The 57,671-nt window shown below is 64.5% G+C and carries 42 protein-coding genes and 1 pseudogene (1 of these 43 running past the window's edge); 9 read left to right on the top strand and 34 right to left on the bottom strand.

The features are described from left to right. The 6 genes from BR78_RS0107595 to BR78_RS0107570 form a co-directional block, all read right to left on the bottom strand. Positions 1-369 carry the 5' end (the start) of a TauD/TfdA dioxygenase family protein gene (locus BR78_RS0107595; protein ID WP_197021326.1) on the bottom strand. 588 nt of this gene lie to the left of the window's left edge, so the window shows 369 of its 957 coding nt (coding positions 1-369); its start codon is at positions 367-369; the stop codon falls past the left edge of the window. Positions 370-441: 72 nt separating this feature from the next. Further along, a complete protein-coding gene (locus tag BR78_RS0107590; RefSeq protein WP_029936012.1) occupies positions 442-2,916 on the bottom strand; it encodes a TonB-dependent receptor in 2,475 nt (824 codons plus the stop codon). 170 nt (positions 2,917-3,086) lie between these two features. Next, on the bottom strand, positions 3,087-3,866 hold the full coding sequence (locus BR78_RS0107585) for an IclR family transcriptional regulator (protein WP_029936010.1): 780 nt from the start codon (positions 3,864-3,866) through the stop codon (positions 3,087-3,089). 92 nt (positions 3,867-3,958) lie between these two features. After that, entirely contained in the window at positions 3,959-4,408 is a 450-nt protein-coding gene (locus BR78_RS0107580; RefSeq protein WP_025560970.1) for a DUF3237 domain-containing protein, read from the bottom strand. Then, positions 4,405-6,072: a CocE/NonD family hydrolase gene (locus BR78_RS0107575; RefSeq protein WP_156022267.1), complete on the bottom strand. Its 1,668-nt coding sequence runs from the start codon at positions 6,070-6,072 to the stop codon at positions 4,405-4,407. The genes BR78_RS0107580 and BR78_RS0107575 overlap by 4 nt, the downstream gene beginning before the upstream one ends. Positions 6,073-6,081: 9 nt before the next feature. Beyond that, positions 6,082-6,564, bottom strand: coding sequence for a DUF3237 family protein (locus tag BR78_RS0107570; RefSeq protein WP_029936008.1), 483 nt, complete (start codon positions 6,562-6,564; stop codon positions 6,082-6,084). 201 nt (positions 6,565-6,765) lie between these two features. On the opposite strand from BR78_RS0107570, the gene BR78_RS0107565 reads away from it, so the two are divergent. Beyond that, positions 6,766-7,179 (top strand): MarR family winged helix-turn-helix transcriptional regulator, encoded by a 414-nt coding sequence (locus tag BR78_RS0107565; protein WP_231478199.1) that lies wholly within the window; start codon positions 6,766-6,768, stop codon positions 7,177-7,179. Here the strand turns inward: BR78_RS0107565 and BR78_RS0107560 are convergent. Together BR78_RS0107560 and mdlC are read right to left on the bottom strand one after the other, a co-directional pair. Then, positions 7,176-8,117: a ketopantoate reductase family protein gene (locus BR78_RS0107560; protein ID WP_025561051.1), complete on the bottom strand. Its 942-nt coding sequence runs from the start codon at positions 8,115-8,117 to the stop codon at positions 7,176-7,178. The genes BR78_RS0107565 and BR78_RS0107560 overlap by 4 nt on opposite strands. A gap of 18 nt (positions 8,118-8,135) precedes the next feature. After that, positions 8,136-9,689: a benzoylformate decarboxylase gene (mdlC, locus tag BR78_RS0107555; RefSeq protein ID WP_025561052.1), complete on the bottom strand. Its 1,554-nt coding sequence runs from the start codon at positions 9,687-9,689 to the stop codon at positions 8,136-8,138. Positions 9,690-9,788: 99 nt separating this feature from the next. Between mdlC and BR78_RS0107550 the strand changes: the two genes are divergently transcribed. Beyond that, complete coding sequence (locus BR78_RS0107550; RefSeq protein WP_025561053.1) at positions 9,789-11,246, top strand: carotenoid oxygenase family protein; 1,458 nt, start codon at positions 9,789-9,791, stop codon at positions 11,244-11,246. 12 nt (positions 11,247-11,258) lie between these two features. Here the strand turns inward: BR78_RS0107550 and BR78_RS0107545 are convergent, their stop codons facing one another. Next, complete coding sequence (locus BR78_RS0107545; RefSeq protein ID WP_025561054.1) at positions 11,259-12,320, bottom strand: amidohydrolase family protein; 1,062 nt, start codon at positions 12,318-12,320, stop codon at positions 11,259-11,261. Then, entirely contained in the window at positions 12,317-13,744 is a 1,428-nt protein-coding gene (locus tag BR78_RS0107540) for an NAD-dependent succinate-semialdehyde dehydrogenase (RefSeq protein ID WP_025561055.1), read from the bottom strand. Before BR78_RS0107540 ends, BR78_RS0107545 begins: the two co-directional genes overlap by 4 nt. A 209-nt stretch (positions 13,745-13,953) precedes the next feature. Between BR78_RS0107540 and BR78_RS0107535 the strand changes: the two genes are divergently transcribed. The 3 genes from BR78_RS0107535 to BR78_RS0107525 are packed head-to-tail and all read left to right on the top strand — an operon-like array spanning position 13,954 to position 16,150. Next, positions 13,954-15,336 carry a spinster family MFS transporter gene (locus BR78_RS0107535; protein ID WP_197021324.1) on the top strand — a complete coding sequence of 461 codons (1,383 nt, stop codon included), beginning with the start codon at positions 13,954-13,956 and terminating at the stop codon, positions 15,334-15,336. Continuing rightward, positions 15,333-15,749: a nuclear transport factor 2 family protein gene (locus BR78_RS0107530; protein ID WP_025560503.1), complete on the top strand. Its 417-nt coding sequence runs from the start codon at positions 15,333-15,335 to the stop codon at positions 15,747-15,749. Before BR78_RS0107535 ends, BR78_RS0107530 begins: the two co-directional genes overlap by 4 nt. Next, positions 15,746-16,150 (top strand): nuclear transport factor 2 family protein, encoded by a 405-nt coding sequence (locus BR78_RS0107525; protein WP_025560504.1) that lies wholly within the window; start codon positions 15,746-15,748, stop codon positions 16,148-16,150. The genes BR78_RS0107530 and BR78_RS0107525 overlap by 4 nt, the downstream gene beginning before the upstream one ends. A 7-nt stretch (positions 16,151-16,157) precedes the next feature. Here the strand turns inward: BR78_RS0107525 and BR78_RS0107520 are convergent, their stop codons facing one another. From BR78_RS0107520 to BR78_RS0107405, 23 genes are all read right to left on the bottom strand, one after another. Continuing rightward, positions 16,158-17,825 (bottom strand): tannase/feruloyl esterase family alpha/beta hydrolase, encoded by a 1,668-nt coding sequence (locus tag BR78_RS0107520; RefSeq protein ID WP_025560505.1) that lies wholly within the window; start codon positions 17,823-17,825, stop codon positions 16,158-16,160. Further along, positions 17,825-19,408, bottom strand: a complete 1,584-nt coding sequence (locus BR78_RS0107515) for a carboxylesterase/lipase family protein (RefSeq protein WP_025560507.1) — start codon at positions 19,406-19,408, stop codon at positions 17,825-17,827. Before BR78_RS0107515 ends, BR78_RS0107520 begins: the two co-directional genes overlap by 1 nt. Before the next feature lie 83 nt (positions 19,409-19,491). Beyond that, entirely contained in the window at positions 19,492-22,425 is a 2,934-nt protein-coding gene (locus tag BR78_RS0107510; RefSeq protein ID WP_029936001.1) for a TonB-dependent receptor plug domain-containing protein, read from the bottom strand. A 290-nt stretch (positions 22,426-22,715) separates the two neighbouring features. After that, positions 22,716-24,365, bottom strand: coding sequence for a DUF5597 domain-containing protein (locus tag BR78_RS0107505; protein WP_025560509.1), 1,650 nt, complete (start codon positions 24,363-24,365; stop codon positions 22,716-22,718). 57 nt (positions 24,366-24,422) lie between these two features. Continuing rightward, positions 24,423-25,535, bottom strand: coding sequence for an acyltransferase family protein (locus BR78_RS0107500; protein WP_049811535.1), 1,113 nt, complete (start codon positions 25,533-25,535; stop codon positions 24,423-24,425). Positions 25,536-25,614: 79 nt separating this feature from the next. Then, the gene (locus BR78_RS0107495; RefSeq protein ID WP_197021323.1) at positions 25,615-27,756 is read right to left on the bottom strand and encodes a glycoside hydrolase family 2 protein; all 2,142 of its coding nucleotides are present in this window, start codon (positions 27,754-27,756) and stop codon (positions 25,615-25,617) included. Continuing rightward, the gene (locus tag BR78_RS21960; RefSeq protein WP_025560512.1) at positions 27,749-27,958 is read right to left on the bottom strand and encodes a hypothetical protein; all 210 of its coding nucleotides are present in this window, start codon (positions 27,956-27,958) and stop codon (positions 27,749-27,751) included. Before BR78_RS21960 ends, BR78_RS0107495 begins: the two co-directional genes overlap by 8 nt. Before the next feature lie 1,138 nt (positions 27,959-29,096). Next, positions 29,097-29,474: a response regulator gene (locus BR78_RS0107485; RefSeq protein WP_025560513.1), complete on the bottom strand. Its 378-nt coding sequence runs from the start codon at positions 29,472-29,474 to the stop codon at positions 29,097-29,099. A 109-nt stretch (positions 29,475-29,583) separates the two neighbouring features. After that, on the bottom strand, positions 29,584-30,198 hold the full coding sequence (gene fixJ / locus BR78_RS0107480) for a response regulator FixJ (RefSeq protein ID WP_025560514.1): 615 nt from the start codon (positions 30,196-30,198) through the stop codon (positions 29,584-29,586). Beyond that, positions 30,191-31,699, bottom strand: a complete 1,509-nt coding sequence (locus BR78_RS0107475; RefSeq protein ID WP_025560516.1) for a sensor histidine kinase — start codon at positions 31,697-31,699, stop codon at positions 30,191-30,193. Before BR78_RS0107475 ends, fixJ begins: the two co-directional genes overlap by 8 nt. A gap of 477 nt (positions 31,700-32,176) precedes the next feature. Then, the gene (locus BR78_RS0107470; RefSeq protein WP_025560517.1) at positions 32,177-32,707 is read right to left on the bottom strand and encodes an OmpH family outer membrane protein; all 531 of its coding nucleotides are present in this window, start codon (positions 32,705-32,707) and stop codon (positions 32,177-32,179) included. A 19-nt stretch (positions 32,708-32,726) separates the two neighbouring features. After that, a complete protein-coding gene (gene bamE, locus BR78_RS0107465; RefSeq protein ID WP_025560518.1) occupies positions 32,727-33,155 on the bottom strand; it encodes an outer membrane protein assembly factor BamE domain-containing protein in 429 nt (142 codons plus the stop codon). A 36-nt stretch (positions 33,156-33,191) separates the two neighbouring features. Then, complete coding sequence (locus tag BR78_RS20435) at positions 33,192-38,951, bottom strand: YadA-like family protein (protein WP_025560519.1); 5,760 nt, start codon at positions 38,949-38,951, stop codon at positions 33,192-33,194. 154 nt (positions 38,952-39,105) lie between these two features. Beyond that, positions 39,106-39,660 carry a hypothetical protein gene (locus BR78_RS0107450; RefSeq protein ID WP_025560520.1) on the bottom strand — a complete coding sequence of 185 codons (555 nt, stop codon included), beginning with the start codon at positions 39,658-39,660 and terminating at the stop codon, positions 39,106-39,108. 1,043 nt (positions 39,661-40,703) lie between these two features. After that, positions 40,704-41,069, bottom strand: coding sequence for a hypothetical protein (locus tag BR78_RS0107445; protein ID WP_025560521.1), 366 nt, complete (start codon positions 41,067-41,069; stop codon positions 40,704-40,706). Between the two features lie 693 nt (positions 41,070-41,762). Further along, entirely contained in the window at positions 41,763-42,728 is a 966-nt protein-coding gene (locus tag BR78_RS0107440) for a proline iminopeptidase-family hydrolase (protein ID WP_029725304.1), read from the bottom strand. 11 nt (positions 42,729-42,739) lie between these two features. Next, positions 42,740-43,753, bottom strand: a complete 1,014-nt coding sequence (locus BR78_RS0107435; protein WP_025560523.1) for an aldo/keto reductase — start codon at positions 43,751-43,753, stop codon at positions 42,740-42,742. Positions 43,754-43,808: 55 nt separating this feature from the next. Continuing rightward, complete coding sequence (locus BR78_RS0107430; protein ID WP_025560524.1) at positions 43,809-44,486, bottom strand: alpha/beta hydrolase; 678 nt, start codon at positions 44,484-44,486, stop codon at positions 43,809-43,811. 230 nt (positions 44,487-44,716) lie between these two features. After that, positions 44,717-45,238, bottom strand: coding sequence for a winged helix-turn-helix domain-containing protein (locus BR78_RS21325; RefSeq protein WP_081855686.1), 522 nt, complete (start codon positions 45,236-45,238; stop codon positions 44,717-44,719). Between the two features lie 241 nt (positions 45,239-45,479). Then, a complete protein-coding gene (locus tag BR78_RS0107420; RefSeq protein WP_231478236.1) occupies positions 45,480-46,082 on the bottom strand; it encodes a response regulator in 603 nt (200 codons plus the stop codon). Between the two features lie 260 nt (positions 46,083-46,342). Continuing rightward, positions 46,343-49,360: a sensor histidine kinase gene (locus tag BR78_RS0107415; protein WP_231478198.1), complete on the bottom strand. Its 3,018-nt coding sequence runs from the start codon at positions 49,358-49,360 to the stop codon at positions 46,343-46,345. Between the two features lie 390 nt (positions 49,361-49,750). Further along, a complete protein-coding gene (locus BR78_RS0107410; protein ID WP_025560529.1) occupies positions 49,751-50,569 on the bottom strand; it encodes an alpha/beta fold hydrolase in 819 nt (272 codons plus the stop codon). A 60-nt stretch (positions 50,570-50,629) separates the two neighbouring features. Then, a complete protein-coding gene (locus BR78_RS0107405) occupies positions 50,630-50,926 on the bottom strand; it encodes a putative quinol monooxygenase (protein ID WP_025560530.1) in 297 nt (98 codons plus the stop codon). Positions 50,927-51,176: 250 nt separating this feature from the next. Between BR78_RS0107405 and BR78_RS0107400 the strand changes: the two genes are divergently transcribed. From BR78_RS0107400 to BR78_RS0107390, 3 genes are all read left to right on the top strand, one after another. Next, positions 51,177-51,971, top strand: coding sequence for a type 1 glutamine amidotransferase domain-containing protein (locus BR78_RS0107400; RefSeq protein ID WP_025560531.1), 795 nt, complete (start codon positions 51,177-51,179; stop codon positions 51,969-51,971). A 67-nt stretch (positions 51,972-52,038) separates the two neighbouring features. Beyond that, positions 52,039-52,767, top strand: coding sequence for an alpha/beta hydrolase (locus tag BR78_RS0107395; RefSeq protein WP_197021321.1), 729 nt, complete (start codon positions 52,039-52,041; stop codon positions 52,765-52,767). A gap of 67 nt (positions 52,768-52,834) precedes the next feature. Beyond that, positions 52,835-53,743, top strand: a complete 909-nt coding sequence (locus BR78_RS0107390) for an MBL fold metallo-hydrolase (RefSeq protein ID WP_081855684.1) — start codon at positions 52,835-52,837, stop codon at positions 53,741-53,743. Between the two features lie 341 nt (positions 53,744-54,084). Here BR78_RS0107390 and BR78_RS21320 read toward each other — a convergent pair whose 3' ends face one another. Beyond that, complete coding sequence (locus BR78_RS21320) at positions 54,085-54,576, bottom strand: TrbC/VirB2 family protein (protein ID WP_081855683.1); 492 nt, start codon at positions 54,574-54,576, stop codon at positions 54,085-54,087. Between the two features lie 636 nt (positions 54,577-55,212). On the opposite strand from BR78_RS21320, the pseudogene BR78_RS20890 reads away from it, so the two are divergent. Next, a pseudogene (locus BR78_RS20890) lies at positions 55,213-57,671 on the top strand (RHS repeat protein); the annotation flags it as partial.

Here is a 57,671-nt window from a genome sequence, read left to right as displayed (position 1 = left end):
CGACGGCACTACATTCTCGGGTTCGTGCGCTTCGCGACGCACCTCCTGCATGTCGCGATGCCCGTCATAGGTCGGTGCCTGGGGCAGTTCGGTGATGTCGCCGAAATGGCGTGAAAAAGCCTTGTGCTGCTCCGGCGTCAGCTTCTGGTCGCGAAACAGGATCACCAGGAAATGCTCGAACGCCTTCATGATCTCGGCAAGGACCTGATCGTCGAGCGGCTCGCGCAGATCGACGCCGCTGATCTCGCACCCGCATGCCCCGGAGATCGGCTCGACGCCGATCCTGCGAAACTCCGGCATGGGCAGGCCGGCGACGATCGGTGAACCCGCCGGGCCCTTGCCGGCATCGAACATCACCTGACTGGTCACAATAGGCTCCTTCGAAATCATGGCCGGCAATTCAGAAGACGGAGGCGGCACGAATCCCGCCTCCGGAAAGCTTCATTTGAAACGGCGCTTCACGGTCACTGCCCAGGTCCGCGGCTCGCCGACCGATCCCTGGATCGAATTGGTCGATCCGCGATTGTCGAAGACGTCGGAATAATAGAGCTTGTCGGTCAGGTTGCGCCCTTCGAGCGCGAATTCCCAGGCGTCGTCGGGCATGCGGAGGGCCAGCCGCGCATTGACCAAAGTGCGGCCTTCGACCTGGCCGAAAATGTCCTTACCGCCGGTCACTGCATCCACGTTGTTCGCGTTGCGGTTGAACGTGTCCTGGTGATTGACGTCGATCCGCGGCGTCAGCGTCGCCCCGCTCGCGAAGACATGTTCATATTGCGCGCCGATATTCCACTGCCAGGGCGAGATATATTGCCCCTTGTCCTCGAGGCCGATTCCCGAAGTCGCCGCCGCTGCCGAGATCGCAGTATATTTGAAGTCGAGATAAGCGAGCGCGGCGTCGATCGCGACGCCTTTCAGCGGGCGAAGCGTCAGTTCGGCTTCGCCGCCCTTCACGTCGGCCTTGCCGGCGTTGAGCGGCAGGGCGCAGGGCGTGGCCGGCGCGCCGGGCAGGGGGCAGCTGGCCACGGTGACCAGGATGTCGTCATATTTGTTGAGGAAGCCGCTGACGTTCAGCCGCACCTTGCGATCGAGGAAGTCGCTCTTGAACCCGGCCTCGTACGCCGTCAGCTTTTCCGGCCCGAACGGCAGCGCCTGTGCGGGGAAGAAGACGCGTGGATTGACGCCGCCGCTCTTGAACCCGGTCGAGACCTGCGCATAGGTCATCAGCTGATCCGACCAGCGATACTGGATCACGCCGCGCCAATCGACGCGATCGCCGGAAAAGGTACCGACCAGTCCGTCGATCGATGCGATCGACGGGGGCGTGGCGCCTCCGGAGCTCGAGCCGGGAATGCCCTTGCGCCCATAGATGAAGGACTTTTCGAGATCGGTGTAGCGTATGCCGCCGACGAGATGGAGCCCGGCGAGCACTTCCCAATCGGCGTTGGCGAACACGGCCTTGGTCGTCGCCGGGATCTCATTGTCTTCGATGAAATTGAGCGTCGGAAGCGTGACGCGCGAGATATTCTCGCTGCGCTTGTGGAGATAATATCCCCCCACCGTGAAATTGAACGACGGGCCTACCCGGCCATTGAGCCGGAGCTCCTGGCTGAACTGCCGATTCCAGATCCGGTTCGCCTGCAGCGTCGGCGAGAAGGGCGATCCATCCGCGGAGGCGTAGACGCCGTTGAACTTGCGATAGGCCGTGATCGAGGTGAAGCTGAAATCCGGCGAAAGATCGACGGTCAGATTGGCCGAAACGCCCCAGGAATCGATCGCTGACTTGATCGGTGCGGCCCAGGGCCCCGATCCGTCGCGCGGCGCGAGCTCCAGATAATTCTCGTAACTGACATAGGGGCTGTTGCTGAAGCTATCCTGTGCGTAATTGCCATAAGGCGAATAGCTGATGAACTGCGATCCGGTGGAAGTGCCGTAGCGCACGCCCTTCATCGTATAGGCAGCCGCCGACGGGCCGGTAGTGGCGGAGCCGGTGTTCGTCACGCCGGGATTGGCGTTCTGGCCGACATAGAGCAAGGTCGTCGGACCGGATTCGCTCTCGTCCTGCGTCATGTCGCCGACGATATCGAGCGTGACGTTGTCGCTGGGTTGGTAGCGCAGCGCCAGGCGACCCGCGACATAATCCTTGCCGCCCTCGGTGCCGAGCTTGCAGCCCTTGTTGTTGGTGACCGAAGAAGGGATCGGGGTTCCCGGGTGCGTACAGGCATAGTCGTAGCGCGTGACATAGCCGTCCTTGTGGACCGCTGTGCCTGAAACGCGCGCGAACAACTGGTTCGGCAGGATCGTGAAATTGGCCGCGCCGCGCAGCTCGACGCGGTTGTAGCTGCCATAGGTCGCCTGGAAATAGCCGCCGCCATTGCCGTCGGGTTTCTTCGAATAGAGCTTGATCGCGCCGCCGATCGAATTCTGTCCGGCGAGCGTTCCTTGCGGGCCGCGCAGGATCTCGACGCGATCGAGATCGATCAGGTCGAGCAGCGAGCCGTGCATCGTCGGTAGATAGACATCGTCGATATACAGGCCCACGCCCGGTTCGAGCGCAAAGCTGGTATCGCGCTGACCGACGCCGCGAATGTACGCGACCACTGCAGGACCATAGGTGGCGGGCGCCTGGCGCAGCGTGACGTTCGGAGCCTGGTTGCCCACGTCAGCGATGCTCGTCTGGCCGCGCGCCTCGAGCATTTCTCCCGATAGCGCGGTGATCGCCAACGGTGCATCCTGCAGCTTCTGCTCGCGAAACTGCGCAGTGACGACGATCTCGTCGTTGGCCTGGTCGTTGGACTGGGCTTCCTGATCCTGCTGGCCGCCAGTGTCCTGCGCCGCCGCCGGCGCGGCGACGGAGACGGCTATAGCGAGTGCGAGTATCGAAGCCGTCGCGTGCAGCGAATTTGGTCGAATTCTCATATTGCATCCCCCCCAAGGGCTGGTCGCGTGCCTTTGCAGCATCGCGAGAACCGGGATTGGATATGTTGAGTAATCAACTGTCAAGGCGTTTCCGGGTATCGGAAGATCAATTCCGAAATACGGAAAAATGCCGATCCGCGGCGGGGACGGAACGCTCGGAACGCAGGCGATCAACTATGTGAGATCGCGGCCCTTTCGCTCAGCGCAGCTGCGGACCGGCGCACCGCGGCCGCCAGATCGTCTTCGAGATGCAGTTGATATCGCTTCGAGGGCATCGTCACCCCCAGACATCCGACGATCTCGCCGAAGGTGCCGAAAACCGGGCCCGCAATTCCGGCGATATCGTAGCGCGGATCGAAATAGCGGGCATAGCCGCTTTCACGGATGCGGTGCAGCTCCGCCTCGAGATCCTTGCGCGATGAGCGCGGCCGGCCGCTCAACGGCCCTACCGTCGCCTCTCGTATGACCGCTTCCGAATCGCCTTGCGGCAGGAAGGCGAGGATCGCGCGGCCCAGCGACCCCCAGGGGAGCTGGATCTCGCCGCCGCGCTCGACGGCAAAGCGAAGGGGATGCGGCGTCATCACGACGTCCGCGATGATCCCGACGCGCATCGCCGGGCTGTAGGTACAGAGGACCGCAGTCTCGTGCCAGTGCGCGACAAGCTCCTCGAGCAGCGGTCGTGCGCAGCGCACCAGATCGAATCCGGCGACCAGTTGCGATGCCAGCCGGTGCAATTCGCGCCCGGGCCTGTAGCTCTGACCGTAGCCGCGTTCGACGAGACCCGAGCGGACCAGTGCCTGGAGCAAGCGATGCACCGAACTTGCGGGCAGGCCGGCGGAGGCCGCCAACTCGCCGAGCGTGAACTGGGGAGGGCCCGCCGCCACCAGCTTGAGGAGATGGGCAAGCCTGTCGGCCGCACCGCGCGGTACCCTGGATCCGATGGAGCTCATTCGCGGGACAATAACGCAAGGCCGCGTGCGTGCCTCTAAATAGCTCTGGGCAGGCGAGGAGGAGGTGTCCCGGTTTCGCTCCGTCCGCACGCTCAGGTCAGTGCGTAGTAGCGAAACAGCGAACGGTCGGGGTCCGTCCGTCGCTCGCCTCCCCCCACGATCACCGTGCGCGAAAGCCAGTCGTGCGGTCCTGCGGGAACCCGGAAATAAGGCGTGAGCCGGAAATAGGAGGGCTGGGGACTGCCGGCCGGGGCGCGGACGAGATAGCCGCGATTTTGGATATAGATGCTCGTGCCGTCGTCGGCCTCCAGCATGTAATGGGCGCTCAGCTCGATCGTGCCGTCGTCGCGGACCAGCGCATAATCGGCGCCGCTATTGGGAATCACGCGGCCCGAAAGGCGCGGTCCGCTGATCGTGCCGCCTATGGCCGGCGTGTACCCCTGATTGCCGCCGCCCGGCAGTGGACCGAAGATGTGACGATCCGCGCCGAACAGCACTTCGATGTCGAAGACATGCTCCAGCGTGCAGTCCGCATTGGTCATTCGGTGGATTCCTGTGGCGGGACGAAGGGCAGCAGGATCGCGGAATCATACGCGCCGCCGGTGCGGATGACATGGGTGCCCGCGTTCCGGGTCTGCTCGTGCAGCGGAAACGGCAGCATCGCGCCTTCTTCCTTGCGATAGATATCCGATCCGGAAACGATCAGCCGCAGCGTCTCGCCGGCGGCGAAGCGAACCGAGAACGGCCAGATCTCGATCTCGACCGGCACGCATTCACCTGGTGCGAGCCGATCCTCCCGGGTGTGCAGATGCACCGGCTTCTCGGGGCGCGAACGTTCGGGATCGAGCGCCCGGTGGCTGGCCCGCAGCCAGCCGAGCGCCACCGGGCCATTCTCGTAAAAGGCATAGAAAGTGAAGCCGACGGGCGCGCCCGCCGCATCGATCTTCTGCAACGCGACGAACAGGTCGAGATCGTCGCTGCCCTCCGCTTCGACCCAGAGTTTCAGGCCGGCATGGCCGGTGATCTCGGTGGCTTCGGCAAAGCGATGGTCGAACGACACGCTGCCCTCGCGCGCGGGATAGCGCACCGCGCCTTCGGTTTGCACTTCGCCGCCCATCGTCCCGCTGGCGGCGTCGAGCGCCAGCCTGCGATACCGGGTGCGCGCTAGCGGCCATTCCGCTTCGGCGCGCTCCTCGGCCACGCCATGCCGCTCGCGCACTTCGATCCGCACCTTCGGCCAGGCCGCGAGGGAAGTGGGCCGATCACGCAGGTAGTGATCGAAGAATGCGCGCTGCCGCTCCCGGCTGCGGGGCATATAATAATGCGCCCATTTCTTCTGGCCGTGGATCTCGAGCCATTTCTCGGCCGAGCCCATCCGGCGCCACGCCTCGATCGTTCCGCGCAGGTGCAATCCCTGATCGGACCAGCTCGCGACGACATAAGCGGGCTGACGGATCGCCTCCAGATCGAGTTCCTTCGAACGCCAATAGTCGTCGATCAGCGGGTGGCCGGTGATGTTCGCCCAGCTATCCTCGGTGCGGTTGAGCGACCATTGGATATTGTCGCAGGCGCGCGGCAGGAAATTCGTTTCGAGGATGCCGCCATGATAGGCGAATTCGCGATACCAGTCCGAAAAGCCCTCCCATGGATTGAGCGCGGCGAGGGGGCCGGGGCGCAGCGGCGCGACCAGATACTGGATGCCCGCGAGATAGGACACGCCCGTCATCCCCACGCGGCCGTTCGACCAGGGCAGCCGCCCCAGCCATTCGATCGCGTCGGCGCAATCCTCGGCCTCCTGGATGCCGTTATGGTGGAAGTCGCCGCCCGACAGCCAGGCACCGCGCGGATCGACCACCGCCACCGCATAGCCCTGCGCACCCCACCAGACCGGATCGGGCGCCTCGAACGCGGTCAGGTCCGACAGCCATTCGGGATCGACGCCCGAGCGCGGCCAGAAGACACGATTGGTGCGCGCGTGCTTGCCATAGGGGCCCCAGGCAAGCAGCAAGGGCAGGTTCGAATTCGCCTGCTCGGGGCGATAGAGATCGCAGAATATCTCCACGCCGTCGCGCAGCGGGATGCGGCAGTTGCGTTCGATCGTCAGCCCGCGCGCGGTCCAGCGCGCATGGTCGGCCGGCGGCAGCGGCGGCTTGGTGGGGTGGCTGAACGGATCGCTCCCCGGGCGCATCAACGGCCGAAAACGCACATCGCCTCCCTAAAGCACGACGAAATAATGGATCCGGTTGGCGTTCGGGACCTTTTCCGCCACGCCCACGAAGACGTGCTGCGACATCCATTCGTGCGGTCCGGCGGGCGCATCGAAGCGCGGCGTGACCCGCATGTAATAATCGTCGAACGCGACCGCCTCGTTGCGCCGCATCTTCTCGGCAATCTCCGGACTACGCGCCCACCGAAACCCACGATTCTCGAGATAGATGATCGCACCGTCGTCGGCCTCGAGCAGGTAGCGCGCGTCGAAGTCGATCACGCCATTGGGGCGCGACAAGGGGAAATCGCCCCCCGACATCGGCACCACGCGGCCATTGAGCCGTGGCCCCTCCACCACACCTTCCGCGGCGTAGATCGCTGCGCGGATATCCCCGCGCGCGCCTGGCTTGACCCAATAGGGTTTCGACAGAACGATCGAGATCGTGAAGGCATATTCGAGCCCGGGCGTGAAAGGATGCTGTCCGCTCATAGGGGCGGATAAAGGCCGGATTAGTTGATTTGTCAACACTGCTGCGCAATACAGACGCATTGAACAGCAAGACAATATCGATTCTGGCAGCTAGAGAATCGCGATGCAGAGACCAATATGCGGACCAACACGTCCATAGAGGCTATGACGGACAGATCTCCATTCGAATTCGGCCCTTCGCACATCCCCTATCGACTCCTGTTGCTCAGCAAGATGATCGATCGGGTTACGGCGCAGCACGTCCGGGATACGGCACAGCTTTCGCTCGCCGAATGGCGCGTGCTCACGCATGTCGAAATGATCGGAAAGTGCAGCGCAGCGGAGGTGGCGAGCGTCGCCTATTCGGACCGCGCCGAAGTGAGCCGCGCGCTCGGTTCGCTGGAGCAGCGCGGTTTCGTGCAGCGTGAGGCCAATCCGCGGAACCGCAAGAGCAGCCTTGTTTCGCTGACCGCGGAGGGGAAGGCCGTCCATGCCGCGATCCGCGGCGAACGCGGCAAATTCTACGAACAATGGTTGACCGATCTGAGCGATGGCGAGCGCGTCGAGCTCAACACGGCCTTGGAAAAGGTGACTCGCCGCCTGATCGAAAGCGCGCCGCATTTGTTCGATCCCTAACCCGTATCGCGCCCGATCGGGCTGGCCGTTTCGATGATCCGGACAAGATCGGTGAGCGTGTCGCACACCGGGGTCGCGACGCCCGCCTTTCTTCCTTCGGCGGCGATCGCCCCGTTGATCGTCTCGATCTCGCCGGGTCTTCCCGCCTCGCGATCCTGAAGCATCGACGCCTTGTGGGCGCCGTGTTCGCGCAGTGCCGCATCGATATGCGCGAGGATGCCTTCGCGATCGACTGTCAGCCCTTTCGATGCCGCAACGGCGACTGTCTCGTCCACCACGGCCGTCGCGATGCGGCGGCCGGCGAGATTGTCGAGGCCGGCGTTCGGCACTTCGCAGATCATCCCGGTGGCATTCAGCGCAGCGTTGAACGCCACCTTCTCCCATAAAGCGACGGCGATCGCCCGGTGGCGATGGACAGCGAATCCCGAGCGTTCGAGCAAGTCGCCCACCCGGTCCACCGTCTCCGCCCCGGCATTGCCGAATGCGCCGAGCTGCAGGCTGGCGAAGCCGTGCGTCTCGACCGAACAGGGGCCGGTGAGATCGGCGGGAATCAGCGCGGTCCCCATCAGCACGCGATCGGCACCGAAGGCGCTGGCAAGCAATTCGGCATTGCCCACGCCGTTCTGCAGCGTCAGCGCGACGGAAACCCGATGCCGCAGATGCGCCATCGAGGCGATCGCCGCCGCGCTGTGCATTCCCTTGGTAAAGAGCAGCAGAAGATCGACGGGCTCCGAAAAATCGTCCGCCCGCGCAGCATGGACGGAAACGGCCCGCGTACCGGCATCGTCGGTCAGCACGATCCCCCGGCTACGGATCGCATCGAGCCGCCGCGCATCGACGTCGATCACGGTAACCCTGGCGCCGGCCTCGGCCATCCGCGCGGCGAACAGGCAGCCCATCGCGCCCGCACCGACCACCGCTACCGAAAGATCCTCCATCCGCTCCGATCTCCGCCGTCAGGGGACCATTATTTCCACCAGCGTCGGCGCGGTTTCGCCGAACGACCAGGCGAGGGCGGCATCGAGCTCCTCCAGCGTCTCCACGCGGCGGGACGCCACGCCGTGTCCGCTGGCGATCGCGCAGAAGTCGATTCCCGAAAGGTCGGTGCCTTCCACCCGGCTCAGCCCGAAATGGCGCCCGAACTGCTCGAGCGCCTCATAGCGCCGGTTGGCGATGACGAGCACGCTCAGCGGCACCGCGGCACGGGCGGCGCTGAACAGGGCCTGGATCGAATACATTGCCGATCCGTCGCCCAGCAACGCGATCACGCGCTCGCCGCGGCGCGCCAGCGCGATGCCGACGGCGGCGGGCAAGGCATAGCCGAGCCCGCCGCTGGCGGTCGTGTAGAAACTGTCGGGCGTGAGCATCGGCAGCAATTCCTGCATCGCGCCTCGGCTCGACGGCGCCTCTTCGACGACGATCGCTCCCGTGGGGCGCAACGCTGCGATCCGCGTCATGACCAGGCGGTCGCTCATGCCCTCGGGCGGCGGCGCCGGACTTGCCGGCGTATCGGGTATCGGCCGCTGGACACCGACCCCGGCGGCGGCGAGATACGCCAGCGCCATCCTGGAGTTGGCGAGGATCGCGTTGCCCGACGGCGCCCAGCTCAGCACGGCGGGATTGTCGTCGATGATCCAGGAAGCGGTGTCCGCGGGAAGGTGCGGTCCCGGCGCCTCGGTATGATACAAGTTCAGCGGTCCGCCCGCGATGACCACCAAGTCGTGGCGGGCGAGCCGCGCGACGACGTCGCTCCGGCTGGCTTTGAGGAACCCGCGGAACAGGGGATGCCTCTCGGGAAAGACATTGCGGGCGGCGAAGGGCGCGGCATAGACGCAGGCGCGCTGCGCCTCGGCAAGCACGATCGCCGCCTCCCATCCCTGATCGCGCGCCACGCCGGCGCCGAGCACCAGCGCGGGGTTCTTCGCGGAACGAAGCTGCGCCGCGAGTTGGTCCAGCGCGGCGCGGTCGCCCGGATTGCTCATCGCCAGCGTCCGCGCCTCCACGGGCTCACCGGGCTGGTCCCAGTCGTCGACGGGCACCGATACGAAACAGGGGCCGAACGGCGGCGTCATGGCGATATGATAAGCGCGCGCGATCGCCCGCGGCACGTCGGCCGCGCGCGCCGGCTCGCACGCCCATTTGACGAAAGGGCGGGGGAATTCGGTCGGGCGCTCGGCATGAAGGAACGGTTCGAACGGCAGGATCGAGCGCGCCTGCTGCCCCGCAGTGACCACCAGCGGGGCCTGGTTCTTGTAGGCAGTGAAGAGATTGCCCAGCGCGTGCCCGACCCCCGCCGAGCTGTGCAGGTTGACCAAAGCCGCGTTGCGCGTCGCCTGCGCATGACCATCGGCCATCGCCAGCACCGTGGCTTCCTGAAGGCCCAGCACATATTCGAAATCGGCGGGGAAATCGCGGAACAGCGGCAGTTCGGTCGACCCCGGATTGCCGAAGACCCTCGTCATGCCCAGGGTGCGCAGAAGCGCGATGGTGATGTCGCGGACAGTGCTCATGCAATGCATGTTTAGTTGATTTATCAATTCATGCTAGACTATCCGAACAGAATTCCGATCGTGCATCCGCACGACAGCGGAGGTTGGAGAGAGGATCGCATGAGCAGTTTCCCGGACACGCCTGCCTTCACCGGATTCAACACGCCGTCGCGCGTCGAGGGCGACGCCTTCGATCTCGCGATCGAAGGCACCATCCCGCCCGAGATCCGCGGCGCCTTTTATCGCGTACAGCCCGACCCGCAGTTCCCGCCGCTGCTCGGCAACGACATCCCGTTCAACGGCGACGGCATGGTCGCGATGTTCAGCTTCGACAACGGCCGCGTGCACTTCCGCCAGCGCTGGGCGCGGACCGACAAGTGGAAGCTCGAACATGCCGCGGGCCGATCGCTGTTCGGCGCCTATCGCAATCCGCTGACCGACGATCCGGCGGCAAAGGGCACGATCCGCGGCACGGCGAACACAAATGTGTTCCTGCATGGCGGCAGGCTCTATGCGCTCAAGGAAGACAGCCCGGCGCTGGTGATGGAGCCCGAGACGCTGGAGACGATCGGCTATACCGATTTCGGCGGGCGGATGACGGGAGAGACCTTCACCGCGCACCCCAAGATCGACCCCGCGACCGGCGATATGATCGGCTTCGGCTATGCCTCGAAAGGCATCTGCACGCGCGACATGACCTATTATGAAGTTGCCCCCGACGGCACGCTGAAGCGCGAGATCTGGTTCGAAAATCCCTATTATTGCATGATGCACGATTTCGCGATCACGCGCGATTATGCGCTGTTCCATGTCGTGCCGATCACCGGCAGCTGGGAAAGGCTGGCACAAGGCAAGCCGCATTTCGGGTTCGACACGACTCTGCCCGTGCATCTCGGCGTACTTCCTCGTCGCGAGGGCACGACGGCAGAGGACATTCGCTGGTTCACCACCGACAATTGCTTCGCCAGCCATGTGATGAACGCTTATCAGGAGGGCGACCGGATCCATTTCGACACGCCGGTGGCGAAGAACAACATGTTTCCCTTCTTCCCCGACGTCCATGGCGCGCCGTTCAATCCGGCCGAATCGGCGAGCTTCCTGACGCGCTGGACAGTGAACATGGCGTCCAATACCGACCAATTCGAAAGCCAGCGGCGGCTGACGAACATGGCCGGCGAGTTTCCGCGAATCGACGATCGCTATCAGGGCCTGCCTTATCGCTATGGATGGCTATTGGTGATCGACCCGACCAAGCCGGTCGAGTTGAAGGGCGGCAGCGCGGGGGGCGCCGTGATGAACACGCTGGGAATGGTCGACCACGAGACCGGCACCGAGCAGAGCTGGTGGTGCGGCCCTGTCTCCAGCCTTCAGGAGCCGTGCTTCATCCCGCGCAGTGCCGACGCACCCGAGGGCGATGGCTGGATCGTCCAGATCTGCAACCGGCTGGAGGAGCGCGCCAGCGACCTGTTGCTGTTCGACGCGACCGAAATCGCCAAGGGGCCGATCGCCAGCGCGCGCATCCCGGTGCGGATGCGCTTCGGGCTTCACGGCAACTGGCTTCCCGCGCAGGCGGCATAGCGGCGCTCACGCTCAGCGCGCGGTGAGGCCGAACACGCGCTCTGCGTTGGTCTGCATCAGCTTGCGAAGCGTGGCCCGCGGCAAATCGAGCTTGTCGTGGATGCGCACTTCGTCCGCCACATATTGATAGGGATAGTCCATCGCGTACATCACGCGATCCTCGCCCATCACATCGATGCACAGCTTGATCGCCGGCTCCCAGGGCAGGCCGCTGGTGGTCGCGACGACATTCTCGCGCATGCAATCGATCAGCCCCTTCTTCAGCGGCTTCAACCGTTCGTAGCGACCCGAGCGGACGCCGGCCTGGTGCATGAAATCGAGCCGGTACAGCCAATAAGGCAGCGCTTCGCCGCCGTGCCCGACGATGATCTGCAGATCGGGGTAGCGATCGAATATCCCCATGGTCATCAGCCGCAGCAGATGCATTCCCGTTTCCACCCCGAAGCCGAAGATCGCCCCGTCCAGCCCCGCCTCGAGCAGCGGGTCGATCATCGCGTCGGGAGGCGATTGCGGATGGATGTAAAGCGGCTGGCCGACCTCCGCGAGCGCGCGGAAAATCGGATCGAAGAAAGGCTCGTCGAGATAACGGCCCTGGGTGTGGCTGTTGACCATCACGCCCTTGAAGCCCAGCTCCGCCGCGCCGCGCCGGATTTCCCGGGCGGACCATTCGGGATCCTGCGGCGCGATGCTGGTCAGCCCCACATAGCGTGCGGGATGCCGCTCGACCGCCGCGGAGAGCTGATCGTTGGCGCGGTGGACGATTCCCTTTGCCTCCTCCGCCTCGAACGGCTGGCCGCCGGGCGAGGTGAGCGCGAGCACGGCAACGTCGATCCCCGTCGCGTCCATGTCGGCGATCCGGCGATCCCCGAGATCGAGCAGCCGTTCGAGGATCGTCACGGCGCGTTCCGAAGGCGACTGGCCGTAGAAGCTCCAGAGCGAGGTCACGCCCTTGTCGGCCCGGCCCTCGCGGATCAGCCGCAGCAGGCCATCGATCTGCTCGCGAGTCGCAAAGGCCTCCTCGGTCGCAATGCGCAGATAACCGCGGCCGCCGCCGGTTTCGAGTGCGTGAGTCATGCTTCGTGCACCGCCTTGGTTATCAGACAAGCCTGCAGTCCCTCGGGGCCGTCCTCGCTGCCGTGCCCGGACCATTTGACGCCGCCGAAGGGCGAATCCGCCCCGCCGATCATCGAGGTGTTGACGCCGACCATCCCGGCCTCGATTTCGCGCGCGACGCGCTTCTGCCGCTGCGGGTCGCCGGTCCAGACATAGGCGGCGAGGCCGTAGGGCAACCGGTTCGCTTCGGCGACCATCGCTTCCTCGTCGGGATAGGGATTGATGATCGCGACGGGGCCGAACGGTTCTTCGTTCATCACCTGCGCCGCGAGCGGGACTTCGCTCAGCACGGTCGGCGCGAAGAAGAAACCCCGGTTCCCGATCCGCGCGCCGCCCGTGTCGAGCGTCGCGCCCCGCGCCATTGCATCGGCGACCATCCGTTCCATGGCTTCGGGCCGGCGCGCATTCGCCATCGGACCCATCTGCGATTGCGGATCGAGACCGTCGCCGACGCGCAATGCCTGCGCGCGCTCGATGAATCCCCGGCGGAAGCGCGCGAACACGTCCTGCTGGACGATGTAGCGAGTGGGCGAAACGCAGACCTGCCCCGCATTGCGCCACTTCGCAGTCGCCATCGTATCCAGCGCGCGATCAACATCCGCATCCCCGAACACCAGCACGGGCCCATGGCCGCCCAATTCCATCGTCGTGCGCTTCATATCCTCGGCGGCAAGTTTGACGAGGTGCTTGCCCACCGCGGTCGATCCGGTGAAGCTCAGCTTGCGGATGACCGGCGAGCCGAGCAGGTGACGTGAGACCTCGTCGGGCATGCCGAACACCGCCTGCGCCACGCCGGGCGGGAGCCCGGCATCGAGCAGGCATTGAAGCACCGCAAGCGCGGAAGCGGGCGTCTCCTCGGCGGCCTTCAGGATCACCGAACAGCCCGCCGCGATCGGCGCGCCCAGCTTCCGGCCGGGATTGCCCGCGGGGAAATTCCATGGCGCGAACGCCGCGACCGGCCCCACGGGTTCATGCGTCACGGTCGATCGCTGCCCGGTCGGGCGCACGAGCGCTCGGCCATAGAGGCGCTGGCACTCGCCCGCATAGAAAGCGAAGAGCCCGGCGACCATCATCACTTCGGTTCGCGCTTCGCTTAGTGTCTTGCCTTCTTCCAGCGTCATCACGTGGGCGAGCGTGTCGATGCGATCGTGCAGCAGCCGCGACGCGCCGTTCAGGACGGCGGCACGCTGTTGCGGCGTCGAATCGCGCCAGACACGGAATCCCCGTGCCGCGGCGTCGAGCGCACGATCGAGATCGGCGGCATCGGCCAGCGGCAGTTCGCCGAGCACCTCGCCGTTCGCGGGATTCAGGACGGGGAAGGTGCGGCGGTTGCCGCGATTCACTCGCTCGCCATCGATGTGCAGATACAGATCGGGGTACGCCACCCTGTCCCTCTCCCTTTGCTGATATCATATGCCTTACATACAATATCCCACAGCCAATCTGTCAAAAGAGATATTGATTAATCACCATCTTTACGCCAAGAAAGAGGCATTGCAAGCTTGGCGTCAATGACAATGGCGACCAGCGATCATCGGCCCTGCCGCCACTGGGGAGCGCGCGGCAGGGCCGAGACATGGAGAGGATCAAGCCCTTGAACGGTGACGACGAGCGCCTCCTGTCAGCCGGCTACCGGCGACTCTTCATCGGCATGTCGTTTTCGGTCGCGGTCTTCAATTTCGCCGACCGTTCGGTGCTTGCGGTGCTCGCCCAGCCGATCAAGCGCGATCTCGGCCTCAGCGATTTCCAGCTCGGCATCCTGCAGGGCGTCGCCTTTGCTTTCCTCTACGCGCTTCTCGGCCTGCCGATCGGCAGGCTCGCCGAGCGCTATTCGCGTGTGAAGATCATCTCGATCGCGATCATCTTCTGGTCGATCATGACCGCGGCCTGCGGGCTGATCGGCAGCTTTGTCCAGCTCCTGCTCTGCCGCGTCGGCGTCGGCGTCGGCGAGGCCGGGTCGCAACCAGTCACCTCGTCGCTCGTCAGCGATCATTTTCCGCGCGAGCGGCGGGCATCGGCGATGTCGCTGATCCTGCTCGGTACGCCGGTGGGCATCTTCCTCGGCGCGACGGCCGGCGGCTGGGTCGCGGCGCAATGGGGATGGCGCATGGCGTTCTTCGCGCTCGGCATTCCGGGCGTGCTCGTCGGTCTGCTGGTGCTGCTGGTACTGCGCGAGCCGCGCCGCGGGTTGGCGGACAATGCGCCGCGTGACCCCGCGCCGCCGCCGAATTTCGGCGCCTTCCTGCGCGTCGTCATAAGCAAGCGCGGATTGTTCTTCGTCATCCTCGGCGGTGCGCTCGCCGGGTTCGGAATGACGGCTATTTCGCAATTCCTCGCGGTATATCTGGGGCGGATCTACCAGCTCCCCGTGCAACAGGCGGGTGCGCTGTACGGTACCATTTCGGCAATCTCGCTTGCCGCCGGACTGCTCATCGGCTCGTTCGGCACCGATTGGCTATCCAGGCGGGGGGACCGGCGCTGGCCGGCATGGGGACCGGCGATCGGGCTGGCAGTCGCGCCGTTGCTGTATTGGATCGCGTTCAACACCCACTCGATCGTCTGGGGCTCGGTGATGCTGTGCATCTCGGGGGGGACGCTGCTGCTTTTCTACGGCCCGACGCTGGCCATGATCCAGAATATGCTCGAGCCGCGGATGCGCGCGACCGGAGCAGCGCTCTTCGCGATCCTCTACACCATCTTCGGCTCGGGGCTCGGCCCTACCGCGGTCGGCTGGATGAGCGATCGTTTCGCCGAATCGGTGTTCACCGGCGGCGAGTATCTGGCGCAATGCCATGGCGGAAAGGCCGCGCTGGCCGCCGCCAGCCTCGCCGATCCGTGCGCGGTTGCCGCCACCTATGGCATCAGGTCCGCGTTGATGGCGGCGGTTTGCGTGTTCTTCATCGCGTCGATCTGCTTCCTCATCGCCTCGCGAACATTGCGCGAAGATTTCTATGTCGTCGGAGAGGAGCGGGGGTGAACGCCACCACGGCTGATCTCCGCTTGTGGTTCGAGGACTATCTCGCGGCTTTCAACCGCGCCGACTTCGCCGCCTTCGGCAGCTATTATGCCGATGACGTCGTCTTCCACGGCCAGGCGGCGCAACTGATCGGGCGTGATTCCGTGCTCAATTTCTATCGCAAGGTTCGCGGCTATCTGGACGAACGGGTCGACCTGCTCGGCTTCGTCGGCGCGCCGGACGGGAGCCGGATTGCCGCGGAACTGCGCACCACGCTGATCGCGCTGCGCGACTGGCCTGACATGCCGACCGGGGCGATGCGCGCAGGCGACACCCGGCAACGGGTGAGCTTCGCCATGTACGACGTCGCCTACGGCCGGTTCACTCGTATCCGCACCGCCCGTTTCGTATCGGCGCCGGAGAATGCGGGATGAGGGCTGAAGTTCGGTTCCGTGCCTATCTGCAAGCGTTCAACGCTGGCGATTGGGGTGCCCTTCGCGGATTCTATGCTCCCGATGTCCGGCTCGTGATCGGCAACGGCACCGAACTGACCGGGCGCGAGGCGATCCTCGATTTCTACGGCAAGGCGAAGCAGCAAACCCGGCGCACGATCGAGATCGTCCAATGCTTCGCGGACGGGGAGACACTGGCCGCGGAGATCGAATCGGAATTCCTCGCGATCGAGGATGCGCCCGATTTCGCGGTGCGGCCGATGGCGCGGGCCGACCGCTATTATCTCAACAGCTTCGTTTTCTATGATTTCGAAGGCGATCACTATACGCGCATCCGCGCCGCGACGTTTCGTCGCGAGTTCCGGCCCGCCGCGGCGAGCTGACTCGCCTTCAGTCGTGCGGCGCGAGATTGCGGCGCTGTCTCGACACCGCGTGCGAACCCGGCCAGTCGAACCCGTCCTCCGGCGCGTTCTTCACCGGCAGCGGCGCGAAGGAAGCGGCAGCGTTCACGTCACCGCCCAGATAGCGGGTCCGGGTGGGATAGGCATAAAGCGGCCGCCGCCGGACGGTACCGTCGACAAGCGTCGCGCTCGCCTCGATCGCGTCGGGCGCTTTTCCGAGCTCGACCCAATTGACCATCGCGCCGAGGAAATCCTGGTCGTAGGGGACATAGCCGCCGGCGCAGTGATAGCCGCCGGGAACGAGGAATATCCGCGCGAAATCGCGCGTCGCGGCCAGTCCGCCCATCTGCTCGCGTACCGCCTGATAATAATCGAGCATGCCGAAGATGCCTGCCGCGTTGTCGGCCGCACCCTGCCACAGCAGCAGCTTGCCGCCGGCGTCGCGAAACGCGCGCATGTCGGGGTCGGTCGAATCATAGGGGGTGCCGGCGGCAAGCAGCCGCGCCAGGCTCGCGCGCGTGAAGCGCCAGTCGCGCCAGCTGAAATCGGCGGGGAGTTCACCCGGCAGCAGCAGATAATTGAGGAACGCCTCGGCGGCGAACTTGCCGGTCTGGGTCGGCGCGCCGCGCCCCACCCAGCCGAGTTCGCCGCCATATGGCGCCCCACCGGGAAACAGCGCATTCCCCTCTGCGTCCGTCGGACCCCGGTAATAAGCCCGCGCCGCCGCGACTTGCGCGGGCGACAGGCACGCCCCAGGCGCGTGCTCCTTCGGGGGGCAGCCCAGCGACGCCGGGTCGAAGCTGCACGAGCGTGGGTCGTCGATCTGGTCGTCGGTGATGCCGTCGCGCGCGTCACAGCTCTCGATCACCGCCTTGTGCAACAGGTGTACCGCCGCGTCGGTGAAAATTTCCCGGCCTTGCGGATCGAGGCCCTTCTGCGCCTCCCACAGGAACAATTGCATCGCCGCGGGCATCGCCACCGAGGATCCGGCGACGATCCCGTCGAAATCGCCCGGATAACGTTGCGCCTCCATCAGCGCCTCGCGCCCGCCGCCCGAGCAACCGGCGAAATAGCTTTTCTCGGGCGGCTTGCCGTAGAAGCCGGCCACCAACGCCTTGGACGCCACCGCGACCGCATGTGTCGCCTTCTCCGCGAATTGGGCGCGCAGCTCCGGGTCTCCGATCGCCCATGTGGCGTCGCCGATCCCGGCGGAATGGTGCCCGCCATTGTTGAACGCCACTGCAAACGCGCCGCCAAAGGCGTGCGCGTTGCTGCACCGGGGGGTGATCGACGTGGGTATCACGCCGCACATCCCGCCGCACCCGCCCTGCAGGAAGCGGCCGGTATAGCCGGTCAATGGCAGGCGAAGCTCGAACTCGGTCTGTGGTGCGACATAGCCCTTGACCAGGCAGAAGGCAGCGCGCGTCCCGGTTGCCGGCTCGTCCTCGGCCGAGCGCAAGCGGAACGCGATACCCGCCGCGTTGCGGGCGGGCTGGCGCATCAGATCGGCGCAGACCATCGCCGGAGCGATCACGGCCCTTTCGGGAAGCACGGCCAGGCGCGCAGGCGAAGCGGGCGGCGGCGCGGGCTGGGCATCGGCGATCGCCGCGCTGAAGAGGCCTGCCACACACAGGATCATCCATTTCCAGTGCCGCATCAGCGCACTCCGTAAGCGGCGATGAGCGCCTGTTCTGCGCCCAACGGATCCGCGCCGAGCGAACAGGGCGAATCGAAGATCATCGTCGCGCGCCGCGGCGCGGAATAGGCCGGCCATTCGGGCAGGCCCGCGACATTGGGATCGCCGGTTCGCGCGAACCGCGCCCATCGCGCGCTCATTTCGTCCGCCAGTGCCTGTGCCTCGGCGGCGCGGGACGCCAGATCGGGAGAAGACGCAACGGTATCGAACACCATGGGCAGTTCGACGCCGTGATGCGCACCCAGCGCGCCGTTCCTCGCGGGAGACCGCCAGTCGACCAGATAGCCATAGCAGGGCGCCCCGCCGGACGCGCCACGCTTTTCCTGCACGATGCGCGCGTTGCGGCCCATGCCGGCCTCGGTGGTGATGGCGAAATAGAGTTCGCTGGGGGTCGCGCCGGGCCGCAAGCGGCGAAAGCCCTGGATCAGCGGTTGCGGTTCGCGCACCTTTCCCTGCAGCGCCGTCTCGAGCCCATCCCAATCGAGCGTGAAAGCCTCTTTGGGAGGAAACAGCACGGTGGTCTCGGCTGCGGTATGTCCGACAAGCATGGGAATGCCGCGCGAAATCGGCGGCGCATCCGGCGCGAACGGGATATGCGGGATCACCGTCCCGTCGGCGACGATGCCCGGGCCGAGCATGGGATTGCCCTGCGTGACTTGCTGCAGGCCCGCGAGCAACCGGTCCGCGGGAACGGTACGGAGTGTCTCGATATCGCCTCGCGCGATGCCGAGCGCCTCGAACAGCGCGGCGGTGATACGCATTCCGTCCTCGGGCGAGATCCCATAGGTGCCGAAGCCGCTTTGCAGCGCGGCCCGATGGAACAGCCCCGTCGCGGAGGGCATCGCCAGCAGCGAGGCGACCTTGGAGCCGCCGCCCGAATGGCCGAACACCATCACGGTTTCCGGATCTCCGCCGAACGCCGCGATATTGGCGCGTATCCATCGCAAGGCTGCGGCAAGATCGAGCTGGCCGGGATTGTCCGCGACCGCGCCGGCGGGGACGAGATCGCCGAAGTACAGGTAGCCGAACGCATTCAGCCGGTGGTTGAGCGTGACGAGGACGACATCCTGGCGCGCGCACAATCGAACGCCGTCGTTCACGCGGTCCGAACCCGAACCGACCGCGAAGCCGCCGCCATGCACCCAGACCATCACCGGGCGCCGCGCATTCGGATCGGCCCCTGGCGTCCAGACATTGAGGACCAGGCAATCCTCCGACCGGGGAGGATCCCTGGGATCACCCGGGGTCAATTGCGGGCACGAGGATCCGAACCCGCTGGCGTCGCGCACGCCGCGCCAGGGTGTTGGAGGCTCAGGTGCGCGGAACCGCTTGGCCCCACCTGTCGGCGCGCCATAGGGTATCCCGCGAAACACCTGAATGCCGCGGTCGATCGTGCCCCGGACCTTGCCGTCGCGGGTCGCCACGACGGGAGTCGCGCTCGCAAACGCACGCGTGCCTGGCAGGGTCGTGGCCGCAGTCGCCGCGAATCCGCCCAGGAACCGGCGGCGCGAGGCCGTGGATCGCAGAATCTCCCCGTCCGTCATCGATGCTCTCCCAATCCCGCTCGATCCTGAGGCGCACCCCTATCGCGTTCGGATGCGCCGGCCTCGCTCCATTTGTCGTTCGTTCAGAAGCTGGCGCGGACGCCCATGCGATAGCGGCGTCCGATATTGTCGTAATAGACGCCGTTGTTGTTGCCGTTCCAAAGCGGCGGCGCGAGCACGTCGAACAGGTTGTAGACATTCCCGAACAGCTCGACCTTGCGCGATCCCCGGTCGATGAGATCGAAGGTGATGCCCAGATTGGTCATGAAGCGCGACGGCACCCGGTTCGTGTTGATGCTGTTGGGCAGCAGTACACTGTACCCCGGGTCCTGCGGGCCGATGAGCGTGGCGTCATATTTGCCCGCGGAGATATAGCGTCCCTCGGCGTGCACGCCCACCGGACCCCAATCGACCGAAACGTCGCCGTCGATGATCCAGGAAGGAACGCCGGCGGGTCCGTCGTCGCCCGCCCGATTGACTCCCGGGAGCGCGCTGTTGGTGTAGTCGATCGCGTGCGTGGCGAGGATCCGCAGGTCCAGGGAGCGGCCCGCGCCCAGCGAATGGCTGTAGCCTGCCTCGAAATCGAGCCCGCGAACCTGCTGCCGGTTCAGGTTGAGGAACAGCACCGCGACCTTCTGGAGCAATCCGTTCGAATCGCGCGTGACGAGCGCGCAGATCGCCGGGTCGTTGCGGGCGTTGCAGGTGTCGACGATCACTTGCGCGCCTAGCGTCGCGATCGCGCTGTCGATCCGGATATTGTAATAGTCGGCGGAGAAGCGGAAACCGCGCAGGGCGCCCTCTGGCTGCAACGTCGCTCCGGCGGTGAAGGTTTGCGCACGTTCCGGTTTCAGGTTGATGTTGCCGCCGGTGAAGGTCTGCGCGAACACCTGGGTCGAGGTTTTGGTGTCGACCAATGCCGCCTGTCCGCCGACCGGCGTGGTGAACAGTTCGGACGTGTTGGGCGCGCGGATATCGCGCGATTGCGTGGCACGCAGCATCAGCCAGTCGACGGGGCGATACGTGGCGCCCAGCTTCCACGTCGTCGCGTCGAACCGGCTTTTCGTTCCCGCGCTGGTGTTGGTGTAGCGTGCCTGGCGGACGGCGCCGTTGATTTCCAGGCTCGAGCCCAGCACGCTGTCCCTGAGCAGGGGAATCGCCAGTTCGGCATAGCCTTCGATCACGCCGACCTGGCCTTTGGAAGGAGTCTGATTGAAGACGTAGAAGCCGTTCGTCGCCGATATTGGATCCACCGCGATCCGAAGACCGTTGCGCCGTGCCTCGACGCCCGCTGCCAGCCCCACCGGGCCGGCCCAGGTGGCGAAGGGTTCGCCGCGGACGTTGAACGCACCCGCGGTCTGCGTGAACACCGAATTCTGGACGGTCGTGCCGAACGCATAGTCCTTGGCCGCCTGCGAATAATGACCGTTGCCCAGAATATTGAGCGCGACGCAGGCGGGATCGTTGTTGTTGGGATTGGCGTCGGCGTTGACGCGGCAAACGGGCGTGCCGCCCGGGCCAGCGACCGCGTCGATCGCCTTGGCGTAGCGCGCGGTGATGCGATTGTTGATGGAACGCTGCTTATAATCGGTGACGCCGTACTGCAGATACGCGTCCCATTTCCAGCTTCCGCCAAGATCGCCGCTGCCGCCCGTGACCATCCGCATCGTATCGCGAACCGAGGTGCTGTCGATCGTGCCGAACTCGGTTCCCAGCTTGCCCAGGGTCAGCGCGACGATGCCGTTGGCGGTCATCGTCTGCTTGATCGACGCGGGGAGGAAGGGATTCTCGATCGAGATGACGGCACCGGGCGCAGGGAAGCCGATGTCGCGGATCTCCGGACCCGTCACATAGCCGGCGACATGGCCATAGCTTGCCTCGGCGAACCAGGTGAACGCCGGCGAGAATTCATATTCGAAGTGGCCGAGCGCATTGTAGCGCTCGACGGGGATGGAAAGCGCCGGATCGCCGAAGAAGGTGTTCAGTCCTGCCCCGCTGCCGCCCTCCTGAAACAACGCGGAGGGGAAATTGCCATAAGTGAAACTGGCCGGCTGCGCATTGCCGGTGAACTGGATTCCGCTCAGCGGGCCGCCTTTGGCCGGCGTCCGCACGCCCGCCGCATTGATCGTTGCCGTGATCAGGCCGCCCGGCGTGAGCGAAGAGGTGTGGACGTTATAGGAAATATTGTGCGCGGGACGGCCGCCGGCACCGGGCGTGCCGGTGAGATCGCCGACTTCGTTGCTACAGAAGGTGCGCGTATAGCAACCGCCGACCCCTTCGTCCTTGTTGTATTCGGCGCCGAACACCGCATGGCCGCGTCCGTCATTGAAGCTTGTGCCGGCGGCGAATTGCGCGAAATATTGCTGGCCGTCGCCGCGATCGGAGATGCCATATCCCGCCGTCGTCTTGATTCCGCTCAGCGTCGTGTCGAGCAGGATATTGATGACGCCCGAAACCGCATCCGAGCCATAGGCGGCCGAGGCCCCGCCGGTCACCACTTCGGCGCGCTGCACGAGCAACGTGGGAATCAGGTTGAGGTCGACCGTGCCGCTGGATGTGCTGGGCGTGAAGCGACGGCTGTCGACCAGCACCAGCGTGCGCGCGGCCCCGAGCCCCCGCAGATCGGCGATGCGCGCGCCCGCATTGGCGGGGAAGATCTGCTGAGTCGCCGGCGTCGTCGTCGCGCGAAACGAAGGCAGCTGCGCCAGCGCCTCGCCGACGGTTGGCGAGGCCGTCTTCGCGATCAGCTCCGCACCCAGCACCGTTACCGGTGTCGGCGCAGTAAAGCCGCTGACGCCGAGCCGCGTGCCGGTGACGGTGATTTCGTCCCGCGCATCCGTTGAGACGGCGGCGTCTTCAGGCGGAGGATTCGAGGTCGACTGCGCGGCGCTCTGATCCGCCGACGGCGCCGTCTGGGCCGAGGCTGCGATAGGGAAGGGGAACAGCGCCGCCAGCGCTGTTGATCCGAGTAGAGCCAAATAGCGCAGCGATCCGATCGCGCCCGCCCGACGTTCCCTCATTTCGCGCCCTCCCACAATGTTGATTATTCAATATTGATAAATCAACACATGAGTTTTGCAAGCGTGAACAACCCGCCGGGCGCGCATATGCCGGGGCCGGCATCACTTCTCGATGCTGACCGCCGTTACGGGCGCACGCCAGCGGTAGGACCACCATCCGACCTGTTCGCCGCCGAGGACCAGCGAACGGCCCGCTTCCTCGGATTTTCCAGCAGGCAAAGGCGAACCGCGAACCGCTGAATGCCTGCCGGAACGTTTGGAATGGCCGTTCCGCATGCGCGTTCGAACGATCAGTTGGGATTCCCGACCGGGATAGGCGGTGTGCCCTTGTAGGTCACGAGCTTCACCCGAAGGACCTGTTCGCGGTCGGTGAAGTTCAGGCCATAGTCGACTGAATCACCGTTCCACAGGCGGCGGAATATCCATTTGCCATGGTCGAAATGGCCTTCCTCCACCCGCAGCAGCATCATCGATTCCAGGGGAGCCGGCTTGCTGAGGCCGAAATAGACGCGAGAGCGGAAACCGGTGACGAGGAACTCGTTCTCGCCCAGCTGCGCCACCGCCACGCCACCCGAAGGTTCCGGATTGCCGGTCGGCTTATCGGTGCCGAACTGCCACTGACCGAAGGTGACGGTCATGTTGTACTTGCCCATGTCGATGTGCTGGGCGTGCTGCGCCTTGGGATCGGTGGGTTCGGCCACACCCCATGTCTTGCCTTGCGCGGCCCATTCCGCCCATTCGCGCTGCATGGGTGCGAAGAGGCGGTAGTTGCGCGCGAACATCTCCATCGTCGCGTCGTCCAGGTCCTTGGCCCCCAGCGGGAAATTGTAATAGCCGGTATAGTCCATGCCGAACGGGGCGAAGCCGATCGCCCCCATGCCCACGGCCGGGAAGAAGTAGCGGGCAAAGTCCTTGTCGTTCCCGGTTTCCGGTACGAACAGCGCATTGTCCGGCCGGTCGTAATAGCCGAGATAGGCCATATAGGCGGCATGGTCGCGCGCGTAGATGTCGGGCGCGACGATGTCGATCGCCGGCGCGGCCGCCTTGTAGACGTCGATCACGTGATGCACCGGACCGCCGCTGGAATAGGTCGAGGCCGGCTGCCGCCCGAAAGCGGCGGCGAGCGCGGCGTTCATATACATGGGCAGCGGCATTACCGCCTTGCCCGCCGCGGCGATCTCATTGGTGTAACTGGCGATCGACCAGGCGTGGAAAAATTCGTCCGCGTCGGACCCGAACACCTCGCGCCAGCTGCCCGGCTTCTTTTTCATCTGCTTCAGCAGCGGTGCGGGAACCTGGCCATCGAACAGCTTCTGCGCGACGGGCGAGAAATCGCGCACGCTGCCATAGCTGCCCGGCTCGTTCTGCGGCTGAATCATGATCACGGTGTGTTGGGGATCGTGCTTCTTCAGATATTCCATCAGCCTGACGAAGGCGCGCTTGTCAGCCTCCAGCGTCGAGCGGTAATGCGGCGAGAGCGCGTAATGCACCTCGCCTTTCGCATTGATCATGTGCGGGAAGCGCTTCTGGTCGAGCTTGACCCAGTCGGGCGCGTAGCTTGGCGCCGTGTTTTTCCACGTGCCGAACCACAGCAGCACGAGGCGCAGGTTGCGCTCGCGCGCCTGCGGCAGCAGCGCGTCGAGGAACGAGAAGTCGAATTTGCCTTCCTCCGGCTCGATCTGTTGCCAGCCGATCGGCACCTCGACGGTATTGGCGTGCATTTTCTCGATCGCGGGCCAGACTTCCGGCAGCATGTCGGGATAGTTGGCGCTGTTGTTGACCTGCGCGCCGAGCATCAGGAAGGGCTTGCCGTCGACGATCAGGGCATGTTGGCCGTTGCGGCTTTCGAGGCGCGGCGGCGCGCTGTCCTGGGCAGCCGCCGTTGCAGCGGGCGTGAGGATGGCGGCCAGCGGCAATAGCCAGTGGGTCAGTCGGTGCATGCGAATCTCCGTTGCGGAAACAAGAATTTGGTCAGCAGACGCGGGCTCGAGCCCTGCTCACTGCAGAGCGGGCAGGGCCGGCAGGTCAGCCGGGGGGAGGGGCGCTGGCGGGTCGCCCGCGACCTCCTTCCGTCCGGTGCGCGCGAGCCATGCCCTGACTGGCCGATCGACATAGCGCTCCGCCGCCCAGGCGAAGACGACAAGGCCCAGTACCAGTGCTGTGGAAACCAGCCACAAGGTCACGGAGTCATGATTCCCCTGCCACAGCCAATGGGCGTAGATGTCCACGAAGGGATAATGGAGGATATAGATCGGATAGGAGATGGTGCCGAAGAAGCGGCACAGCACGGCCAGCCGTCCGGTCACCGCGCTGCCGGCGCCGGCCGCGACCACCAGCGGGAAGGCCAGGATCACGATCGCCGCATCCATCAGGCCGGTATAGCTGCTGTTGGGCAGCATGAAGATCGCCAGCAGCACGGCCGACAGGATCGGGTAGCCGCCCCGCATCCGGACGATCCCGCCGATGCGATAGAGCAGCATCCCGGCGAAGAAGGGATAGCAGACACGCACCGGCGCCAGCCAGAACGTTTCCCATGACCATCCGTCCAGCAATTTCCCGTGACCGACCGCCGACAAGCCCAGCACCACCGCGCTGAGTACGACCAGGCCCGCAAGCGCGCGTACGCCCAGGCGCCGCACGAACAGGGCATAAGCGATGTTGACGGCATATTCCTGCAGCAGCGACCATGACGGGCTGTTGAGCGAATGGGTGGCGTCGAAGCGGTTGGGGAGATCGGGTGCGGGTAGGAGCAGGGCGCCCAGCACCGCGTTGACCGCGATCAGCCAGAAACCCGCATTCTGGCTGTTTCCGGCAAAGGGATCGAAGACATAGTCGATCAGCCCGAGCAACAGTCCCAGCAGCACCAGCGGATGCAGGCGGGTCAGGCGGATCCGGAAGAAGCCGGCGATCGACATCGCAGGCCAGCGCCGGTCATAGGCGTGCGCGATGACGAAACCCGAAAGCAGGAAGAAGAAATCGACCGCCAGATAGGCGTGGCGCAATGGATTGCTGGCGGAATCGGGGAAAATATACTCGCATAGGTGGAAAACGACCACCGCTACCGCAGCCGTGCCGCGCAGGCCGTCAAGCACCTCATAGTGTTTCGTCATGCTCATCTCACAACCTGCAGGGATCGGTTTTGGAAAGAAGCGCGGCCGGATGGAGATCACGCTGCGAATGCGACGGTCGCTACGGTTGAAGGGGATTTCCCTGGGCAGCTGCTCCAGCGGCTTCAGTGGGAGAAGTCGCGTGCAGCATGTCCGGTGGAGGCTCGTATTGCCATGTCACCCGATCGCTCAGCGCCTCGCCCTTTGCCGTCGCGCGGACCTCGATCGCATTGGCGCCCCTCCGCAGCGTTACGGGCCAGCGGACGATGCGATCCACGGCGGGGCGCGTGCCGATCTCCACGCCGTTCAGGAACAATGTCGCGGCGGGCGCGCTGGTGTAGATCTTCACCGTTGCGTCGCGATCGCTCCGCTCGGTGAAGCGGCGGCTGGTGATGTAGAGCGTCGGCTGATCCGACCACCATGCGCGATACCAGTACCAGGCGTCCTTGCGCACCTTGCGATCATAGGTGACGAGGCCTTTGTCGTTGATCCCGCGTCGGTCGCCTTCGTTCCGCCCGGCTGAGGCAAGATCGAATCCCACCCAGATGAAGGTGCCCCACAGATAGGGCTTGTCCTTCAGTTCCAGCCAGTTTCGTTCATGGTAGAGCGCCTGATATTGCTCGGGATGCCAGCCGCTCGCCGGTACGACGGTGCGTGGCGGATCCTCCTGATGCAGGATGCTCGCGCCTGCGCCATATTCGCTCACCGCGAAGGCGCGATCGGGGTGCCTGGTATGGAATCCCTCCGCCCATTCGCCGATCGTTCCCTTCTGGTCGGGATACCAGCCGAAATAGCGGTTGAAGCCGATGACGTCGGAGATCAGCGCCTTGGGATGATCGTCCTGCTGGCAGCAATGGGCGTAGGTGGTGGGCCGGTCCGGATCGGCCGCCTTCGCAACCTGTTGCAGCGCGCGCAGCACATGTTCCACCACCGGCTCGGTCGAATAGACCTCGTTGCCGAGGCCCCAGATCACCACCGAGGGGTGGTTGTAGTTCTGGGCGATGAGTTCGCGCATCTGCTGCGTGGCGTTGGCGAGGAAGGCGGGGCCTTCCGCGACCACGCCGTTGATCCCGATCTCCGTCGAGAGCGCCAGGCCCAGCCGATCGGCTTCCTGATAGGCGGCCTGGGGATGTTGGAAATGGGTCAGCCGGACGGCGGTGGAGCCCATGTCGCGGATGATCGCGAAATCCTCCCCGACCTCGGCATCGGTCACCCCGGTGCCTTTTCCCGGCCGGGCGCTGTGCATCAGGTTCACGCCGCGCAGCGGATACGGCTTGCCGTTGAGCAGGAATCCCTGCCGTGGATCGATTCTCACGGTACGCACGCCGAGCGGCACCGAAACCTCGTCGCCGCTGTCGCCGATGCGGACGACGATTTGGTAGAGATAGGGATCGCGCACCCCGTCCCACCGGCGCGGGGAGGGAAGGCGCATGTCGAGCGCCACGTCACGAATGGAACGCCCCGGCAGCCGGACACTGACGGATGTGCGCGCCACTTCGCGCCCCTCCGCATCCAGGATGCGTGCGACCACGGGCACGCCGCGCGCGCGCGACCCGTCATTGGCCAGCTTGGCAACGGCCGAAACCGCGGCGGCATCGGCGGTGATATCGTGGGCGCGGGCGTAGAATCCCGGCCCACCATGATCGAGCAGGTCGAAATGCACCTCGTCCGTCTCGATCAGCGATACGGGGCGATAGAGCCCGCCGAACACCGTGAAGTCGCCTCCCAGCGGCGAAACCGTCGGGTTGGAGCTGTTGTCCACGCGCACCGCCAGCAGGTTGCGGCCCAGCGCCAACCCGCCGGTAAGGTCACAGCGGAACGCCGCATGGCCGCCCTCGTGACGGCACACCGGCTTGCCGTTCAGATAGACGTCGGCGACCAGCGCCGCGCCGTCGAACTGGACGAACAGCCTCCGCCCGGTGCGGAGCCCGGCGATCTCGAAGGCGCGCCGATACCAGGCCGGGCCCCGATAATAGGAGCCGTCGCCGGTCTCGGCGGCGTTGAAAGTATGGGGCAGGGTGACGCGCGACCAGCCGCTATCGTCGAACGAAGGCGCGACGGCCCCGGGATGTTCGCCCTGCGCGAACCGCCAGCCGGCGATGAGCGCCGCCGTTTCCCGCGACGCGCCGACCATTTGGGCAAGGGCCGGTCCGGGCGCCCAAAGGAGGACCAGAGAAAGAATACAGGCGAGCAATCTGAACATCGTCGGGCGCGCTTCAATCATCTCGTCTGCCGTGGCGGGGCGCTTTGAGCGTACGGCATGGGTCAGTATGGACGATCGTGACATCCGGCTTGCCCTCGAGGTCGAGCGCCGTGCCGGGGCCGATCCATCGGTCATGGATGATGCGCTTTGTCGGCGTGCCGACAAAGCGGCCCATGCCTGCGCCGAATTCTCCGTTGGCTCCGGTATAAATGTCGACGGGCACAAACTGCTCTCCTGGGCATTCTTTTTCTACGGCGCGATCTTGGCCCCGCCGTGCCCATTTCCGTCATCGACCCACCCTGGGCGGGTGAGATCGGCGCTTCTCGCGGGGCGCGCGACAATCCGACCGGATTATTCTTGGTATGCGACTTCGATACGCCGCACGGGATTGGTGCGGTCGCGTAGAAAGAGGCCGGGCACTGCGCCCGCCCTGGAGGTTGCTGAATTCGCCGGTATCGCCCCTTCGGTGCAAATGATCGTCCGATCCGAGCCCTTCCGGTGGAGACTCAGAAGGCCATTCACCGAAAATATCTCCCTATCCGTATTCCAAGGAGGGGTAGGAAATAAATCCCATGCATTTTTCTTGGACTGTGTGGGAGTTTATTATACTGAAAGTGAATTGAAGCTTCACCGCGTCTTACTTTTTGTATGGCATCCATGCTAACCCCTCCGCATATTGCCTTGACCGCGACTCTTAGAAAGATCCCGAAGCAAGAACTAGCGGTGTCGGGGGAATTGTTTCGGACCGGAAAATCTGGGCTGCAGACCGGATGCAGCGGCGGCGAGGCGGACCGATCATGCGAGATTCCGCACGAATCGCGGTACCCCGAGGGCAATTAAGGGGCGGAAGTCCGGCCGCAGCCCGCGTCGGTGGAAGCCCGAAAGCGGTCATCCGTTTAGCACGGACGAAGCACGCTACGCGACCGATGTGCCCCTGGCCGGCCTATGCGCATTATACGGGCGGCGATCCGCACAAGGCTGAAAGCTTCTCTTGCCGCGCCGCAACGGGTTGAAAAGATCGTCCATCAGTCGAGGGGGGCTGCTACAATGAGCAGGGTGTACGATCTCCAGCTAAGTCATGGACCCGCTGATCAAGCGTTGGTTATAATGCAGTATAATTAAGCACTTGATTGTATTCATGCACAAATATTCTTAGCAATAGCTGCTCTCTAATCATCTTTCGCGACGGTGCATAACATCTCAATTTCGAAGGCGTAGCCAGGCGAGAGGGCGCGCGCGTCCTGCCATTTGCCGCCGATAAAGCTGAGACCTCCCGTCCAGTTGCGACGCAACCTGCTTGCGGCACTTGCGAGTGAGTTTCTGCCTGGCTTACGAGCCGCTCAACCGACAGCTGTATGCCACTATTCAGTCAGTGCCTTGATCAATTCGTGCTTGGCGAGCGGCTTTTCCAGTATGGCGTGAAATCCCGCTGCCCGCGCGCGGTCGATGAGCATCGGTGTGGGCTCGGCGGTGATGAGCACCGCCCGGCCCTGCCAGCCCGCCGCCCGTAAGCTTTGGAGCAGCGCGATCCCATCGCCGTCCTCCAGGAAGTAATCGGACACGAGCAGGTGGACGCCGGCCAGCATCTCGCGCTTTAGCGCCATCACCGAAGCCGCCAGCGCATGCGCACGTACCTCGAAGCCACTCCACTCGAGCAATAATTGTAACGAGCGCCGTACTCCCTCGTCGTCCTCCACCAGTAGGACGCGAAGACCGAGCGGCGCAATTTCGGGGGGCATTCAGGCGACTTCTGGCTGGAGGATCGACATCCTCATTTTGCCACTGCTCGGCGCGCGGGTCGTTACGTGATGGCCCCAAGGCGGCCGCTACGGGTTTGCCCTTAGATCGTCAGCCGGCGAGGCCCGCCGCGAACGCGATTTTGAGCGCCTCGGAAAGGCTGCGCGCCTTCAACTTGCCCATCAAATTCGCGCGGTGCACCTCGATCGTGCGCGGCGAGATGCCCAGATCGTAGGCGATCGTCTTGTTGGGATGTCCGCGCACCAGGCCGCGCAGCACATCCTGCTCCCGCGGGCTGAGCGCGTCGATGCGCGCCCTTGCGTCGTGCCGCGCCGCGCCGCTGTGGTCGTCATTCCCCATCCGGGCGAAAGCCGTGGCGATCGCGTCGAGCAGTTGTTCTTTCTCGAACGGCTTTTCGAGAAAGTCCACCGCGCCAGCCTTCATTGCCTGTACCGCGGTTCCGATGTCGCCATGGCCGGTCAGCACGATCACCGGCATCATCACGCCGCGTGCGTTGAGCTCGCGTTGCACCTCCAGTCCATCCATCTCGGGCATGCGGATATCGAGCAGGATGCATCCCTGCGGAGCGTGCTCGGCCTCGCGCAGAAAGGCCGTTCCCGACGAATAGAGGCGCGTTTCGAACCCCGAGGTTCGCAACAGAAAGCTCGCGGATTTGCGGACCGAGTCCTCGTCATCGACGATATGGATGAGTTGGTCGTCACTCATCGATCTCTCCCTCATCGGCGGTCATGATCGTGAACTGAAACACGGTGCCGCCGCCGATCCTGGGCTCTGCCCAGATTCGTCCGCCATGCGCCTCGACGATCGTCCGGCAGATGGAGAGACCCAGTCCCATCCCCTGTTCCTTGGTGCTGGCGAACGCCTCGAACAGCTGCGGCGCCAGCGCAGGGTCGATTCCGCTGCCGGTATCCGAGACGACGACGCGGACCATGCCGTGGGAGTCGCGCGCAGTACTTACCGCGATCTCGCGCAGTTCGTTTTCTCCGATCGCCTCGACGGCGTTGCGCAACAGATTGAGGATTACCTGCTGGATCTGGACCCGGTCGACCACCACCTTCTGGATCGTCGGATCGATGTCGAAGGTAACCCTGACGCTGCGCTCGCGCGCGCCCATCAACCCCAGCCGCGAGGCCTCATCGATCAGCGCGGGAAGGTTCTCGACGCGCTGTTCGACCTCGCCCCGTGCAACGAAATCGCGGAGCCGGCGAACGATATGCCCTGCACGAAGCGCTTCCCTAGCCGCCTCGGTCACTGCCTCACCGAGCAGGTCGAGCGGTGGATCACCTGCACGATCCAGCAGATCGCGCGCAGCGCGGGTATAGTTGGCAATCGCAGTCAGCGGCTGGTTGAGCTCGTGCGCCAGCGTCGACGCCATCGTCCCCATTGCGCTCACCCTGGCGACATGGATCAGCTCGGACTGCAATTCCTTGAGCTTGAACTCGGCGCGCTGTTCTTCGGTCAGGTCGCGGATGAAGCCGGTGAAGATTCGGCGCCCCCCGCTGCTCGCTTCGCCGACCGAAAGTTCCATCGGGAACTGCGTTCCGTCGCGGCGCTCGGCGACGATGATCCGCCCGATTCCGATGATCCGACGCTCGCCGGTCGAGCAGTATCGAGCGAGATATTGGTCATGCCGATCATGATCGGGATTCGGCATCAGCATCTTGACGTTGCGCCCGATCACATCGGCCTCGGACCAGCCGAACAACTTTTCGGCAGCGGCGCTGAAGGACAGTATATTGCCCCGCTCGTCGATCACCACCATTGCGCTGGGAACGGTCGCCAGGATGGACCGGACGTGCAGCTCACTATGCGCCAGCGCTTGTTCCGCGGCCTTGCGCGCGGTGATGTCGCCAATGCTGAGTCCGAAACCTCTCACGCTCTTGTCAGGGTTGCGTAGGGCGATAGTCGTCGCTTCCGCAGCGAATTCGGAACCATCCCTTCGGACGCGCCAGCCTTCGGATCGCGTCGGGCCGGTATTTGCAGCATTCTTGCGTTCCGTGGCCGGCTGGCGTGCGGCGACGTCGTTTCTAGAATAGAGGCAGTCGATCGGCTTCCCGATCATCTCCATCGCTTTCCAGCCGAACAAATTCTCCGCACCCGGCAGCCACGCTGTGACACAGCCGTCAACGTCAGTAAGAATCACAGCCCTGTCGGTGGCGCTCTCGACGAAAAGCGCTAGATCCTCGGCATTTGCGCCGTGGCTCATGGTGACAGATTGATAACTCACAATATCCCATGAACTTGATTAAGCATTATTGGATCTCGCGCAACGGGATTGTGCCCTCGGAAAAATACTTAGTCAGATTCAGGAATAAATCAGCCGGAGTGGAGGAATCTTCCCCTTCCGGCCAATACTCAACTGGCTGGACACTGACTGCTTTGATTTATACTGGCTGTACACGACCCGCATTCTGCAGATTGCGCGTTGCGACGGCCGCGAACACCGCCGATACGCCACTGTGATCATCCCAGGTGATCCGGTAGCTGCCGCTCAACAAAACCGGATGCGAATAGAGGCTCGCTGCCCCATCGGTCGCGCGCTGCTTTTGGATTAGCTCGTCGCTTCGCTAAAGCAGTACCGCTCGTGATATGTTTGAGCTGATGACCCGTTGAACCCGCCCCCTAAATTCAGACATTCCGGCCACTTGTGCGGCGCCCGGAAGCAGCCGCGCGTGGAAGCCCCTCATTGGAGAACGACGTTCTGCAGGATGCCGTCCATCTCGCGGGCAGCCGCCGACGTGATGTCCATCGCGTTGTTCCACCCGTAAGCGTGGTCGCGTTCCATCACGACGCCGCATGCGTTGCGCGTGATGACGCGGCTGAGCGCGTCGTTGAGCGCGCGATCGATCTGCTGCTGACCGCGGGTCTGCGCGGCGATGAAACGCGCATTCTGCTGCTGCTCCAGGCTCTGCGCCTGCTGGTTGAGGACGCCCAGCTGCCGCTGAAACTCGATGGGCGCGATGGCGCTTTGCCGCGCTTCGAGCGCCCGGCGATCCCGATCGATGGAGGCCCGCCGCTGCGCCAGTTCGCCGTTCAGCGATGCCTGCATCTGCTTCAGTTGCACCTGCATCGACTGGCCCGCGCGCGAAGCGCCGATGGCACCTGTCCGCGACAACAGGCACATCCCCGGAACCGGCGGTCCGAATGTCTGTGCGGCAGCGGGAACGCCGACAAGCACGAGTAGGGAGGTGGCGAACACGCCGATCAATCGCATAGCGCCACCTCTCCCTCAATCAGCTCGCGGCCGCAACCCGATCCGCGCAGGATTGCTCCTGCCAGATCACTTCGGAGACGGTGACGCTATAGCGCCCGCGCTGCCGCTCGAAGCGGATCTGCATCCGGCAGCGCACCCGCTCCACGCTTCCAGGCGCGACGGGGAAGAACAGGACATAATTCCACCGCCGCGTGATGCCTTCGCCGAAATGCGGCGGGCCGAGCAACGGATAGATGCTGAACTTGTCGACGCCGGGGGTGATCAGCCGCACCGAGGCGGGGCTCACCGTCACGCCCAGTTTCTTGTGCTCGAGCGGTGCCTTGTGAAAGGCCGAGGGATCGACCGACGCCACATAGGTCGTGGGCGGCGGCGAGGCTTTTTGAGCCATGGCCGTGGCCGGACTGATGAGGCCCGAAAGGATCGTGAGCGCGAGGAACTCGGTTTTCATTGTGTCCTCCTTGGAAGATGAGATGGGAGAGGGGGGTCAGAACTGGAAGCCGACGCCGGCATTGGCGCCGACGCGCCGCTGCGTGTCATAGGTCGCGCCGGCCTTGATGACGGTCTTCCCGTCATCCATCACGCGCGAGAGCCCGAGAGCGAAGGCGGACTGCCCCTGATAAGTGCCGGCGCCGAACGCCAGCATTCCGCGCCCCGGCTCGAACGCCTGGGGAAGTCCCGCCGCGGCCAGCGCGCCCGCGGTACCGGCATTGGCGTCCCTTCGGACCTGCGACAGATCGAACTCGACGCCGGCCAGCCGCGAGTCGGTATAGGCGTTGGCCGATTGCAGCGTATTGGCGAGGCCGTCGTTGAGCTGCTGGAGATTGACGGCGTCGGTCGGTGCGACGCCGGCCGCGACATTGTGCAGCACCGCCGCCTGGCCGCCCGGGTTGAACGTCACCGAATTGCGGCCCGGATCATATTGCACCGAATTGCTGGCCTGCTGCTGAACCGGGTAGAGCTGCGACCCGTTGACCGCGTCGGTCGAAGTCGCGTTCACTGCGCCCGCTCCGACATTCTGGACGACATTGCCGCCCATGTTGACGCTGGTGTTGGCGCCGACGGCGAGACCGCCATTGGCATTGACCACGCCGTTGAACGTCGGATTGTCCGCCATCGCGACTTCCAGCCTATTGCCGGTCAGCGTCACGACGGTGTTGGAGCCGGCGGTAACGTTGAGCGTGCCGTTCGACGGAACGTTGGTCGAGGGACCGCCATTGGCCTGGATGTTCCAGCCGGCGCTCGCCGTCGAGTTCAGCGCCTGCAACGCGTCGTTGACGTTGCTGTAGTTGTTCCCGCCGACGTTGAGGTTCGTCGTCACGGTGCCGGTCGTCGGATTATAGGTCGATCCGCCGCCCAGCCCGGCCGCCACGCTGTCGCCGAGATTGGTGACGTTGCCCTCGACGGTGGTCACTCGGTTTTCGAGATTGGTGACCGCCGTGGTCTGCGCGCCGAGCGCGTCGCCGACATTGTTGTAGGTGTTCCCGCCCACCGTGTAGCTCGGTGCGGTATAGGCGCCGGTGGTCGAATTGTAGGATGCCCCGCCGCCCAGCGCAGTGGCGGTATTCTGCGCCACCTGGTTGAGCTGGCTGACGTTCACGGCATCGGTCGGCGCCGAGCCCGCCGCGACATTGGTGAGCTGCCGCTCGGCGCCCGCGCTGCCTACCGAAACCTCGCCCGCCGAGTTCTGCGGTGCGGCGAGGCCATAGCCGGTATAGCCGGTCCGCGAGCCGACCGCCGTCGTCGCCCCGGCACCGAGCGCGACGCTGCCCGAGAAGCTGGCGTTGGCGCCGGGGCCGATCGCGATCGACTGGATGCCGTTGGCGATCGAATTGGTGCCGAAGGCGATGCCGTCGGCCTGCGAGACATGCGCGTTCTGCCCGATCGCAGTGCCGCCCGGCGCGGTCTGATCGACGATCGCACCGTTGCCCATGCCGATGCCGTTGTCGCCGTTGACCACGGTGGTCGGGCCGACCGCGATCGATTCCGCGCCCGCCGCGAGCGAGTCCACCGCCGCCGAATTGGCATGGAAGTAGAGCACCGGAGTCACCGAGACCGACCCGATCGCGCCCTGGAGCTGGCGCAGCGTTACGGCGTCCTGCGCATTCGTGCCGTCGGCGACGTTGGTGATCTGGCGATATTGGTTCGTCGTCGCGTTGCCTACCGAAACGGCGCCGAGCAGCGTCGCGTCGGTCGTGTTGTACGGAACGAAGCCGATACCGGTCGGGATCGTGCCGCTGATCGGCGCGATCGCACGATCGGCGAGCGAACCGCTGCCCAGCGCCAGTGAGCCGTCGATGCTGGCCTGGGCCCCGCGGCCCAGCGCGACTGCATTCCCGGCGACGGCGGTTGCCTGATAGCCGAGCGCGGTCGAGCCCACCCCTTGCGCGAAGGCGTCGGTCTGCGCGAGGCCCGTCTCGTTGGTGCGGGCGTAGCGAATGCCGATGCCGTTCGCGTCGGTATAGGCAGTCGAGGTATCTCCGGTGATATTGGTGAGCGCGTTGCCGAGATTGGTGAGGCTGCCCTCGACCGTGGTCACCCGGCCGTCGAGATTGACGACATCGCCTTCGACCGTCGTCACCCGGCCATCGAGAGCGGCGATGTCATTGGTGTTGATCGTCACCTGGCTGTTGGTCGCGAAGAGCTGCGATCCGTTGACTGCGTCGGTCGAACTTCCGTCGAGCCGGCCCGCGGCGACATTGGTGATCGTGCGCTCGGCACCGACGGCGCCGATGCTGAGCGTGCTGAGCGGCGTGGTCCCGGCGAAATTATAGGTATTGCCGCCGATCAGCGCACTCGCCGTGCCCACCGCCGCTGTGGTGGTCGAGCCATTGCCGAGCGCGATGTCGCCGGCATTGTTGGCCACTGCATTGGGGCCGATGGCGACCGAGTCGGTCCCCAGCGCCTGGCTGTCCGCCAGCACCGAATTGGCGCGGAAATATTTGATGCCGCCACCGGTGGTGATGTTGGTGATGGCGCCTTCGACCGTCGTCACCCGGCCATCGAGATTGGTGATGTCGGTGGTGTTTTGCGTCACTTGTTGGTTGGTCGCGAAGAGCTGCGAGCCGTTGACCGCGTCGGTCGAGCTGCCGCTGAGCCGGCCCGCCGCGACATTGGTGATGGTCCGCTCGGCACCGACAGCGCCGACGCTGACAGTGCTGAGCGGCGTGGTGCCGGCGAAGTTATAGGTATTGCCGCCGATCAGCGCGCTGGCCGTGCCTACTGCCGCAAGCGTGCTCGAGCCCGAGCCGAGCGCGACATCGCCTGCGCTTGCCGTGGCTGTCGCGCCGTTGCCGAGTGCGACATTCCCGGCGAGGCCCGCCGCGCCGGCGGTCGAGCCGTTGCCGAGCGCGACGCTGCCTTGGCCGATCGCCCGGTTGTTGTTGCCGATCGCGACCGCGCCAGTGGCCTGGTTTGCGGCCGTGGCCGTTGCGGTTCCATCGCTGTTGGCGATGTTGTTCGCGCCGCCGGTGAAGGCGCCGGTGCCGCTGGCGTAGCTTGGATCGCCGATCGATACCGCACCATCGCCGAATGCGGTGTTGGAGCGCCCGATCGCCACCGCGCCGCCGGCTGCGGTACCGGAATTGGCGGTGCTCAGATTGCCGATGGCGACGTTCGCGCCGGTCGCGCCCGTGGTGGCGGTATCGCCCAGCGCGACCGAAGACGCGCTGCCGACCGTGGACCTGTTGCCCATGGCGACCGAATTCGTGAACCCCGCAACCGTGTTCTGACCGATGGCGATCGCGCGCGCTCCGGTTGCCGAGGCTGGAGCACCGGTGGGCACGGTTCCGCCGCCACCGCCGATGGCAATGGACCCGATCCCAGTTGCGCTCGCGCCCGCCGCCGGCCCGGAGCCGATGGCGATAGCATAGGCGGTGCTTCCGGTCGCCGACGCGCCGAGCGCGATCGCGTTCACGTTGAGCGCGGAGGATTGGGAGCCGATGGCGATAGCATTGCCGCTGAAGGTGTGCGCCGCGGAACCGATCGCAATCTGGTTGGCGACGACGCCGGCTCCCGGAGGTTGATTGAAGGCGCCATTGCCGATGGCGACACTATCCACCGTCTGCGAAGCCGCATTCACACCCAGGGCGATCGAATTCGCCCCGGTCGCGCCGTTATTGGTGTAATTGCCGCCGGTGACGCCGCCGTCGTTGACGCTGAGATAGTGGATGGCGGTCGCGTTGACCGTGTTCGCCAGCGAGTCGATCGACTGGTTGGTCGCGAAGAGCTGCGAGCCGTTGACCGCGTCGGTCGAGCCGCCGCTGATCCGGCCGGCGGCGACGTTGGTGATCGTCCGCTCGGTGCCCAACGCGCCGACGCTCACCGTGCTGGTGGGCGTAGTGCCGGCGAAGGCGTAATTGGTGCCGTTGATGGTCGCGCTGGCGGTCGGCACCGCCACCGCGGTGACCGATCCCGAACCCAGCGCCACGTCGCGCGCATTGTTCGCCACCGCGGTGTCGCCGAACGCGACCGCGCCCGCCGCCAGCGCGCTGCTGGTATTGCCGATCGCCACGCTGCCCTGGCCGACCACCGTGTTCTGGTAGCCGATGCCCACCGCACCCTGCGCTGCGATGCCCGGCGTGCTGATCGCCTGGCCACCGCCGCCGACCATGTTGGTGTTGCCCATCGCGACCGAGCCGTTGCCGGTGGCAGTATTGTCCTTGCCCTGCGCCACCGCGCCGTCGCCGGTCGCGGTGCTGGGATCGCCGATCGCGACCGCGCCGTCGCCATTGGCGACGTTGCCGGCGCCGATCGCCACTGCCTTGCCGCCGGTGGCGGTCGTGTTGGTGCCGATGGCGACCGAGTCGGCGGCGTTCGCAATCGCATTGTTTCCAACCGCGACCGCGGATAGCGCCGTGGCCTTGGCGCCGATGCCGAGTGCGGTACTGGCGATTCCGCTGGCATTGGCGCTGACGCCGGCAGCGAGGGAATTGTCGCCTGTCGCATTCGCGCCAGATCCGAACGAGGAGGCGTTTACGCCGCTGGCAACTGCCGTGTTGCCAATGGCGGTGCTGGCATTAGCGCTCGCATTCGCGGTATCGCCCACAGCCAGCGCACTCTGCCCGCCCGCGGACGCGCTGACACCCAGCGCCGTTGCGCGGGCGACGGTCGCAAGGGTGTTGTTGCCGATCGCGACGGTCCCCAATGCCGTGCCTTGGGCTCCAGAACCCGCCGCGACCGAGCCGAACCCGCTCGATACGGATTGGTTGCCCAAAGCCAGCGAATAGTCTCCCGAGGCATTGGCGACGGTGCCGAACGCCGATGCGCTGATTCCCGCCGCGCTGGAATTGAAACCGGCGGAGGCAGAATCGGCGCCGGCGGCGTTGGCCAAGCGCCCGATTGCCGTGCTGTTGACACCACCGGCGACGGACCCATGACCGCCGGCCCAGGCATAGGCACCGCTGGCCGTGGCGCCGACGCCGACCGCAGTAGAGTTCCCTCCCGAGGCAAGCGAGAAAGTGCCCAAGGCGCTGGCGCCCGCTGCGGTGGCATTGGCCTGGACGCCGAGCGCGACCGTATTGACGTTGTTCGAGATGGCGCCTTGCCCCACCGCCACCGCGCCCCCAGGGCCGGAGGCATTCGCGAACAGGCCGAGAGCCACCGTATATTGACCCGATGAAACGGACTGACGCCCAATCGCGACGGCGTCGTTCAGGGACGCCGTCACATCGGTGCCGATGGCGATGGCCCCGGGTGCAAGCGCTCCCGTTCCCGCAGCAGTGCGCGAGCCGAGATAGACGGTGTTGATCTGAGTCGCGGCCGCCTGGAAGCCGATGGCGACGGCGTTCTGGGCGCCGGCACTGGCGAGCGTGCCTTGCGCAATGGAATCCACGCCGGCCGCCGTCGGCTGGTTACCGATGGCGATACTGCGGGGTCCGCTCGCGGTAGCGGTGGTCGCGGTGGTTCCGATCGCTATGCTCTGCGCACCCGACGCGGTGCCGTTTCCGACGGCGGTCTGGGCTTGCGCCGCCGAGGGCAGCCCCAGCGCGACGATCGCGGCGAGGCCGCCGATCATGCCCGCCGGGCTCGCGGACGACAGCAATGCCGATCGGGCGCCGCCGCCGAAGCCCAGCGATCCAACGCCCAGTTCCTTGCGGTCGACGCCCAGCACGCGGTGCGCGCGGCGCAGCACGGCCATCAGCCGGCGCCGCTGCGTCCAGCCTGCTCCGTGCGGCCCGTTGATCCAGTTGCCCCCGAAATTGGAGTGGCGGCTGTGTGCGTTCGATGCGGTCTCGGCCTCGATCATGATATACTCCCTGTTGACTGGCCCGGCCCTGATGCGGCTCGGGCGGCGAAGTGGGCGCAATTGTCCGCTGCGTGCGGCACACGCCCGTGATCCCGATTGCTTGGTCGAAAGCGGCAGCCACCGTGCGACACGGCGGCGCCCGATCGGTGTTCGCTTACGCGCCTTGCGTGCCGTCGGTGATGGTCACGACGACGCAACTCTGGCCGCTCGCGATCATCAGTGCCTGCCCTTGGCCGCCGCCCAGCTCGTAGAGCGGCACTCCGGACAGATTGGCCTTCGTCGCGCTGCCCTTGGGCAAGAGGCCCACCATTTGCTGGCAAGTCCTCTGGAACGGCGCCACGCGCACGAACTGGCCTTCGCAGCCCTTGCCCCGCGGCGCGGCAAGGACCACGCCAGCTGCCTGCCCTTTGAGCTCGGGCAGATTATAGGTCATCCCCACCGTGCCTCGCACGAGATGGGTGTCGGGCGATTCCTTGTTGGTCTGGGTTCGCACCGCGTGCGTCGAGCCCTGGGCGACCAGGCCGCCCAGCGCCGAGTAGAGCCCGGTACAGGTCTTCGCGCCCAGCTTGGTAGCCTGCTCCTGGAAGAGATTGGCGGCCGCTGGCGCCGCTGCCTGCTGCGCCAGCGCGGAAACGCCCGCGCCGCCGGCGAAAGCGACTCCGATCATCGCCGCGACCGCGGTCAGGCGACGCTTCGGGCGCCTCGCCACTGCTCGGCTCCCGGGAGCCGCATTTTTCCCTTTTTGAATCACCCGCCGATCTCCCTTTAAAGCCACCGTCAAGTGCATGAATAACCTGCAAATGAAGTGACATCGACCGGATTTGGCTAGAAGAAGGAAGTTAACAAATGGTTAATGAGTCGATATTTATCGGACTATTCCCATATTTTTTGTAGTTAACTTGAGATCTCATGGAATAAAACTGGCACGATAGCCAAAATCAACCGAGTTGACTTGACCATAATTTGATTCATCGCATTTTCTAGCCTCCCGTCATTTGCGAGAGTGCTCCGAAAAGGGTTCGCGATTTTAGGGAAAAGCGCCGCTGCTTCCGATCATGTCCCTCAATCCAGAGGCTCGCGGCGGTCGTCCGTTCTCAATCTGCCAGGATCATTGTCTCCTTCGTAATTCGTCATTGCATGATCGACACACCTTCGCGGGCCGGCGCGGCCGGCGGATCAGCGTGCAATAAGGTGATGCCCTGCCGGCGATCGGCGCCTCGGCGCGATACGCGCGGACTCCGGCCGGAACTTCTCGGACGGCTCGGCCCGGAAATCGGAAAGACGCTTTGATGCCGCGTCGCGGCGCAAAAACGGTGGGCGCTCGAGCGGGACGCCGACGCCGTACGCAAGATCTGGGCCCACTAGGGTGCTCCCCGAAACACGCCGGCATGTGCCCCCGGCGGACGCATCATGCCATCCTATTTTGACAGATGAAAGTGCCGAGAAGGATTATTTGTGTGTTTCAGGAACGTTACACCGCATTTCTCATGCGTTATTTGTAAAATCCTGTAAAATGTCTGACTTTTGTTCCCCAAAAATCGGCTTGGCGAAATTACTGGGTCACGCCGCGCCGTGCGATTCGGCTCTATGCGTGAACATCGCAAATTTCGCCAAGCCCAGGGAGGGATCGGTCTGGCGGCTTACGGCCCAGAACCGGATATTCAGCGTGCGCCCCAGGTGAAGATCGCGCCGCCTCCAGTGGGCAGCAAATCACGATATTGACATAACTGTCGGATCAAAAAGCGGCGATTTCTAAAGGAGCTTGCCGAGCTGCTCGTTCGTCGCGGCGGTGATGGCCACCGATAGCAACCCGAACATCCCGAGCAGCTTCAACGCCAACGAGAGCGCCACGCACCCCCACAGTAGCCATGCACGACCGGTTTCCACTTCGACGCGTGGGAACCCAGTTTTCGATGGTCCACGAAACCGATTGGCGATGAGGGCGGCCGGGAACGTAACGACCGCATAGACCAGACCGGTGGCACAAGCGACGATCAGGATGTCCATCGTATTGATGTCGAATCTGGTCGGCGGAAAGCTGAGCAGTAGGCCCAGCAGAAAGCCCATCGTGGGCCAGGTGCGCAAACGAGTGTGATCGCGCACCACTTTCGAAGCCATATAGATACCCCCGTGCTCACCCGGCTGGCGCCGGGTGGTTCGTAACGTGCGAGCACGGGGCAGCACGCCTCCCGTATTTCCTACGAGAGGTATTTTATTCCGGGAGCCGCCCGACAGAGCGGACCCGTGCTCAGCACATGACAGTGCACCGCCTCCGGCTTACGAGACCGAAGCGGCGTGAAGGGTTTATGCCGAATGGGGCGGTGAGTCTATTCCGCCCGTTTGCGCGCAAGGACCTCCGGCCAAATATCTCATTGAAACGCTTGGGCGGCGCGTACACGCCATTCCTGCATGCCGACGGAACCCAGTATCTGAACCGATGTCCGATGCAGGGAAGCGCCGGTCCTGTTTATACCTCTTCGGCTGCTACGCGGCGGTACAGGCCAGCGGTGTGCGCTGACGCTTGAGCCGGTCTCTTATCCTGAACAAGGAACGTCGAAGGTGATCGGATTCGCGGTCGCACCCGCGTTGGTGTCGATGGTTGTCTGGAAGCTGCTCGATCATTTCCGCTTGGTCGACGCGAATGACGGCAATGCGCCCCATTGTCGCCGTTCGGCAGTCGCTACTCCATTCCCAAAAGCCGCCATTCGACAATGCGGGGCATATACCGGTTGGACATAGCCGAAAGGGCTGATCGAGTTGAAGGAAGCCGTGGTTGGTTTTCGGCTGCCTTTATCGTCGCGATGCGGGGCCTCACGCCGCGTTTGCGAACCCTCGCACCAGCGCATTATACTCGTCCGGTTTCTCGACCATCGTCAGGTGCGAGCAGCGGGCCATGACCTCGAGCCTGCACAGCCCGGACACGCCCGCCCGGATCGTCGTGTGGCAATCCATGGTGATTTCATCGAACTCGCCCGTCGTGAGGAGGACGGGCTGGGTGATGACATTGAGGTCCCTGTGCCGGTCCCAATCCTTGATGATCCCGGTGATGTAAAACTCGTTCGGCCCGTTCATGACGCGATAGGCGATCGACTTGGCCAATGCCTCGAACGAAGCCTGCGCGTCGGGCGTCGGCGGCACCCGCAGGACGAAATTGTCGTAGAATTGCTGGGTGAGCGCCGCATATTCCGGGCTGTCCATCCGGCCGGCCTTCTCCAGCCCGTGGAGCTTTGCGGCAAAGCCGTTGGGCAGGGAGTCGATCAGTCGCTGCTGGCCGGCGATGACCTGCGCCGTGCTAGCGCTCGCTCCGCTGAGCACGAGTTTCTCCACGCCGACGCCGCGTCCCTGACACATATATTCGATCGCGAGGAACGTGCCCCAGCTGTGTCCGACGAGGATGATTTCCGGGAGCCGGAGTGCGCGGCGCACGGCATCCAGTTCGTCCACCGAGCGCTGGATCGTGTAGAGCGTTTCGTCGGTCGGAGACTCCGCCTTTCCGCAACCCAGCTGGTCGTAGAAGATCACCGGCCGATCATCGGCTAGGGCCTTCAGGGACAGCATGTAATTGTGCGCCGCGCCCGGCCCGCCGTGGAGGATCAGCAGCGGGGTGCGCTTTCCGGAACCGAACCTGCGCCAATAGACCTTGCCGCCCGGAACCGGGCAATAGCCGTCGGTCTCCGGGATCGCGGGCAGCGACATCCCTCCTCCCGCTACGCCGGCCAACAACGCGGCCCCGGCCTTGATCGCCGTCCGGCGCGTCCAGGGACTGGTGCTGCTCATGTCATTCTTCCTCATGCGATCCCGGGCGTGGGTGCGTCGCGGTTGATCAATCCCGCACGGCGCAGATCGGTCCAGAAATCCGCAGGCACGACCTCGTTCAGCGCGGCGCTGTCCTCGGCGATGCGCCCGGGTCGGCTGGCGCCCGGGATCACCGCCGCGACCGCCGGATGCGCCAGCGAGAATTGCAGGCCCGCAGCCTTCATGCTGACGCCGTAGCGATTGGCGACCGCCTTGATCCGCGTGACCTTGTCGAGGATCGCAGGGGTGGCGGGCGCATACTCGAAGTTCGGCCCGCCGACGAGCGCCCCGGAGCTGTAGGGACCGCCGACGACGATACCCAGCCCGCGCTCCGCGGCTTTGGGCATCAGCCGCTGTAGTGCGCGGTCGTGGTCGAGCAGCGTATAGCGACCCGCGAGCAGCGAGCCGTCGGGGCGCGGACCGTCGAGGTCGAGCAGCAGCTCGATCGGTTCGACGCGGTTGACGCCGAGGCCCCACGCCTTGATCACCCCTTCGTCGCGAAGCCGGTCGAGCGCCTTGAACGCGCCCCGCCTGGCGCTCTCGAATACCGACAGCCATTCGTCGCCATAGAAGTCCTGGGCCACGTCATGGACCCAGGCGATCTCGATGCGATCGGTCTTGAGACGCTTCAGGCTGTCCTCGATCGAGTGTAGCGTGGCGCTCTCCGAATAGTCGTTCACGATCCGGTTGGGGCGACCATATTTGAACACGTCGCCCTTTTCGCCGAGGTCACGCGCGCTGACATCCTCGACTTCGTCGAGGATGATCCGGCCGACCTTGGTGCTGATGACATAGGCGTCGCGCGGGCGTGCCGCGAGCGCATCGCCCATGCGGATCTCGGCCAGGCCCGCTCCGTAGAACGGCGCGTTGTCGAAATAGCGGATGCCGTCGTTCCAGGCGGCATCGACGGTTGCGAGCGCTTCCGCTTCGGGAATGTCGCGGAACATATTACCGAGCGGCGCGGCGCCGAAACCGAGCCGGCCCGGAAGGATCTGCTTGAGGGACATCGTTTCGCTCCTTTCTGCTGCGAGGCACGGAGCGTCCGCGACGCTCCGTGCCTCGCTACTTCGACGCCCTCGCGGCAGTCTCGATGAAGGCGGCAACCTCCTGCGGATGAGACAGCATCACGGCATGGCTGCTGCTGATCTCCACCACCTTGCCGCCCGTCCGCTTCGACATCATGTGCTGGAGGCTCGGGGGGATCATGTGATCCTGCGTCATGAGCAGGAAGGACGTCGGTTTGCCCTTCCACGCGGCCGTGGTCAGCTTGGTCTGCGGCGCCTTCAACCCCCAGGGCATCTGGGCGGCCGCCATGAAGCGCGTAGTCGACGGGTCGACATCAGCGGCAAAAGCCGTCGGGAATTTCGCCGGATCGACGGTCAGATAGCCGTCCGCCGGCGGCAGCAGTGGAGCGCGTGCCTCGCCCGGATGGGGTTTTTCCGCGAGGTCGAGGACCGACTCGCCGACGTCCGGGGCGTAGGCAGCCAGATAGACCAGGCTGCGGACCTTGGGATCGTCCCCGGCTTCGGTGATCACCGCCCCGCCATAGGAATGCCCGACGAGGATCACCGGATGCCGGGCGGCGGCGATGGCGCGCCGTGTCGTCGATACGTCGTCATCGAGGGTGCGGGTGGGTTGCTGGACGACGAGCACGTCATAGCCATCGCTGGTAAGGTGATCATAGACCGCCTTCCAGCCGGCACCATCGACGAACGCGCCATGGACCAGCACGATGGACACCGGCTTCTCCGTCTGCGCCGATGCGACAGTGGACAGGGCGGCCGCAAGGGCCGCGGCAAATACGGAAAAACATGCGGATCATGACGTCAATCTCCCATGGAAGGTAGTGGGCGGTTTGGTTCAGGTGCTTTTGGGGTCGAGTATCTCGAAGCGCCTGACCGTGACGCCTCTTGGGTGAGTTCCGGAAGCCGCACGAACCCTTGCTCCTCTCGCTCCGAATGCCGCCTCTTTCATCTTCCGGGTGACGAGATCTGCGCGAGATGTCGCCGAACGGCATTGATGGTTTCGATTAACTCGACGAGGCTAGGCACCTCTCCTGAGGGGTGGCGATCTGAAGCTGGTGCCGGCGATGCAGTCGCACGGACCGGCGCGATGAAGCGATAGCCTCGACCGACGACGGTCGCGATAAACCGCGGCACGCAGGGATCGTCCTCCAGGGCTCGCCGCAGGCCAGCCACGTTCACCTTGAGATTGGTCTCTTCGACGTAGATGTTCGGCCAGACCCGCGAGATCAGCGTGCGCTTGTCCACCAGTTCGCCCGGTTTCTCGACCAGAGCCGTGAGGATGTCGAGTGCGCGCCCCCCGATTCTGACCGGCGCTTCCCGCTTTAGCAGTAACTGTTGTTCCGGCCTCAGGAGGAACGGGCCGAACGCAAAGCAGCGTTGAGCCGGTACTGCTTGGTCAAAACTGGATGCGTGCTCTGGTGAACGAGTCGTCCCCGGAAGAGCTTCGGAAGCGGCAGCAGTCGGCATTTCGACACTCCTCCAGGCTTGGCGCATAGCCTGACCAGTCGGCATCCGGCCCATCACTGGAGTGCGTTCGACAGTGCCGCCCCATCCGACAGCGGCAGAATAAGCTTCGGCTCCAACATCGGTCCATGGCCCCAAACCGGGGAAGCCGGAGTACCCATATGAGTGACAACACATCCCTGGCGCACGAGGTCGGCGACCAGGTGGAAAACGCTTTCGGTCGATCAACCCGCTGACGGAATGGCTAAAGTTCAATGATCCCTCGCTTGGCGGCAACCGTCACCGCGTGCGTTCGGTCCGCGACACCGAGCTTGGCGAAGATGCGCTTGAGATGCGCCTTCACCGTGTCCTCCGAGATGCCCAGCCTCCAGGCGATCTGCTTGTTCGGATTGCCGGCTGCCACCAGCGACAGAATCGCGATTTCTCGCTCGGTCAGGGCTTCGCCAACCGCATGCACTGCTATCTGCGTCGCGACCTCCGGAGGGATATGGCATCCGCCGCCGTGCACGGCGCGGATCGCGTCGATCAGATCGGTTCGCATCGCGCTTTTGAGCAAATAGCCGTTGGCCCCCGCCTTGAGGGCCCGCAACGCTTTCGCGTCGCCGACATAAGTTGTGAGCACCAGAATACGAACCTGCGGATGTTTTCTGCAGATCGTCTGGATCGCCTCGACCCCGTCGATGCCGGGCATCTGGAGGTCCATCAGCACCACGTCGGGGTTGGCCGCCTCGATCGCGGCGATCGCAGCGGCGCCGTCGCCAGCCTCCGCGACCACGACCATATCGGGCTGCCGCTTGATCGACCCGACGACCCCGTCGCGCAACATCGGGTGATCGTCCACGATCATCACGCGGATGGGATTGGCGGTTACTGAGTCATCCATCGCTGCGTTCCCTCGCGAACCAACGCCGCCAAGCCAGCCAGATTGGGCGCGATTTGTCGGCATGGGCAATGCTGGCCCCCGACCGCCACTTCGACTAGCCCCGGACTTAGCCCCTTCGCCTCACGCGCGTCGACAGCCAGCACCCGCCCAAGATCGTCATGCTACCTGAATTAACCCCGCTTCACGGAGATGAACAACCGCATGCCGTCTCGCGGCATACTATGTCATGCACCGTTGCGCTTCACCGCCAACCGACGCCACCAGGTCAGCCATCTACGTCGAGGTCTGTCGGCATAAGCGATCTCGGCCGCGATCTTCATTTCCACTTGCGTCCCGCCGGCCGGGGCAGTGGTGATGGCCAGTTGGCCGCCAATCTTCTCTGCCCGCTCGCGCATGCCGACGAGCCCAAAATGACCCGCGACGCCGCCCCGGGCAACGATCTCCGGCGCGATACCGATTCCGTCGTCGATGATGCGCAAGACGAGTGCTTCCGCGCCATAAGCAACGGTGATTGAGACTTTGTGCGCGTGCGCGTGACGGGAGACGTTGAACAATGCCTCGTCCGTGATACGCAGCAGTTCATCGGCAATTGCGGGGTAAATCTCCCGTTGCATCCCCTCGACGCCTACTCGAATCTCGATCTTGTCGGGAAGCAGAAGCCGCTCGGCGGTGCGGGTGACGACATCGGACAGGCTCCGTGCTCCGCTCCATCGGCGCAACTCATGAATGCGGTCGCGCCCGTCCACCACGACGGCCTCTGCGCCGTCGAGCGCGTCTAGCATCTCGCGGTGTGCCGGCTGAATCGCAGTTATGTCCTGCGCGATGTTGCTGAAGCGCATGATCAGCCCCTGCACGCTCTGCAACAGAGTATCGTGCAGCTCGCGCGCGATGCGATCGCGCTCGTCCAGCCGCTCGTTCATCCCCGCCCGGATGCGCTCGGCGACGGCGCGTAGCCGCAGCGAATAGCCGAGCCACAGCAGCGCCAACGCCAGCGCTGCGCAAAGGAAGTAGAATGGCCAGCTCTGGAAGAAAGTCGGCGGGATTTCGAACTCCAGTGTCGCGCCTCGTCGGTTCCATACGCCGTCGTCGTTCGCCGCTATAAGGCGGAACTTGTAGCTGCCCGGCTTAAGGCCCGTGTAGAAGGCTTCGCGGCGAGTGCCCGGGTCAACCCAACCGTCGTCCACGCCTTCCAACTGGTAACGGAATCGCACGCGCGAGGGTACGGAAAGACTCGGCGCGGTATACTCGATCTGGAGATTGGACGAGCCTTTTGGCAGCTGAATGGGCGTAGCGGTTGCATAGATCCGGCCACCGGAAACCAAGGACTTGATGATCACTGGCGGTGGGAGCGAGTTGAAGGAAAGCCGCTTGGGGTCGATCCAGGCGATGCCGAGCCTCGTCACGAACCAGAGGCGCCCGTCAGAGGCCTCCATCGCCGTTTGCGACCAGGAGTCCTGCTGCGCCACGCCGGGCATCCCGTCGTCGCGATCGAACACCCGTGCCTTCACCGGGCGACGGGTATGCGCGAACGCATCGTCCAGGTCGGCGCTCTCGATCTTGACCACGCCGGCCACGGTGTTGAGCCACAGGTCGCCTTGGGACGTTTCGACGATTCCCGCCGTCCGGCTCAAAACCGGGTGCACGTCCGATCTGAGTGTGACGAACCGCTGGCCGTCGAACCTTGCCAATCCGAAGTCGCCCCCCGCATACACATGCCGTCCCCGGACGGCGATGACGACGACCGTCCCCAACGCAAGATCGTTGCGCGCGGAGAATATCCGACGTGCATTCCCATCGACCATCTCGATGCGGCTGCCTTCCGCGATCCAGACGCGCCCAACCGCGTCGCGGAGCATCTGCATGGGCAGAATACCTGGGGTCGCCAGGCGTGGTTCGGACGTCCATCCACGCCCCTCCCGGCAAAAAGCCCCCTCCACGGACGAGACGCAGATTCGACCCGGGGTTTCCTCGATCAGAGCAAATGGTCTGCTCCTCGCCCACGGCAGCGGCACGTCCTGAACTGAGATGCCGGACAGAATGCCGAGCGTTCGGTCCGTGCCGATCCAGGTTCGTGACAGCGCATCGGTGTGCAGTATCAATGGCCGCCGCGGAAGTCGGACCAGCTTCCGGGCGACATACTCTGGGCTCGCTCTAAAGAGAGCGTCGTTTGATGTCACATACATCGAGCCCGCAGGGCCCGGCGCGATCCGGAAACCATTCCGCGAATCCGTGGGCAGCCCGGTGGCCACCACCGCGCTCGTCTCGCGAAACTGATCGAGGCCGAGGTTCGTCCCTACCCAAACATTGCCTTCACGATCCTCCAGGATGGGGTTGGCGAGATTGGAGGTGAGGCCGCGCTCCACGCCGAACATCTCTCTCCCGGCGACGAGCGCACCACCTCCCAAGCCGACGCCGCGGAGACGAAAGACGCCGCCACTCCCATAGGTTCCCCAAAGACTGCCGCGCCGATCGAACAGAATGCTCTCCGCTCGCGGATTGGCCGTCATCGGCGGCACCACCCACGTCGGCGTGGCTTGGGCAGGTGATGCTGCGATGCGCTGAAGACCAGGGCGGGCACCGGTGGTGAGCCATATCGCTCCATCCGGCGACTGCTTGAGCTTTGGCCTGTCCGAGGCCGAGGCGGCGATGCGCGAAAAGCGATTGGCGCCCGGACGCAACACCTCGAGTTCGCCACCGGCCGCTATCCAGACCGATCCGTCCGCCGCCCCGAGGACGCTGGTTGCCGCGCCCGGGGCTACGCCGCGAGAACGGCCGAAAATTTCCCATCCGCCCCGACGAAAACGCGCGACTCCCCCTCTGTCATTCTCGCCTAGGGCCGCCCAGATCCCGCCTGCGGTGTCCTCAGATAGCTCCAACACGGGCACCGGCGGGAGGCCTAAGTCGAACGTCGTCAGGTGGCCGGCGCGGAGTCTCGCCAAGGCACCTGATGCAAAGCCGATCCAAAGGTCACCGGAGCGAGTGGCAAGCAGGGAATTGACGTTGAGCGAGGGAAGGCTCTCGCCTTTGGCTGGTCGAAACTTCTCGAAACTCGCTCCGTCGAACCGGTAGAGTCCGCCTCCCGTGCCTAGCCAGAGGTAACCGTCGTCCGACTGGGCGAGAGCCCAGACCTCCGGCGGAGCTCCGTCCCTCGAAGTCCAGACGGTATGCCGCAGTTGTTGGAGGTTGCGCTGCGCATCCGCTGCGTACGCATCGCCCAGGCTCGCGAGGGCGGGGGCAAGCATCCCCAGCAGAAGGTATTTCCCAGCGGACCACATGCCCCATATTTCATCCAAAGCGGACGCGGTGTCACGCTGGAGCTGAGGGTCCCCCCGGTTTCTCATCCGGGAATGATGCGAGTTTCCGGCCTGCATCCGCCGGGATTAATCCCGGCGGATGCAGCATATTCGGCTGGCGTCAGCCAGCCAAGGGCGGTGTGAGGACGGCGGAGTGGACCTCTGTCAAGGCCGAGCAATTCTGCCAAAGCCGCCGCCTCGATCGGGATCTTGGGTGATGAATTTTCGAGGACGATTTGAGCTTCTTGTTCGTTCCTTCGTCACGACGCCGAAACGCGAACCCTCCTCGCTCTAAATCACCAAATCTCGACCATAGGCGATGATGGATGAGAGACGTCGTCAAGACCTGATGAATGAGAGCAGATCGGGATTGAGGACATCCGCATGTGTGGTCAGCATGCCATGGGGATAGCCCGGATACGTCTTCAGCGACCCGTTCTTGAGCAGGTCGACCGCACGCGGAACGGAACTTGCGAACGGGACGACTTGATCGGCCTCGCCATGCATCACCAGCACCGGCACGGTTATCTTCTTGAGGTCGTCGGTGTAATCTTCGAGCCAGGAGTCGACCGTCGCGTAGTGAGCGAGCGCGCCGCCGGCCATGCCCTGGCGCCACCAGTTCGCGATGATCGCCTCCGAAGGCTTCGCCCCGTCAAGGTTGTATCCGTAGAAGGGATTCTCGGGGACGAAACGGAAGAACTCGGCGCGATTGCCCAGCACGCCTGCCCGGATCGCGTCAAACCACTCCGGCGGTTGACCGGCCGGGTTATCGTCGCTCCGGTGCATGTTCGGCGTCAGGGAAGCGACCAGCACCGCTTTCGCGACGCGTTCTTGGTGGCGAGCGACATAGCGCGCCACCTCACCGCCGCCCGTCGAATGCCCGATATGGATCGCGTCGCGCAGGCCGAGATGCTCGGTCAGGACCGCGAGGTCGGCAACCCAGTGGTCCATGTCGTTGCCGGTGCTGGGCTGGTCGGATCGGCCATGGCCGCGCCGGTCGTGGGCGATCACCCGGTACCCGTGCTGAAGGAAGAAGGTCATCTGGGCGTCCCAATCGTCCGCCGTCAGCGGCCAGCCGTGGCTGAAAACGATCGGCTGACCCGATCCCCAGTCCTTGTAGAAGATGTTCACGCTGTCTGGAGTAGTGATCGTAGGCATCGTTCAGTCCTCTCGATTAATCTTCCTGCCCATCGTCTCCGAATCTCCGTCCATCCCGCCTCAGGCGACCACGACCGCCCGGAGGTTCAAGGCCCGGCGGTCGGCCAGCGCGCCGACATTCGCGCGATAATGCTGAAAATGCGGAGAAGCCCGATGCGCCGCGGCCGCATCCGCGTCGACATAGAGTTCGTCGAGCACAAAGACGGCGGGCTGGGATGGATCGGTCCAGAGGTCGTAGCGCAGATTGCCCGGTTCCGACCGGCTGGGGCCGATCAATCCTTCGACCAAGCTGCGCAGGTCGGCTTCCCTGCCCGGATGGGCCGTCAAGATGCCCACGGTCTTCACGTTGCTGGTCATCTCAGTTCTCCCGCTATGGCCGGCCCTCCTTGCGAAGCACCTTCTCGGCAGACTGCGTCCCTAGACCAGCACTCTGCATCGGCGGGGTTAAACGCGGTAAAACTCGGTCAGGCTCGAGCGTCAGCCGGCCGGTTCTGGGGCCAGGTTTTCGCTTAACCCAAACTAACCGCAATTCACGACCGAGACCCGAGACGCGAGCGTATCAGATGTGCGGCGGCTGCTTCGGCTGATCACCGCAACGGAGGACGTCATGAGCAAAGGAAAGGTCCTCGTCATTGGTTCGAACGCGACTCGCATCGAGACCAGGGGCGGATATTGGGGCGCTACCGGGCAGTATCTCAACGAAACGGTTGTGCCGGTGATGGCGCTGATCGACGCCGGCTACGAGGTCGTGCTCGCCACTCCGAATGGCGCGCCGCCGACGATCGACAAGGCCTCGGACGCGCCGGCGCATTTCGGCGGCGATGTGCCCGCCTATGAGCATGCCAAGGCCTTCTACGCCACTGACCCCTCGATGAGGGCGCGTTCTCTGCGCTCGATCCTCGACGAGGGGCTGGACAGCTATGACGGGGTCTTCATCCCCGGCGGCCAGGCACCGATCGTTGACCTGATGCAGGACCAGGAGGTCGGCGAAATCCTGCGCCACGTCCACGAGCATCACAAGCCGACCGCGATGCTGTGTCACGGTCCGATCTCTTCGACAGCGGCCATGCCCTATGCGCGCGAGTTCCGCGCTGCGCTGATCGCGGGCGATCCCGATAAGGCAGAGGATTGGGCCAAGGGCTGGCAATATGCCGGCTATCGGATGACCGTCTTCGAGAAGGCCGAAGAGAAGGTGATCGAGGACACAATCCTGCACGCCAAGCTATATTTCGACATGCCGTTTGCGCTCGGCCTGGCGGGCGCCACCATCGATACCGGGCCGGACTTCGAGCCCTATGTCGTCGAAGATCGCGAGCTGATCACCGGCCAGAACCCGCGCTCGGATCATCCGATTGCCGAAGCCCTCATCGCCGCCCTGGATCGCAAGCTCGGCCACGCCTGACCACGAGTGACCCGTTCAACCTGGAGTGACGTCAATGAAACATCTTATTGCAGGAGTGCTTCTCGCTATGGCTACCACCGCTTCCGCCGCCGCCCAGACCCGCGCGCCCGACAAACCCGTCTCGATCGTCCTGGTGCACGGCGCCTTTGTCGATGCCTCGGGCTGGAAGTCGGTCTACGACATCCTGACCAAGGACGGCTACGAGGTATTGGTCGTCCAGAACCCGACCGTCACGCTCGAGGGCGATGCCGAGGCGACGCGTCAGGTGATCGCCAAGGCGACCAAGCCGGTCCTGCTGGTCGGCCACAGCTATGGCGGCGCGGTCATCACCCTGGCTGGCGACGATCCGAAGGTGAAGTCGCTCGTTTACATCGCGGCTTATGAACCCGACGTGGGCGAGTCCGTCTACGACCTCGCGACGAGGCCCCACCCGGGTGAGGAAGCCGCACCCCTCCTGCCGCCGGCGGATGGATTCCTGCTCGTGGATCCCGCCAAGTTTCCAACGTCTTTCGCAGCCGACGTACCCGCCTCCACGACACGGTTCATGAACGCTTCGCAGGTACCCTGGGGCTTGGGAGCAGTTCAGTTCAAGCTCACCAAGGCAGCGTGGAAGAGCAAGCCTGTGCACCACATGCTGACGCTGGAGGACCACATGATTCCCCCCAGTCTCCAGCATTTCATGGCGAGCCGCGCGAAAGCCAAAATCGTGGAGATAAAGAGCAGTCACGCGGTGATGCTATCGCACCCTCAGGAAGTCGCGGCCTTCATCGAGACTGCGGCCGCCGACGCCAACTAGGCGCAACGTCCCGGGCGGCGGCGCGTGCGCCGACCGCCCGGAAACGCCGGTTGAGGGAAGATATTAGATGGTCGATATTTCACACGCGCCGAACGCATTGACACGCCGCCAGGCAATCATCACCGGCGGTGGTGCGCTGCTGGTCTCGGCGCTACTCGCCGCGAACGTGTCGGCCAGTGCCGTCACCGAGCGTTCCACGCGAAGCGCGAGCCTGACCCAGGTGCGTAACGCGACCCTGCGCATCGACTATGGTGGGGTCCGTTTCCTCGTCGACCCGTTGCTGGCGGACAAGGACGCCTATCCCGGCTTCGAGGGAACGGCGAACAGCCAGCGGCGCAACCCGCTGGTGCCGCTTCCCATGCCACTCGCCTCGATCGTCGACGTGGATGCCGTCATCGTGACGCACCTGCATCCCGACCATTGGGACGAGGCGGCGAAGGCCAAACTGAACAAGTCGCTGCCGATCTTCGCCCAGAATGCCGAGGACGCCGCCCAGCTCCGATCGGCCGGCTTCTCAGACGTGCGGTTGCTGACCGAAAACACCGAGTTTCAGGGAGTGCGTCTGAACCGTACTGGCGGGCAGCATGGCACCGACGCAACGCTGAGGGCGCTGCCGCAGATTCTCGGCCCCGTCAGCGGTTTCGTCATGAGTCATCCAGCTCACAAGACTCTTTATGTCGCCGGCGACACGATCTGGAACATTGAGGTCGAGCGCGCCATTGCCCGCTACTCCCCGGACGTGATCGTACTGAACGCCGGGATGGCGACGGTGATCGGACTCGATCCGATCATCATGGGTCCTGCTGACGTCCTCGCCGTGCATCGTGCCGCGCCGAACGCCATGCTGATCGCCAGCCACATGGAAGCCGTCAACCACTGCATCCTCAGCCGAGCCGACCTTCGTGCCTTCTCGAAACGGGATGGATACGAACAGCGCCTACTCATCCCCGAGGATGGTGAAACGCTGGCGATCTGAAAAGGCCTTCGCCATCATTCACGCAGGCTGACTGCGTTTACATGCCGACGGCAATCGCCTCCACTACTCCTGCTCGCACAATTCTATTTACGATCATCCGGATGGCAGCTATCGCCGCTCCCCCTCCTAAAAGCCGCTAGTCCGCAAACGGCCCAGGAACCGCCAGTCTGCTTCCGCAGACCTGCCGGTCCGCTACGCGCCCTCATTCCGGCCGTTCAGCGCATCAACGCGGATGCCCGAAAGCGGACCTTCCGGTTCACGCAGGATCGAAAGGCTGTGTCGACCCGGAAGCAAGAATTCGAGCCAGCGAGCGTGATCGGTTACGCGACTGGCTGGCCCCGTCATTGCGGTACGGCGGCACCAGCATAAGGGTCGTAGCCTGCTGGACGTTGCGGGAGCGTCGGCAACGGCGATATGTCGGCTGATTGCGCTAGGGGGGACGCAAAACCGGACGAGCCTTGGTCGCGCACGGCGCTTTCCAGCCCGGCGACGATGCTCGAGGCCCCGAAGAGAATGAAGCATCCCAGAACGATGGTCGCGGCACGGCGAAGATCGACGCGTCCGCTCAGTGCCATAAATCCTATGCTGGCGACGGATATGACAGCAACAGTCGTAGCGATGGTGCCGAGCAGGGTTTCTTCCAGCCATCGAACCGCTGTCACAATCGAACCTGATCCGGAGGGATTGGTCGGCGAAGGGGCGTAATCCACGGCGGCGGCGGCGAGTTCCCAAGCTGTTATAGAGATCGCTGAGATGAGCACGAATGCATCGTGCGCCGGAGATCGCGGCGGATCAAGCGAACTATCGGCGCTAATACTGCAGTAACCAAGCATAAAACAATTGCGCCGGGTGCCAGGATGGCGTTAGTCTTCACAAAGCGGAATTAAATGCCGCGCGTCGGGGCGCTCAAGCTGACAAATTCGTCTACCGGCAATAGTTGGGGGGGTCGATATGCGAGTCCTATGTAGCGGTTTTATTCTGGCTTCGTGCGCATTCGCAGCATCGCAGGCAAGCGCTTCCGAAACTGTCACCTACACCTATGATGCCAAGGGGCGTCTGGTGAAGGTCGAGCGCGCAGGTGCCGTGAACAACGGCGTCAAATATGAGTACACGCACGACAAGGCGAACAACCGCCGCAACCTCAAGGTCACCGGCTCAACCAATCCCCCGCCGCCCTGAGCGCCCGCGAAGCTGCCAAGCTGCACCGATCACGTTGAAACCGGGGGACTACAGTGATGACCTTTCGCCGCTCGCGCCGCGTTGCCTTGCTCCTTTCCACGGTTCTTGCCGCTGGCGCGGCCGCCCCTGCTTTGGCGCAGAGCGGCTCCCCGCACCCTCTCCTGGACACTAATGGCGTCGATCTCATCGATGGCTCGTTCAACTTGCGGCTTCCGATCGCGTCTATAGGCTCAGGCGCTGCCGAACTCGCCCTCATCGCCACGGACGGGCAGCGCGATAACTGGTCCGCAATGTCGGTGACCCAGACATTGTCGGGGTCAACCATTCAGTATGCGGTGAGTCTGGGCCTGCAATCCGATAATTTCACCAGCGCGAGCGCGTCGTCGACGCGGGGGACCGGTGCCACGCTGACGGTGAATCCCGACAATTCCCTGACCTATAAAAGCCTCGACGGCGTCAGGATCCTGTTCGGCAACCCTGCAGAGCCACAAGGTGGCGCTTCCAATCTGTGCGACATGTTCAACAACGCCAATTGCACCCTTCTGGCAATCAGCGTTGCCGGCAGGAGCGGCATGACCGCCAACCTCAACTGGGATGTTCGCTCGCAATGTTCGACGATCTTCAATCCGGACGGATCGCTCGATTGCAACTATTTCTGGCGACTTACAAACATCTCGAACAGTGCGGGATACTCGATCAACTGGACATATGCGACGGACACGGTGCTGCTTCACCAGGCGCCCAGCGCAGCATGGTATCGTCGAACCAGCGCGTCACTCTCCAACACTCTCGTTAGTGGAAGCGGATCGCGGACAGTCACCTACGCAAACCCATCCACGAACGTGTACACGATCACGACGCCGGGCGGGAAAACGTGGCGTATCAACGGAAGCGGACAACTCATCACCGGGGTTCGGCGGCCGAGCGCAACTGCCGACACAACCCTTGTGTCGTACACAGGGGTATCCGTGAATTCAGTCACGCGGGACGGCCTTACGACAAGCTATAATCGCACCGTCTCCGGCAACACGGCAACCACCGTAGTCACCAATGCGCAGTCCCAGCAGACCACGGTCGTGGCGAATATGTCGATCTATCGACCCGTATCCGTCACCGATCCGCTGAGCCGCACGACTTCCTATACTTACGACACGGTGGGGCGCCCGAGCGAAATCACCTTCCCCGAGGGCAATAAGGTCCACTATGAGTATGACGGCCGCGGCAACGTAACCGAGACGAGGCTCAAGGCCAAGGCGGGTTCAGGACTCGCGGACATCGTCACCAGCGCGAGCTACCCTGCCAGCTGCACGACGCCTTCCTGCAACAGCCCGGACACGACGACGGATGCCCGCGGCAACGTCGTCAATTACAGCTATGATCCCACCACCGGCCTGCTGACCAGCGTGACGCTGCCCGCCGCTACCAGCGGCGCCAATCGCCCACAGACACGATACAGCTACACCATCAACGGGGCCGGGGTCTCACAGCTGACCGGTGTGTCGCAGTGCCAGACGGGTGTTGCGCCAGGCTGTGTCGGCACCGCGGACGAAGTGAAGACAACGCTCGCCTATGACGCAAACGCGAACACGACGAGTGCCACGACCGCGGCCGGTGACAACAGCCTGAGCGCCACCGTGGGGCGCACCTACGACGCGGCAGGCAACCTCCTCACGGTCGACGGTCCGCTCTCCGGAACGGCGGACACTGTCACCTACCGCTATGATGCCGACCGCCAGCGACTGGGCATGATCTCGCCGGACCCCGACGGGGCGGGCGCGCTCAAGCGCCGGGCAGTCAAGACGACCTACAATGCCGATGGCCAGCCCACGATCATGGAGGCAGGCAATGTCGACGGCACGAGCGACGGTGACTGGGCGGCCTTCGCCTCGGCGCAACAGGCCACATCGACCTACGATGCCAATGGCTTCAAGACCAAGGACGTGGTGACCGCCGCGGGAGGCACCTGGCAGGTGACCCAGTACAGCTACGACACGGTCGGCCGGCTCGAGTGCACAGCGCTGCGGATGAACAGTGCGACCTGGGGATCGCTCCCGGGCGCGTGTACGCTCGCAACCACGGGTACTGCCGGACCGGACCGGATAACCCGCAACAGCTATGACGCTGCGGGACGGATCGCCAAGGTGCAGACCGCCTATGGTACCGCCGATCAGTCGGATGAAGTCACCAGTAGCTATACCAACAACGGCAAGCTCGCGAGCGTGACCGACGCCGAGGGCAACAAGACCAGCTACGAATATGACGGCCTCGATCGGCTCTCGATCACACGCTATCCGGTGACCACGGTTGCGGCGGGTGCGAGCTCGACCACGGATTATGAGCAGCTAGGCTATGACGCCGCCAGCAATGTCACCAGCCAGCGGCTGCGCGACGGGCAGAGCATCACCTACGGCTATGACAACCTTAACCGGGTGTCGGGCAAGACCACTCCAACGCACGACCAGTCTGTGACGTGGAGCGTCCCGCACGACTGGAACGTCAGCTACACCTATGACCTGCTGGGACGACTAAAGACCGCAACCGGCGATGGCTGGGCCGTCAATACGTTCGCCTACGACGCGCTTGGCCGGACGACGACGGAGCAATATTACAGCTTCGCCACCAATCACGCCTATGATCTCGCAGGACGCCGGACGCGGTTGACGTGGAACGACGGGTTCTATGTCGATTATGACTACAACGTCGCCGGCGACATGACGGCGATCCGCGAGAATGGCGCGACATCGGGCCT

The sequence above is a fragment of the Sphingomonas sp. UNC305MFCol5.2 genome (genome assembly GCF_000712135.1).
In the GTDB taxonomy this organism is placed as follows: Bacteria; Pseudomonadota; Alphaproteobacteria; order Sphingomonadales; family Sphingomonadaceae; genus Sphingomonas.
The sequence above is the reverse complement of the archived record's forward strand: the minus strand, read 5'-3'. Positions and strand labels throughout refer to the sequence as shown.

Excerpts from the sequence above, each read along its gene's own strand:
- BR78_RS0107590 (WP_029936012.1), bottom strand. The coding sequence starts at position 2,916 with ATGAGAATTCGACCAAATTCGCTGCACGCGACGGCTTCGATACTCGCA.
- BR78_RS0107585 (WP_029936010.1), bottom strand. The coding sequence starts at position 3,866 with ATGAGCTCCATCGGATCCAGGGTACCGCGCGGTGCGGCCGACAGGCTT.
- BR78_RS0107580 (WP_025560970.1), bottom strand. The coding sequence starts at position 4,408 with ATGACCAATGCGGACTGCACGCTGGAGCATGTCTTCGACATCGAAGTG.
- BR78_RS0107570 (WP_029936008.1), bottom strand. The coding sequence starts at position 6,564 with ATGAGCGGACAGCATCCTTTCACGCCCGGGCTCGAATATGCCTTCACG.
- BR78_RS0107560 (WP_025561051.1), bottom strand. The coding sequence starts at position 8,117 with ATGGAGGATCTTTCGGTAGCGGTGGTCGGTGCGGGCGCGATGGGCTGC.
- mdlC (WP_025561052.1), bottom strand. The coding sequence starts at position 9,689 with ATGAGCACTGTCCGCGACATCACCATCGCGCTTCTGCGCACCCTGGGC.
- BR78_RS0107550 (WP_025561053.1), top strand. The coding sequence starts at position 9,789 with ATGAGCAGTTTCCCGGACACGCCTGCCTTCACCGGATTCAACACGCCG.
- BR78_RS0107545 (WP_025561054.1), bottom strand. The coding sequence starts at position 12,320 with ATGACTCACGCACTCGAAACCGGCGGCGGCCGCGGTTATCTGCGCATT.
- BR78_RS0107525 (WP_025560504.1), top strand. The coding sequence starts at position 15,746 with ATGAGGGCTGAAGTTCGGTTCCGTGCCTATCTGCAAGCGTTCAACGCT.
- BR78_RS0107520 (WP_025560505.1), bottom strand. The coding sequence starts at position 17,825 with ATGCGGCACTGGAAATGGATGATCCTGTGTGTGGCAGGCCTCTTCAGC.
- BR78_RS0107515 (WP_025560507.1), bottom strand. The coding sequence starts at position 19,408 with ATGACGGACGGGGAGATTCTGCGATCCACGGCCTCGCGCCGCCGGTTC.
- BR78_RS0107510 (WP_029936001.1), bottom strand. The coding sequence starts at position 22,425 with ATGAGGGAACGTCGGGCGGGCGCGATCGGATCGCTGCGCTATTTGGCT.
- BR78_RS0107505 (WP_025560509.1), bottom strand. The coding sequence starts at position 24,365 with ATGCACCGACTGACCCACTGGCTATTGCCGCTGGCCGCCATCCTCACG.
- BR78_RS0107500 (WP_049811535.1), bottom strand. The coding sequence starts at position 25,535 with ATGACGAAACACTATGAGGTGCTTGACGGCCTGCGCGGCACGGCTGCG.
- BR78_RS0107495 (WP_197021323.1), bottom strand. The coding sequence starts at position 27,756 with ATGATTGAAGCGCGCCCGACGATGTTCAGATTGCTCGCCTGTATTCTT.
- BR78_RS0107485 (WP_025560513.1), bottom strand. The coding sequence starts at position 29,474 with ATGCCCCCCGAAATTGCGCCGCTCGGTCTTCGCGTCCTACTGGTGGAG.
- fixJ (WP_025560514.1), bottom strand. The coding sequence starts at position 30,198 with ATGAGTGACGACCAACTCATCCATATCGTCGATGACGAGGACTCGGTC.
- BR78_RS0107475 (WP_025560516.1), bottom strand. The coding sequence starts at position 31,699 with ATGAGCCACGGCGCAAATGCCGAGGATCTAGCGCTTTTCGTCGAGAGC.
- BR78_RS0107470 (WP_025560517.1), bottom strand. The coding sequence starts at position 32,707 with ATGCGATTGATCGGCGTGTTCGCCACCTCCCTACTCGTGCTTGTCGGC.
- bamE (WP_025560518.1), bottom strand. The coding sequence starts at position 33,155 with ATGAAAACCGAGTTCCTCGCGCTCACGATCCTTTCGGGCCTCATCAGT.
- BR78_RS20435 (WP_025560519.1), bottom strand. The coding sequence starts at position 38,951 with ATGATCGAGGCCGAGACCGCATCGAACGCACACAGCCGCCACTCCAAT.
- BR78_RS0107445 (WP_025560521.1), bottom strand. The coding sequence starts at position 41,069 with ATGGCTTCGAAAGTGGTGCGCGATCACACTCGTTTGCGCACCTGGCCC.
- BR78_RS0107440 (WP_029725304.1), bottom strand. The coding sequence starts at position 42,728 with ATGAGCAGCACCAGTCCCTGGACGCGCCGGACGGCGATCAAGGCCGGG.
- BR78_RS0107435 (WP_025560523.1), bottom strand. The coding sequence starts at position 43,753 with ATGTCCCTCAAGCAGATCCTTCCGGGCCGGCTCGGTTTCGGCGCCGCG.
- BR78_RS21325 (WP_081855686.1), bottom strand. The coding sequence starts at position 45,238 with ATGCCGACTGCTGCCGCTTCCGAAGCTCTTCCGGGGACGACTCGTTCA.
- BR78_RS0107420 (WP_231478236.1), bottom strand. The coding sequence starts at position 46,082 with ATGATCGTGGACGATCACCCGATGTTGCGCGACGGGGTCGTCGGGTCG.
- BR78_RS0107415 (WP_231478198.1), bottom strand. The coding sequence starts at position 49,360 with ATGCTTGCCCCCGCCCTCGCGAGCCTGGGCGATGCGTACGCAGCGGAT.
- BR78_RS0107410 (WP_025560529.1), bottom strand. The coding sequence starts at position 50,569 with ATGCCTACGATCACTACTCCAGACAGCGTGAACATCTTCTACAAGGAC.
- BR78_RS0107405 (WP_025560530.1), bottom strand. The coding sequence starts at position 50,926 with ATGACCAGCAACGTGAAGACCGTGGGCATCTTGACGGCCCATCCGGGC.
- BR78_RS0107400 (WP_025560531.1), top strand. The coding sequence starts at position 51,177 with ATGAGCAAAGGAAAGGTCCTCGTCATTGGTTCGAACGCGACTCGCATC.
- BR78_RS0107395 (WP_197021321.1), top strand. The coding sequence starts at position 52,039 with ATGGCTACCACCGCTTCCGCCGCCGCCCAGACCCGCGCGCCCGACAAA.
- BR78_RS0107390 (WP_081855684.1), top strand. The coding sequence starts at position 52,835 with ATGGTCGATATTTCACACGCGCCGAACGCATTGACACGCCGCCAGGCA.
- BR78_RS21320 (WP_081855683.1), bottom strand. The coding sequence starts at position 54,576 with ATGCTTGGTTACTGCAGTATTAGCGCCGATAGTTCGCTTGATCCGCCG.